At 54.2% G+C, this 57671-nt stretch carries 46 protein-coding genes (1 of these 46 cut by a window edge); 18 read left to right on the forward strand and 28 right to left on the reverse strand.

Going from position 1 to position 57671, the window contains the following annotated elements; translation table 11 throughout:
• A partial coding sequence (gene ompA, locus BEI65_RS00940) for a porin OmpA (protein WP_099061818.1) occupies positions 1-1076 on the forward strand: 1076 nt, incomplete at its 5' end.
• 113 nt (positions 1077-1189) lie between these two features.
• On the opposite strand, the gene matP is transcribed toward ompA, so the two are convergent.
• On the reverse strand, positions 1190-1648 hold the full coding sequence (matP, locus tag BEI65_RS00945; RefSeq protein WP_099061708.1) for a macrodomain Ter protein MatP: 459 nt from the start codon (positions 1646-1648) through the stop codon (positions 1190-1192).
• A 209-nt stretch (positions 1649-1857) separates the two neighbouring features.
• Here matP and BEI65_RS00950 point away from each other — a divergent pair, with 209 nt between their 5' ends.
• The 4 genes from BEI65_RS00950 (at position 1858) to fabF (ending at position 6123) form a co-directional block, all read left to right on the forward strand.
• Complete coding sequence (locus BEI65_RS00950) at positions 1858-3594, forward strand: Lon protease family protein (RefSeq protein ID WP_198404382.1); 1737 nt, start codon at positions 1858-1860, stop codon at positions 3592-3594.
• 83 nt (positions 3595-3677) lie between these two features.
• Complete coding sequence (fabA, locus tag BEI65_RS00955; RefSeq protein ID WP_012006178.1) at positions 3678-4196, forward strand: bifunctional 3-hydroxydecanoyl-ACP dehydratase/trans-2-decenoyl-ACP isomerase; 519 nt, start codon at positions 3678-3680, stop codon at positions 4194-4196.
• A 128-nt stretch (positions 4197-4324) separates the two neighbouring features.
• On the forward strand, positions 4325-4852 hold the full coding sequence (locus BEI65_RS00960; protein ID WP_099061710.1) for a helix-turn-helix domain-containing protein: 528 nt from the start codon (positions 4325-4327) through the stop codon (positions 4850-4852).
• Positions 4849-6123 carry a beta-ketoacyl-ACP synthase II gene (gene fabF, locus BEI65_RS00965; protein ID WP_099061711.1) on the forward strand — a complete coding sequence of 425 codons (1275 nt, stop codon included), beginning with the start codon at positions 4849-4851 and terminating at the stop codon, positions 6121-6123. The genes BEI65_RS00960 and fabF overlap by 4 nt, the downstream gene beginning before the upstream one ends.
• Before the next feature lie 67 nt (positions 6124-6190).
• Here fabF and rmf read toward each other — a convergent pair whose 3' ends face one another.
• The 6 genes from rmf to rlmKL form a co-directional block, all read right to left on the reverse strand.
• Positions 6191-6361 (reverse strand): ribosome modulation factor, encoded by a 171-nt coding sequence (rmf, locus tag BEI65_RS00970; RefSeq protein WP_085116107.1) that lies wholly within the window; start codon positions 6359-6361, stop codon positions 6191-6193.
• Between the two features lie 271 nt (positions 6362-6632).
• Positions 6633-7190 (reverse strand): membrane integrity-associated transporter subunit PqiC, encoded by a 558-nt coding sequence (gene pqiC / locus BEI65_RS00980; protein WP_099061712.1) that lies wholly within the window; start codon positions 7188-7190, stop codon positions 6633-6635.
• Positions 7187-8833, reverse strand: a complete 1647-nt coding sequence (gene pqiB / locus BEI65_RS00985; protein WP_099061713.1) for an intermembrane transport protein PqiB — start codon at positions 8831-8833, stop codon at positions 7187-7189. The genes pqiC and pqiB overlap by 4 nt, the downstream gene beginning before the upstream one ends.
• The gene (pqiA, locus tag BEI65_RS00990) at positions 8820-10136 is read right to left on the reverse strand and encodes a membrane integrity-associated transporter subunit PqiA (RefSeq protein ID WP_099061714.1); all 1317 of its coding nucleotides are present in this window, start codon (positions 10134-10136) and stop codon (positions 8820-8822) included. The genes pqiB and pqiA overlap by 14 nt, the downstream gene beginning before the upstream one ends.
• Positions 10137-10210: 74 nt before the next feature.
• Entirely contained in the window at positions 10211-12115 is a 1905-nt protein-coding gene (locus tag BEI65_RS00995) for an ABC transporter ATP-binding protein (protein WP_099061715.1), read from the reverse strand.
• 5 nt (positions 12116-12120) lie between these two features.
• Positions 12121-14241, reverse strand: coding sequence for a bifunctional 23S rRNA (guanine(2069)-N(7))-methyltransferase RlmK/23S rRNA (guanine(2445)-N(2))-methyltransferase RlmL (gene rlmKL, locus BEI65_RS01000; protein ID WP_099061819.1), 2121 nt, complete (start codon positions 14239-14241; stop codon positions 12121-12123).
• A gap of 103 nt (positions 14242-14344) precedes the next feature.
• Here rlmKL and BEI65_RS01005 point away from each other — a divergent pair, with 103 nt between their 5' ends.
• A complete protein-coding gene (locus tag BEI65_RS01005) occupies positions 14345-15448 on the forward strand; it encodes a YcbX family protein (RefSeq protein ID WP_099061716.1) in 1104 nt (367 codons plus the stop codon).
• A gap of 6 nt (positions 15449-15454) precedes the next feature.
• Here the strand turns inward: BEI65_RS01005 and BEI65_RS01010 are convergent, their stop codons facing one another.
• Complete coding sequence (locus tag BEI65_RS01010; protein ID WP_012006168.1) at positions 15455-16003, reverse strand: cell division protein ZapC; 549 nt, start codon at positions 16001-16003, stop codon at positions 15455-15457.
• 175 nt (positions 16004-16178) lie between these two features.
• Positions 16179-17189, reverse strand: a complete 1011-nt coding sequence (gene pyrD / locus BEI65_RS01015) for a quinone-dependent dihydroorotate dehydrogenase (protein ID WP_099061717.1) — start codon at positions 17187-17189, stop codon at positions 16179-16181.
• A 259-nt stretch (positions 17190-17448) separates the two neighbouring features.
• Here pyrD and ssuE point away from each other — a divergent pair, with 259 nt between their 5' ends.
• From ssuE to ssuB, 5 genes are read left to right on the forward strand one after another with little or no spacing between them, the layout of a single operon-like run.
• Entirely contained in the window at positions 17449-18027 is a 579-nt protein-coding gene (gene ssuE, locus BEI65_RS01020) for an NADPH-dependent FMN reductase (RefSeq protein WP_099061718.1), read from the forward strand.
• A gap of 25 nt (positions 18028-18052) precedes the next feature.
• Entirely contained in the window at positions 18053-19018 is a 966-nt protein-coding gene (locus tag BEI65_RS01025) for a sulfonate ABC transporter substrate-binding protein (protein WP_099061719.1), read from the forward strand.
• A gap of 16 nt (positions 19019-19034) precedes the next feature.
• Positions 19035-20183, forward strand: coding sequence for an FMNH2-dependent alkanesulfonate monooxygenase (gene ssuD / locus BEI65_RS01030; protein ID WP_099061720.1), 1149 nt, complete (start codon positions 19035-19037; stop codon positions 20181-20183).
• Positions 20184-20194: 11 nt separating this feature from the next.
• Positions 20195-20989 carry an aliphatic sulfonate ABC transporter permease SsuC gene (gene ssuC / locus BEI65_RS01035; RefSeq protein WP_099061721.1) on the forward strand — a complete coding sequence of 265 codons (795 nt, stop codon included), beginning with the start codon at positions 20195-20197 and terminating at the stop codon, positions 20987-20989.
• Positions 20986-21762 (forward strand): aliphatic sulfonates ABC transporter ATP-binding protein, encoded by a 777-nt coding sequence (ssuB, locus tag BEI65_RS01040; RefSeq protein WP_099061722.1) that lies wholly within the window; start codon positions 20986-20988, stop codon positions 21760-21762. Before ssuC ends, ssuB begins: the two co-directional genes overlap by 4 nt.
• Positions 21763-21793: 31 nt before the next feature.
• Here ssuB and pepN read toward each other — a convergent pair whose 3' ends face one another.
• Positions 21794-24409 carry an aminopeptidase N gene (gene pepN, locus BEI65_RS01045; protein WP_099061723.1) on the reverse strand — a complete coding sequence of 872 codons (2616 nt, stop codon included), beginning with the start codon at positions 24407-24409 and terminating at the stop codon, positions 21794-21796.
• A gap of 487 nt (positions 24410-24896) precedes the next feature.
• Here pepN and BEI65_RS01055 point away from each other — a divergent pair, with 487 nt between their 5' ends.
• The 5 genes from BEI65_RS01055 (at position 24897) to BEI65_RS01075 (ending at position 32504) form a co-directional block, all read left to right on the forward strand.
• Positions 24897-26555, forward strand: a complete 1659-nt coding sequence (locus BEI65_RS01055) for a GGDEF domain-containing protein (RefSeq protein WP_099061725.1) — start codon at positions 24897-24899, stop codon at positions 26553-26555.
• 254 nt (positions 26556-26809) lie between these two features.
• Complete coding sequence (gene pncB, locus BEI65_RS01060) at positions 26810-28015, forward strand: nicotinate phosphoribosyltransferase (protein ID WP_099061726.1); 1206 nt, start codon at positions 26810-26812, stop codon at positions 28013-28015.
• A 226-nt stretch (positions 28016-28241) separates the two neighbouring features.
• Positions 28242-29642: an asparagine--tRNA ligase gene (asnS, locus tag BEI65_RS01065; protein WP_099061727.1), complete on the forward strand. Its 1401-nt coding sequence runs from the start codon at positions 28242-28244 to the stop codon at positions 29640-29642.
• A 302-nt stretch (positions 29643-29944) separates the two neighbouring features.
• Complete coding sequence (ompC, locus tag BEI65_RS01070) at positions 29945-31069, forward strand: porin OmpC (protein WP_099061728.1); 1125 nt, start codon at positions 29945-29947, stop codon at positions 31067-31069.
• Positions 31070-31313: 244 nt separating this feature from the next.
• Positions 31314-32504, forward strand: a complete 1191-nt coding sequence (locus BEI65_RS01075; RefSeq protein WP_099061729.1) for an amino acid aminotransferase — start codon at positions 31314-31316, stop codon at positions 32502-32504.
• A 69-nt stretch (positions 32505-32573) separates the two neighbouring features.
• Here the strand turns inward: BEI65_RS01075 and BEI65_RS01080 are convergent, their stop codons facing one another.
• The 7 genes from BEI65_RS01080 to cmoM form a co-directional block, all read right to left on the reverse strand.
• The gene (locus BEI65_RS01080; protein WP_099061730.1) at positions 32574-33221 is read right to left on the reverse strand and encodes an MBL fold metallo-hydrolase; all 648 of its coding nucleotides are present in this window, start codon (positions 33219-33221) and stop codon (positions 32574-32576) included.
• Between the two features lie 66 nt (positions 33222-33287).
• Complete coding sequence (locus tag BEI65_RS01085) at positions 33288-33836, reverse strand: YcbK family protein (protein WP_099061731.1); 549 nt, start codon at positions 33834-33836, stop codon at positions 33288-33290.
• Between the two features lie 181 nt (positions 33837-34017).
• Positions 34018-35859: a L,D-transpeptidase gene (ldtD, locus tag BEI65_RS01090; protein ID WP_099061732.1), complete on the reverse strand. Its 1842-nt coding sequence runs from the start codon at positions 35857-35859 to the stop codon at positions 34018-34020.
• Between the two features lie 223 nt (positions 35860-36082).
• Positions 36083-40531: a chromosome partition protein MukB gene (gene mukB / locus BEI65_RS01095; protein WP_099061733.1), complete on the reverse strand. Its 4449-nt coding sequence runs from the start codon at positions 40529-40531 to the stop codon at positions 36083-36085.
• A complete protein-coding gene (gene mukE / locus BEI65_RS01100) occupies positions 40528-41256 on the reverse strand; it encodes a chromosome partition protein MukE (protein ID WP_099061734.1) in 729 nt (242 codons plus the stop codon). The genes mukB and mukE overlap by 4 nt, the downstream gene beginning before the upstream one ends.
• On the reverse strand, positions 41237-42559 hold the full coding sequence (gene mukF / locus BEI65_RS01105; protein WP_099061735.1) for a chromosome partition protein MukF: 1323 nt from the start codon (positions 42557-42559) through the stop codon (positions 41237-41239). The genes mukE and mukF overlap by 20 nt, the downstream gene beginning before the upstream one ends.
• A complete protein-coding gene (gene cmoM, locus BEI65_RS01110) occupies positions 42556-43341 on the reverse strand; it encodes a tRNA uridine 5-oxyacetic acid(34) methyltransferase CmoM (protein WP_012006149.1) in 786 nt (261 codons plus the stop codon). Before cmoM ends, mukF begins: the two co-directional genes overlap by 4 nt.
• A gap of 150 nt (positions 43342-43491) precedes the next feature.
• Here cmoM and elyC point away from each other — a divergent pair, with 150 nt between their 5' ends.
• Positions 43492-44265: an envelope biogenesis factor ElyC gene (gene elyC, locus BEI65_RS01115; RefSeq protein WP_085116080.1), complete on the forward strand. Its 774-nt coding sequence runs from the start codon at positions 43492-43494 to the stop codon at positions 44263-44265.
• Positions 44266-44271: 6 nt separating this feature from the next.
• Here the strand turns inward: elyC and BEI65_RS01120 are convergent, their stop codons facing one another.
• From BEI65_RS01120 to BEI65_RS01145, 6 genes are all read right to left on the reverse strand, one after another.
• On the reverse strand, positions 44272-45168 hold the full coding sequence (locus tag BEI65_RS01120; RefSeq protein ID WP_099061736.1) for a YcbJ family phosphotransferase: 897 nt from the start codon (positions 45166-45168) through the stop codon (positions 44272-44274).
• A gap of 147 nt (positions 45169-45315) precedes the next feature.
• On the reverse strand, positions 45316-46065 hold the full coding sequence (gene kdsB, locus BEI65_RS01125; RefSeq protein WP_085116078.1) for a 3-deoxy-manno-octulosonate cytidylyltransferase: 750 nt from the start codon (positions 46063-46065) through the stop codon (positions 45316-45318).
• Positions 46062-46244 carry a Trm112 family protein gene (locus tag BEI65_RS01130; protein ID WP_006320791.1) on the reverse strand — a complete coding sequence of 61 codons (183 nt, stop codon included), beginning with the start codon at positions 46242-46244 and terminating at the stop codon, positions 46062-46064. Before BEI65_RS01130 ends, kdsB begins: the two co-directional genes overlap by 4 nt.
• 292 nt (positions 46245-46536) lie before the next feature.
• Complete coding sequence (locus BEI65_RS01135) at positions 46537-47763, reverse strand: winged helix-turn-helix domain-containing protein (RefSeq protein WP_099061737.1); 1227 nt, start codon at positions 47761-47763, stop codon at positions 46537-46539.
• Between the two features lie 109 nt (positions 47764-47872).
• A complete protein-coding gene (locus BEI65_RS01140; protein WP_006320799.1) occupies positions 47873-48094 on the reverse strand; it encodes a cold-shock protein in 222 nt (73 codons plus the stop codon).
• 221 nt (positions 48095-48315) lie between these two features.
• A complete protein-coding gene (locus tag BEI65_RS01145) occupies positions 48316-48525 on the reverse strand; it encodes a cold-shock protein (RefSeq protein WP_085116076.1) in 210 nt (69 codons plus the stop codon).
• A gap of 527 nt (positions 48526-49052) precedes the next feature.
• Here BEI65_RS01145 and BEI65_RS01150 point away from each other — a divergent pair.
• Positions 49053-50459 carry a VOC family protein gene (locus BEI65_RS01150; protein ID WP_099061738.1) on the forward strand — a complete coding sequence of 469 codons (1407 nt, stop codon included), beginning with the start codon at positions 49053-49055 and terminating at the stop codon, positions 50457-50459.
• A gap of 1 nt (position 50460) precedes the next feature.
• On the opposite strand, the gene lpxK is transcribed toward BEI65_RS01150, so the two are convergent.
• The 5 genes from lpxK to rpsA all read right to left on the reverse strand — a co-directional run.
• Positions 50461-51441, reverse strand: a complete 981-nt coding sequence (gene lpxK, locus BEI65_RS01155) for a tetraacyldisaccharide 4'-kinase (protein ID WP_099061739.1) — start codon at positions 51439-51441, stop codon at positions 50461-50463.
• Complete coding sequence (gene msbA / locus BEI65_RS01160) at positions 51441-53189, reverse strand: lipid A ABC transporter ATP-binding protein/permease MsbA (protein WP_099061740.1); 1749 nt, start codon at positions 53187-53189, stop codon at positions 51441-51443. The genes lpxK and msbA overlap by 1 nt, the downstream gene beginning before the upstream one ends.
• Before the next feature lie 35 nt (positions 53190-53224).
• A complete protein-coding gene (locus BEI65_RS01165) occupies positions 53225-55489 on the reverse strand; it encodes a ComEC family protein (protein ID WP_198404383.1) in 2265 nt (754 codons plus the stop codon).
• Between the two features lie 282 nt (positions 55490-55771).
• Entirely contained in the window at positions 55772-56056 is a 285-nt protein-coding gene (gene ihfB / locus BEI65_RS01170) for an integration host factor subunit beta (protein WP_004942652.1), read from the reverse strand.
• Positions 56057-56118: 62 nt separating this feature from the next.
• A protein-coding gene (gene rpsA, locus BEI65_RS01175; protein ID WP_099061742.1) for a 30S ribosomal protein S1 crosses the window boundary here: on the reverse strand, positions 56119-57671 show its 3' portion. It continues 127 nt past the right edge of the window; only the last 1553 of its 1680 coding nucleotides appear in the window; the start codon falls outside the window, past its right edge; the stop codon is at positions 56119-56121.

The following is a 57671-nucleotide window of genomic DNA, read 5'->3' on the forward strand; positions in this document are numbered from 1 at the left end:
TGAAAAAGACAGCTATCGCATTAGCAGTGGCACTGGCAGGTTTCGCAACAGTAGCGCAAGCCGCCCCAAAAGATAATACCTGGTACACTGGTGCTAAACTGGGCTGGTCCCAGTACCATGACACTGGTTTCTACGGCAACGGTTACCAGAATGGTATCGGCAATGGTCCGACCCATAAAGATCAACTGGGTGCTGGCGCGTTCCTGGGTTACCAGGCGAACCAATACCTGGGCTTCGAGCTGGGCTATGACTGGCTTGGCCGTATGCCTTACAAAGGCAGCGTGAACAACGGTGCTTTCAAAGCGCAGGGCGTTCAACTGGCCGCTAAACTGAGCTACCCAATCATGGACGATCTGGACATCTACACTCGTCTGGGCGGCATGGTATGGCGTGCTGATTCCAAAGCTAACTACGGTAATGGCACTCGTCTGAGCGACCACGACACCGGCGTTTCTCCTTTGGCAGCAGTTGGTGTTGAATACGCACTGACCAAAAACTGGGCTACTCGCCTGGACTACCAATTCGTTAGCAACATCGGTGATGCAGGTACTGTCGGCGCACGTCCAGACAACACCATGCTGAGCCTGGGTGTTTCTTACCGTTTCGGTCAGGATGATGTTGTTGCTCCAGCACCAGTTCCAGCTCCGGCTCCAGTTGTTGAAACCAAGCGTTTCACTCTGAAGTCTGACGTGCTGTTCAACTTCAACAAATCTACTCTGAAAACAGAAGGCCAACAGGCTCTGGACCAGCTGTACACTCAGCTGAGCTCCATGGATCCTAAAGATGGTTCTGTTGTAGTTCTGGGTTACACCGACGCCGTTGGTTCTGACCAGTACAACCAGAAACTGTCTGAAAAACGCGCTCAAAGCGTTGTTGATTACCTGGTATCTAAAGGTATTCCTTCAGACAAAATCTCTGCACGTGGTATGGGCGAAGCTGATTCAGTCACTGGTAACACCTGTGGCTACAAAGCTGGCCGTGCTACCAAAGCACAGATCGATTGCCTGGCACCAGATCGTCGCGTAGAGATCGAAGTTAAAGGTATCAAAGACGTTGTAACTCAGCCACAAGGCTAAGCTACCACTCTTAGTAAAAAACCCCGCAATGCGGGGTTTTTTTTCGGCCAAATTAAATGACGTTGGCATTAGCAACAAAGAGCCCCTTACAAAGTCGAGGCTGGCTGGTAGGTTTACTCTTTGTCTTTACCGAGAATGGCTTTTAAATCCTGCTTGAGTGACGACATCTGGCTGTCGTACTTCTCTTTACGTTCTGCGTCTTCGATCAACTGCACCACGGTTTCTGACAGCGTCACCCCACGACGACGGGCAAGCGCAGCCAACCGCTGCCAAACCAGAAACTCCAGATCGATAGATTTTTTACGCGTATGTTGGTGTTCTGCGTTAAAATGACGTTTACGCCGTGCGCGGATAGTTTGCTTCATCCGGTTATCCAGTTCCGGATTCATATGATGGCTTATCCACGTCAGCACTTTTACCGGCTCATTTTCCAGCTTCAGCAGCTCGTCAATGGCTTCCTGAGCGACGCTGTTTTCAATGTGGCGGGTAATAGCTTCCCCTTCCCGGTGCTTTTTCACCAGGTACTTCCATTTCCAACCGCTCTCCAGATTTTCCAGTTGCTGATATTTCATCGTGAGCTCTTCAGTGACCGCGTAACTTTATTAAGCATAACAGCTTTACGCCGAATTTCCCCGCCAATTACACCCCGTTTTAGACTGTTTTTTGCACAGTCATCGCGCGATGTCAAACTCCCTGACATCAACTGTTACTCTGCATCTATCAAGCTGCCGTTATTCTTGTATAATCGCCCTTTCCCTTTTTGACGATTGCATCTAACACTTTGACCAATAACCGACTTGAATGGCAATCACTGTTGCCGGACGTTACGCCTTATCAAGCGATATTTGATACCGCCGCGCAGTTGGCACCCGTGTCCTTTGCCTCTATTCAGCCTCGGCTGGAAAACGCACTGACGCTGTTTTGCCATCCACAGTCACCACCGCGTTTCATGTTATTGAAAGCGCAGGAAACGCGTGAGTATCTGGCGCTGATCGCCCATGCAGTTGAACAACTGCAGCCGCAGAATACCGCGTTCAAGGGCAGTCATTATGTGATCCAGGGCAGCAAGGTCAGCGTAGAACCCGCCAGCCAGGGTGATGAACCCTTTGCCGCCGGTGGTGCCTGTGTGTTTCAAGAGTGGGTTGAACCAGAACAGCTGTTTGGCTGCGTCCGGATCCACAATGATGAGATCAACCTGCAGCCCGGTCTGGTACATCAGGCCAACGGGGGCGTACTGATCCTGTCTGCACGTTCTCTTCTGGCTCAGCCGCTGCTGTGGCTGCGCCTGAAGCAGATGATCACCCAACGTCAGTTCCACTGGGTTTCCCCGGATGAAACATGTCCTCTGCCGATCACTATTCCAACCATGCCGCTGGAGTTGCGACTGATCGTGGTGGGCGATCGTCACGGTCTTGCCGATTTCCATGATATTGAGCCGGAACTGTGTGAACAGGCGGTCTACGGCGAATACGAAGAGGATCTGCAACTCACCGAAATCGATGACATGGTGCAATGGTGTGGCTACGTCAATACTCTTATTGATGAGAAGCAACTGCCGCCACTGGCAGCCGATGCCTGGTACCCGTTAATGATCCAGGCGGTCCGTCACAGTGGTGATCAGGGCAACCTGCCGTTGTCCCCACTCTGGCTCGGCCAGCAACTTTCTGAAGCCGCGCTGTATGTCGAAGAAGAAAGCATCACCGCCAAAGCGTTTGAAGCGGCACTGAATGCTCGCGAATGGCGTGAAAGCTACCTTGCCGAACGGATGCAGAATGAGATTGAACTGGGCCAAATCCTGATTGAAACCGAAGGCGAAGTCGTCGGTCAGATCAACGGCCTGTCTGTGTTGGAATACCCAGGTCACCCGCGCAGCTTCGGCGAACCCTCCCGTATCAGCTGTGTCGTGCATCTTGGCGATGGTGAATTCACCGACGTTGAACGCAAGGCCGAGCTTGGCGGTAATCTGCATGCCAAAGGCATGATGATTATGCAGGCGTTCCTGATTTCCGAACTGGAACTGGACCAACCGCTGCCCTTCTCCGCTTCCATCGTGTTTGAGCAATCTTATGGCGAAGTGGACGGTGACAGCGCCTCATTGGCTGAGCTCTGTGCACTCATCAGCGCACTGTCGCTGCAGCCGATCACCCAGCAGATTGCGGTAACCGGCTCCGTTGACCAATTCGGTAATGTACAGCCGATTGGTGGCGTCAACGAGAAGATCGAAGGCTTTTTTGAAGTTTGCCAACGTCGCGGTTTGACGGGTAAACAGGGCATCATTCTGCCCGCCACCAACGTGCGCCACCTGTGTCTGCGCCAGGATGTGGTCGATGCGGTGCGCGAGGGGCAATTCCATCTGTGGGCCGTCAACAGCGCCGCAGAGGCCTTGCCATTACTCACCGGTTATCCCTACTCTGATGAACAGCAGCCGAACTTGTTAGCTGCCATTCAGGAACGGATTGCACTGGTGAATCCGCAGGAACGCCGGCGCTGGCCGTGGCCACTTCGTTGGCTCAACTGATTCAGCCACGGCTGATCGGACTTGTTCAGCGTACACGTGTAAGCTAAGATGCGCCCTTCAATAAAATAAGGTTTACTGAGAACATGGTAGAAAAACGCGACTCCTATACGAAAGAAGACCTCGAAGCATCCGGCCGTGGCGAACTGTTTGGCGCCGGTGGCCCGCCGTTGCCGGCAGGTAACATGTTGATGATGGACCGCGTGGTCAAAATGACCGAAGACGGTGGTACCCACAACAAGGGTTATGTGGAAGCGGAACTGGATATCAATCCGGACCTATGGTTCTTTGGTTGCCACTTTATCGGCGATCCAGTGATGCCGGGCTGCCTGGGCCTGGATGCGATGTGGCAGTTGGTAGGTTTCTACCTCGGCTGGCTGGGTGGCGAAGGTAAAGGTCGTGCGCTGGGCGTGGGTGAAGTCAAGTTCACCGGCCAGGTACTGCCAACCGCGAAGAAAGTCACCTACCGCATTAACTTCAAGCGTGTGATCATCCGTAAACTGATTATGGGTGTGGCTGACGGTGAAGTCCTGGTCGATGGTCAGGTCATTTACACCGCCAGCGATCTGAAAGTGGGCCTGTTCAAGGACACTGCTGCGTTCTAACTGCAGCCACGGCGACCTTTCCGGTCGCCGTTTATTTTTCCCCGCCGTTATTCTGTCGTGCCTGTAATACTCAGGTTCATAGCGGCTAAAAAGTGACTACAATTATTGTAGTCACCAAGAGGTGTGTCATGCAAAAAACCCGTTTTGATACCATGCCATGCCCGGTAGCTCGCTCACTGGACCGCGTCGGAGAATGGTGGAGCATCCTGATACTTCGCGATGCGTTTCATGGCTTGTCCAGGTTTGATCAGTTCCAGCAAAGCCTGGGGCTTTCGCCCACCATATTGACCCGTCGCCTGAAGTATCTGGTAGAAAGCGGCATTTTGCATAAACAGCGCTATCAAACACGGCCGGCACGCTACGAGTATTTGCTCACTGAGCGTGGCAAAGATTTTTTCCCGGTACTTGCGGCCCTGTTTCACTGGGGTAATACCCACCTGGCCGATGACGGCATTAGCGCCGAATTGGTCGATCGTCGTACCGGGCAAGTTATACGCCCGCAACTGATCGACAGCATTACTCAGCAACCCATCGCGTTGCATAATATTACGTTAGCACCAGGGCCGGCAGCGACCGACGGTATGCGCCAGCGTGCAGCCCTGATGCAGCAGAACCTTTCTGCATTTCCCCCTGAATCATCCAAGGAGTCACTATGAACACTCGTCGTATAGTCATTACCGGCATGGGCGCCGTTTCGCCACTGGGATGCGGCGTAGAGGCTATCTGGCAGCGTCTGCTGAACGGCCAGTCCGGCATTCGTCCATTGCCAGAAGAGATCGTTGCCGACCTGCAGGTGAAAATCGGTGGTCAGGTACCTACATTGGAACAGGATGCCGAAGCGGGTTTCGATCCCGATCTTTCGGTTGCCCCCAAAGACCAGAAGAAAATGGACCGCTTTATCCTGCTCGCCATGGCTGCAGCCGATGAGGCCATCCGCCAGGCCGGCTGGGTCGCAGATACGGAAGATAAACAGGAACGCACCGCAACCGTGGTCGCTTCCGGTATTGGCGGTTTCCCGGCTATCGCTCATGCGGTACGCACCACCGACAGCCGCGGTGCCAAACGCCTGTCACCTTTCACCATCCCCTCTTTCCTGGTTAATCTGGCCGCCGGTCATGTATCGATTAAACACCAGTTCAAGGGCCCGATTGGCGCCCCCGTGACGGCCTGTGCCGCAGGCGTACAAGCCATCGGCGATGCCGTGCGCATGATTCGTAACGATGAGGCAGATATCGCACTGTGTGGCGGTACAGAAGCGGCTATCGACACTGTTAGTCTGGGTGGCTTTGCGGCAGCACGCGCCATGTCCACGACGCCGGCAGAGGCCGCGGCAACAGCCTCACGGCCTTTTGACAGCGCACGTAACGGGTTCGTTATGGGTGAAGGTGCCGGTATGCTGGTGATTGAGACACTGGAGCATGCTCTGGCCCGTGGGGCAACGCCACTGGCGGAAATTGTGGGTTATGGCACCAGCGCAGACGCTTACCACATGACCTCGGGTGCCGAGGATGGCGACGGTGCCTATCGTGCCATGAAGATTGCCCTTAAACAGGCTGGCGTAACCCCAGAGCAGGTACAACACCTGAACGCCCATGCGACATCGACACCCGTAGGTGACCTGGGGGAAATTAATGCCATCAAGCATCTTTTTGGTACCAACGGGGGCGTAGCGGTGACGTCGACCAAATCAGCGACCGGCCATTTACTGGGTGCCGCCGGCGGGCTGGAAACCATCTTTACCGCACTGGCGCTGCGCGATCAGATTGCACCGGCCACGCTGAATTTGGAGAGTCCGGATCCGGCGGCCGAAGGGCTGCACCTGGTAGCGAACAAAGCTGAGCCTATGACCATAAACTATGCACTGTCGAACGGTTTTGGTTTTGGCGGTGTCAATGCGAGTATTTTGCTGAAACGCTGGCAGGGGTAGTCGTACAGCCTTAAACAAAAACCTCCGCGCTGGGCGGAGGTTATTCCTTTTTTTGACAGGGAGCCGCTTAAGCGGTCACAGCCCTGTCCTCCATGGCTTCTCGCCAACCTCCCAGCCACTGAGACCGGGCGTCCACTGATGATTGGTAGGGACAATATTCCCTGGAACGCCCTATAATACCTGCCTGATAACCTCTTGAATGCGCCCTTTCCAGACGATCGCGTTTCTGTCTCTTCATGCCTCGTTTCCCTCATTTTTTGGTCTGGTGGAAAGAAAACAATGGCTGCTTTTTGTGCAGCCACATTTAAGCAATAGCGCTAAATGGCGGGAAGATCAATGCGCAAAATTCACGCCAATGTCATATTTGTGAGCTACGCCCGAAGAATTTGCTAAGTGGCTGATAGGCAGGAGATAAGTTAACTTATTGAAATTAAATAAAAACCCCTTTCGACGAGAAATTTTACTGTTTCTCACCGGAAGGGGTTAGATCGTTTTAGTACAAATTATTTCTAAAAACGCCCCGCCTGTGCGGCAATGTCCTGGGCTTCTTGCTGCCACCCTTGTGCCAATGTCCGCACCAAAGCATCGTAGCCGTCTTCACCCTGCTTAAGTTCCAGGCTGAACGGCCGTTTGGTCAGATTGCCCTGATGATTCAGCACCCACTCGCCGCGAATGATCGCCTTGCCGTCAAAGCGGCCATGGAAGCCGCTGATGGTGACGTTCAGTACATCCTGCTCGCTGCTCATCGGCTGCGAGGACACCACCCAACCCGGCAGCGCACTGCTCAGGTTGGTGACCAGCGTCTGCTGCAACTGTTGATCAAGCGGGCTGGCCCACAGGTTGTTCTGGGCAATAACGTACTGCACGTCATTGGTCTGATAAACCACACCGCTTTGCGCCAGGTAGTCCGCCACGCTAACGTGCTCCAGCCAAAGCTGGCGCGACGTAGTGCTGCCGCTGACCTGCGCCGGCGTGCCCAACGCCGGCAGTTGATAGTAGGTCTTCTGTGGGGTGCTGCTACAGGCGCTGAGTAACAGCGCCAGGGCTACCGGAATCCATTTCATCATTTATTGGCCTTCTTCGGCTGAGGATCGTTACTGCCCGCGGCTTCAAATACCAGCGCGTTGCTCTTTTCGTTCAGGGTACGCAGCACCGGCTGCAGTTCACGCAGTACCTGATCGAGACGTTGCATATCGCCAACCATCTTGTTGTAGGCCGGAGAACCAGGCTGGAACCCTTTCATGCTGCGGTTCAGTTCCTGCAAGGTTTTCTGCATATCCTGCGGCAGCGCCTTCATCTCTCTGCTGGCAATGATGTCATTCAGCGACTGCATGGTTTTCTGCGTCGTCTGCATGGTCTTCTGACTTTCTGCCAGCGTTTTGGTCGCTTCATTGATCATCGGATTCAGCGGCATCGAGTTGATTTTATCCAGCGTCTGCATCAGTTTCTGCTGGATCTGCGCCAAACCGCCACTGGTGGTTGGCATCAGACGATAACCAAACAACTCACGTGGCCCTTTGTAAGGTTTCTCTTGCGGATAGAAATCCAGATCGATATACAGCGAACCCGTAAGCAGATTGGCGGATTTCAAAGCGGCACGCATGCCACGCGACTCGGCGTCTTTCAAATGACTCTCAAAGTCGAAGCTGCCACCCAACTGCTTCTGGAAGCGATCGGGTTCGATGCGGATCAGCACCGGAATACGGTAGTCATTGTCCAGACGCTGTATCATGCCTTTTTTATAGAACGGCACCTGCGATACCGTACCCAGACGGATACCACGGAACTCCACCGGCGCGCCAGGCTGCAGGCCGCGAATCGAATCGGAGAAGAACATCAGGTAATCCTGGTGAACGGTATACAGCGAATCCTGGATACTGCGCTGGTTGTCGAACAGGTGATATTCCGCTTTCGGTTTCGCCAGTTCGCCGCGCTCCCAGCCTTCCGGTACGTCAAAGCTGACGCCGCCGCTGAACAAGGTCGCCAACGAGCCCATTTCCACCCGCATTCCTTGCGCCGACATGTCGAATGCCACACCGCTGTCTTTCCAGAATCGAATGTTGTTGGTCACTAGTTGATCGTAAGGCGCGGAGATAAACAACTGATAACGCATCGCGCGCATCTTCGGATCAAAATAGCTGGTTTCTACCGAACCGACGCGGTAACCGCGGAACAGCACCGGATCGCCGGCATTCAACTGGCCGGACTTTTCGCTGTCCAGCACAATGCGTAGCCCTTTGGCGTCCGGAGAGGCCAGTGGCGGTGCATCCAGCAGTTGGTAGTCGCCCTTGCCTGTTTTGCCTTTGTTGCCCGGCTGCAGTTCGATATAGGCACCGGAAAGCAGCGTACCCAGTCCGGAAACGCCCCCACGGCCAATCTGCGGCTTCACGACCCAGAAGGCAGAGTCCTGACGTAACAGCTTCTCCATGCCGGTGTTAAGGCGCGCCTCTACCACCACCTTGCTCAAGTCTTCGCTCAGAGTCACCGTTTCCACGACCCCGACGTCAACACTGCGGCTTTTGATTTTGGTTTTACCCGCTTCCAGCCCTTCTGCGGTGGTGGTCACCAGGGTGACTACCGGCCCCTGGTGGCTGAAATGGTAAAACAGGATCCAGGCGCCGATCAGTGCGGTGACAATCGGGATGATCCACACTGGCGACCAGCGTTTGATCTTCTCAACGTCCGCGACGCTATGATTATTTTCCGTCACCTTGCGGCTCCTTTTTTATTGTTTCGTTTACGCGATCCCAGGTTAGCCGGGGATCAAACGTCATGGCTGCAAACATAGTGAGGATCACTACCATGGCGAACAACAGCGCGCCAATGTCAGGATAAATGCTCATCAATTGTCCCATCCGTACCAATGCCGAAAGCACGGCAATAACAAACACATCAATCATTGACCAGCGGCCAACAAATTCAACCACTTCATAAATCAGGTGCATACGTTCGCTGTCAGCCCGGGCTTTACCGGTGCCGTTAGCATCCCAACACAGCCAGCCAATCGCCATCATTTTCAGCGAAGGCACCATAATACTGGCGATGAAGATCACCATCGCCACCGGGTAAGATCCTTCCCCCCACAGCAGGATCACCCCGGCCATGATGGTGGAAGTCAATTTATTGCCCAGTGCCTCGGTGACCATGATAGGCATCAGGTTAGCCGGAATATACAGCAGAATAGAGGTGAGCAGCAGCGCCAGCGTCCATTGCAGGCTGTGACGGCGGCGCACATAACCACGGGAATGACAGCGCGGACACCGGGTCAGTTCCGCCGGCAAAATCGCCGTACAGCATTGGCAGGAGCGCAGCCCCTGACGCAACCCGGTACGCCCTACTTGCATGGGACGATCGAGGCGCGGGGCCGGTTCAATGTCATTCCACAGCCAGCGGCGATCGACACACTGGAAGGCGCGCACCTGCAGCAGGCAAAACAGGCAGTACGGCACAAAGCTGCTGCCGACACCAATATCGCCATAAGCCATCAGCTTAACGAAGCTGACCAGTACGCCGGCCAGGAAAATCTCCACCATGCACCAGGTTTTAAACTGGAACAGCATTTTGGCCATCCACTCTTTCAGCCCCTTGGGGATGGGCACTTTAGCGCACAGCAGAATAATGGCCAGCATGCAGAATGCCGGGATCAGTTGAACAAACACCATAAACAGCGTGGCCATGCTGGCGTAGTCTTCCGCCACCATCACCTGCGGGATTTGGATCAGTTTGATTTCGTTACCGAGTCCGGCAACGCGCATATTGATAAACGGGAAAATATTCGCCAGCAGCAGCATAAACAGGGCGCTGAGAGCGTAACCGATCGGCCGCTTACGCGGTTCTTCCCAGCGGGAGCTGAGGGTCGTTTTACAACGCGGGCATACCGCTTTTGAACCATATGCCAGCGGCGGCAATGCCACCAGCATGTCGCACTGCGGACACAACATCAGATTGTCCTGTTGCTGTGTTGCGTGCGTTGCATGACTGTGCTGCTCGTGATTCTCGTGGGAACACACCATATTCCTCCTTAACAACGTTGCTCACCGGTACGGCAATACCGCCCGCAGCAGCGCGCGGGCGGTATTCTCAACGGTTAGCCGTTTTTCATCGCTTCCAACTCTTCCCAACGGGCAAAGGCTTCTTCCAATGCCCCTTCGGCTGTGGCCAGCGCAGTCAGCACCTGTTGCGTTTCACTGTGAGGACGCGTGAAGAACTCAGCATCACTCATTTGCGCCTGCAGCGCCGTAATTTCCGCTTCCAACTGCTCAAGACGTTGCGGCAACTGCTCCAGCTCACGTAACAGGTTATAGCTCAGTTTAGCCGCTGTTTTCTTTGGCTGTTCAGCCTTTTTTTCTACTGCAGGCTTGTTCTGATCGGCCGCTGCCTGACGGATCGGTTTTGCCGTCGCGCGCTGATGATGCGCATCGTAGTAACCGCCGACGAAGGTGCTGATCGCACCGTTGCCTTCAAAGATCCAGCACTCGGTCACCGAGTTATCGACGAACTGACGATCGTGGCTCACCAACAGCACGGTACCCTGATAGCCGTCGATCAGCTCTTCCAGCAATTCCAGCGTTTCGACGTCAAGATCGTTGGTCGGTTCATCGAGGATCAATAAGTTACTCGGTTTCAGGAACAGCTTAGCCAGCAACAGGCGATTACGCTCACCGCCTGACAAGGCTTTCACCGGCGTCATCGCCCGTTTAGGGTGGAACAGGAAGTCCTGCAGATAACCCAGCACGTGACGGGAACGGCCGTTGACCAACACTTCCTGCTTACCTTCCGCCAGGTTGTCCATCACGGTACGTTCCGGATCCAGATCGGCGCGGTGCTGGTCGAAATAGGCCACTTCCAGCTTGGTACCACAATGCACGCGGCCGCTGTCGGCTTTCAACTGGCTGAGCATCAATTTCAGCAGCGTCGTTTTACCGCAGCCGTTCGGGCCGACCAAGGCAATTTTGTCGCCACGCTGCACCTGGGCGGAAAAATCGCGCACCAGCACTTTGCCGCCAACCTGATAGTTAACGTCTTCCATCTCAAACACGATCTTGCCGGAGCGTACGGCTTCTTCCACCTGCATCTTGGCGGTGCCCATCACTTCACGGCGTTCCGAACGTTCGTTACGCAATGCCTTCAGGGCACGCACACGGCCTTCGTTACGGGTACGGCGCGCCTTGATGCCCTGGCGGATCCACACTTCTTCCTGCGCCAGCTTGCGGTCGAATTCGGCGTTTTGCAGCTCTTCCACCCGCAGCGCTTCTTCCTTGCTCAGCAGGTACAGGTCGTAGTTACCCGGCCAGGACACCAGCTTGCCGCGGTCGAGATCGACAATGCGCGTCGCCATGTTGCGGATAAAGGAACGGTCGTGGGAAATGAACACGATGCTGCCCTGGAACTCTTTCAGGAAGCCTTCCAGCCAGTCGATGGTTGAAATATCCAGGTGGTTGGTCGGTTCGTCGAGCAGCAATACGCGCGGAGAACTGACCAGCGCGCGGCCCAGTGCCGCTTTACGCAACCAGCCGCCGGAGAGCGAGGAAAGCTCTGCATCTCCGTTCAGGCCCAACTGCAACAACACTTCGCTGATGCGGCTATCGAGCTGCCACAGACCCTGGTGATCGAGGATCTCCATAATCTGCGCCATGCGCGTCAGGTTTCTTTCGCTTGGGTCGGTTTCCACCAGATGCGAAATCGCGTGATACGCTTTCAGGTGTTCTGCCTGTTCGGCTACCCCTTCGGCCACAAAATCAAACACCGTACCGCCGATATTGCGCGGGGGATCCTGTTGCAGACGCGCCACAATCAGATCTTGCTCGTAAGTCACCCGGCCATCATCCAACGGAATTTCTTTACCGAGGATCTTCAGCAGCGTGGATTTACCGGCGCCATTGCGCCCAACCAGACAAACGCGTTCGTTGTCTTCGATATGAATTTCGGTGTTGTCTAAAAGTGGTGCATCGCTGAAGGACAGCCAGGCACCGGACATGCTAATTAACGACATAGTAATTATTTTCCTTCGCCGGCGTGGGTGACCAGCCAGCAGTTATGAATTTGACGGTTACGGGCAAAGTCCTGTGACTGCGTCTGGGCGGTGATTTCTTTCGCATCCAGACCCAATGCGCTCAGGCCGGCCATATCCATCTGGAAACCGCGCTTGTTGTTCGAGAACATGATGGTCCCGTTACGACGCAGCAACCGTTTCAAATCTTGCATCAGCGCCAGGTGATCGCGCTGAACGTCAAAAGTGTTCTCCATACGCTTGGAGTTGGAGAAGGTCGGCGGATCGATAAAGATCACGTCGAATTGTTCGTCGGCATTTTGCATCCATGACAGACAGTCCGCATGGATCAATCTGTGCTGTTTGCCCGTCAAACCGTTAACTCGCAAGTTTTTCTCCGCCCATTCCAGATAGGTACGCGACATATCCACGGTAGTGGTACTACGCGCGCCCCCCAGCCCGGCATGCACACTGGCGGTACCGGTATAGGCGAACAGGTTGAGGAAGTCTTTGCCTTTGCTCATTTCACCCAGCATGCGACGGGCAATGCGGTGATCAAGGAACAGACCGGTATCGAGATAATCGGTCAGGTTAACCCACAGCTTGGCGTTAAATTCTTCCACCAGCAGGAACTCGCCCTTCTGCGCCAGTTTTTCGTACTGGTTTTTGCCTTTCTGGCGCTCACGGGTTTTCAGGATCAGCTGGTTGGACGGCAACTCCAGCACCGCCAGCGTGGCGTTGATCACGTCGAAAAGACGTTGACGAGCCTTCTGTGCATCAATGGTTTTCGGCGGCGCATATTCCTGTACCACCACCTTGCTGCCGTAGCGATCCACCGCCACGTTATAGTCCGGCAGGTCGGCATCGTACAAACGGTAGCACTCAATGCCCTGCTGCTTGGCCCACTTATCGAGTTTCTTCAGGTTTTTGCGCAGGCGGTTGGCAAAATCTTCCGCCACCTGTACACCACCGGCACCCAGCGGGTTTTCCGCCAATTGGTAGTTTTTCTGCACGCAGTCCAACGGACCGTTTTTGGCTTTGAACTGGCGATCGGCACGCAACTGCAGGCAGCTAAGCAACTCCGGTGAGGCGCTGAACAACGACAACTGCCAGCCACCAAAAGCGCTCTTCATGATACGGCCCAGCATATTATGCAAGGCAATCAGCGCCGGTTCACTTTCCAGACGCTCACCGTACGGCGGGTTACAAACTACGGTACCCGTCGGGCCTTCCGGCAGTGGGTTGGTCAGTTTGGCAACGTCGTTGACGTTAAAGGTAATCAGTTCGGCGACGCCGGCACGGCGGGCGTTACCGCGTGCCATTTCAATCACCCGACGATCAATATCAGAACCGAAGAAACGCGAGGTGGTTTCCTGCAGGCCGCTGCGGGCACGTTCCTGTGCTTCGGTGATCACTTCACGCCACAGATCGACGTTGTGACCATTCCAGGCGGTAAAGCCCCAGTGTTGACGGTGCAAGCCCGGTGCGCGGTCAGAAGCAATCATCGCCGCTTCGATCAACAGGGTGCCAGAACCACACATTGGATCCAGCATTGGCGTGCCCGGCTGCCAGCCAGAACGCTGCACAATCGCCGCTGCCAGGCTTTCTTTCAACGGTGCCTGACCGGTCAGGTCACGGTAACCGCGCTGGTGCAGGCCTTCACCGCTGAGATCAAGCGCTACGCTGGCCATATCGCGCTGCAGGAACACATTGACGCGAATGTCCGGCTGCTGCTTCGCCACCGTCGGGCGCTGTTCGATCTTGCGGGTAAAGCTGTCGACAATGGCGTCCTTGACCTTCAGCGCGCCATACTGGCTGTTGCGGATCTCTTCGTTAACGCCACTGAAGTGAACGGCGAAGGTTTTATCCACACCAAAGATACTGGTCCAGTCGATCGCCTGTACACCCAGGTACAGATCCAGATCGCTGTGTACGCGGAATTCGTTCAGCGGCAGCAAGATACGTGAGGCCAAACGGCTCCACAGCAAGCTTTGGTACAGAAGACGATCGTCACCCTGAAAATGTACCCCACCCTGTACGACTTTACAGGCGTGAGCGCCCAGCGCTTCGAGTTCGCTTTTTAACAGTTCTTCCAGTCCACGCGCCGTGCTGGCAAACAGAGAGTTCATATCGTACTTATCACCAAAAAGAAAATTGTTGCGCATTATAGCTAATCCAGACCGCTTGTCATAAAGTTGCTCCCTTCTATTTAATATTCGCGCGGAGATCAGGGTGATTACGCTTTCCAAACTTTACGTTCATCCGGTTAAATCGCTTCGAGGTTTGCAGCTTTCTCACGCTCAGGTTTCCAGTAGTGGCCTGGCTTTCGATCGTACCTTTATGATCACCGAACCGGATGGCACCTTTATTACTGCGCGCCAATATCCACAAATGGTGCTGTTCACCCCGGCACTGTTGGCAGACGGTTTGTTTCTGACCGCGCCGGACGGAGAAAGCGCCGCCATCCGCTTCAGCGATTTCGCCGCCGAGGCGCAACCAACCGAAGTTTGGGGCAATCATTTTACCGCCCTGATTGCACCGCAGGCGATTAATAGCTGGCTGAGCGGCTATTTCCAGCGTGAAGTACAATTGCGTTGGCTCGGCCCGGAACTGACCCGTCGCGTTAAAAAGCACCCGGAAATCCCCCTGTCTTTCGCCGACGGCTACCCTTATCTGCTGATTAACGAAGCCTCATTCAATGATTTGCAGCAACGTTGCCCTGGCAGTATCAAACTGGAACAATTCCGGCCTAATCTGGTGGTAACCGGTGCCAGCGCCTGGGCCGAAGATGGCTGGCAGGTGATCCGTGTCGGTGACGTGATGTTTGACCTGGTGAAGCCCTGCAGCCGCTGTGTGCTGACCACCGTCAGCACCGAACGTGGACGCAAGCACCCGAGTGGCGAACCGCTGAGCACCCTGCAGAAATTCCGCACCGCCGATAACGGTGATGTCGATTTTGGCCAGAATATGGTGGCACGTAACAGCGGGATTATCCGCGTTGGCGATGCAGTGGAAGTGTTATCCACCAAGCCGCCACGCCCTTATAGCGCAGGCAAAGTGGTTGAGAGCGTGCAGGCGCCGCAGGACAGTACGCAAAGCGTGACCATCGACTACGCGGGAACGGTGTTTACCGGCAATAATCAGCAGATTTTGTTGGAGCAGTTGGAACAGCAAGGGCTCCGTGTGCCTTATTCGTGCCGTGCGGGGATTTGCGGCAGCTGTCGTATAACCTTGGTCAGTGGCGAAGTGGCGCCGCTGAAGAAAAGTGCAGTGGCCAACAATGGCACCATCCTCTCCTGCAGCTGTATTCCAAAAAGCGATTTGACGCTGGCGTAACGAGCCTTACATCGCCCTGTCGTAAGCCGGGGCAGAGGCTTCATCTTGCGCACAGGGTTTAAGGCGATCGTGCATCACTTTGATCGCATCACCCAGCACCATGGTGCGGCCAGCCAGTGAAAGCTGATTTTGCGCCAGCAGGCAAAGGCTGGCGTTATCGCCGGCTTCCACCACCAGCAAACGGGCTTCAATCCCGCTTTCCATCACCTTTACCGCCGCCAGTTCGCCGTTCTTCGGCTGCAACGGATAATGTTGCTGCGAGAAATGCCAGCTTTTCGGCATCAGCGGTTTCAGGAAGCGATAGGCCACCAGGGCATTTAATACCAGTTCAGCGCGTTGCTCATGGCTAAGTTTTATCTGCTTGCACTGCTCTTCATAATTAAAATAAAGCGCCGCGTCATCCACACAGAAAGAGCATTCATCAAAAGCATCCGGGGTTAACATTTTGGCTGGGAAACGCGAGCGAAAGATCATCCCATTGGCTAAATCCAGCATTAGCCGATCGTGTTCAGCGTCAAAATACCAACGCCAATTATCGTCAGGTTTTATCTTCATCTCTTATCCTTCTCGCTGCCCATGCCACGCAATATTTACCCTAAAAGGTGATTTTATCACCACTAAAGTCGCTTAAACATCGGATAATTCCGCGAACGATATTTATGCTAGTGGACAAAATATAGACGAGCCGGGGGAAGAAATAAACCCCCGGCGGAAAATGAAAGGAAAAATATTAGATGTAGTTAACGATATCTTTAATCAGGCGCGGACCTTTGAAGATAAATCCGGAATAAATTTGCACCAATGAAGCCCCGGCCGCCATTTTTTCCCGCGCCGCCATCAGGGAATCAATTCCGCCGACGCCGATAATCGGCAAGCGCCCTTGCAACTCCAGCGACAGACGGCGGATCACTTCGGTGCTGCTTGCCTGCAACGGACGACCACTCAGGCCCCCCATTTGCTCACAATAATTCAGCCCCTGGATCAATTTACGATCCAGCGTGGTATTGGTCGCGATCACGCCATCTATATTATGACGCACCAGGCTGTCGGCTATTTGGATCAATTCTTCTTCTGAAAGATCCGGCGCGATCTTTACTGCTACCGGCACATATTTGTGATGACGCTCATGTAATTCCTGCTGCTTATTTTTAATCGCAGCCAGAAGATCGTCCAACGCCTCACCATACTGTAAGGATCGTAATCCCGGAGTATTAGGTGACGAAATGTTAATCGCGATATAACCGGCATACGGATAAACTTTATCCATGCAGATCAGATAATCGTCTTTTCCTTGCTCAACCGGGGTATCTTTATTCTTGCCGATATTAATCCCCAGAATACCGCCGAAATGGGATTTCTTAACGTTTTCAACCAGATTATCCACGCCCAGGTTGTTAAAGCCCATGCGGTTGATCAGACCTTCTGCTTCCACAATACGGAACAGACGCGGTTTGTCATTGCCCGACTGCGGGCGCGGCGTCACGGTGCCCACTTCGACAGAGCCAAAACCCATGGCGCCAAACGCATCGATGCACTCGCCGTCTTTATCCAGACCGGCGGCCAAACCCAATGGGTTTTTAAAAGAGAGCCCCATACAGCTTACCGGCTTGGTCGGCACAGACTGACGAATGAGAAATTCTAACGGGGTGCCGCTGACACGGCGGAGCTGCTGAAAAGTCAATTCATGCGCACGCTCGGGATCGAGCTGGAACAACGCTTTTCTGATGAGGGGGTAGTACATGTACTCTCCTGATTTCCCGGTTGCAAACCGGGGGCGTATTATCCGGTATCCCCTGACCAATTGGAATTGATTAAAAGCAAAAAAAGCGTTTTTTACGCAATCGTTTCCCCCGGTCTGGACTCAAACCGCCGCCAATCCGCATTTGCGCATATCAAAATCGAAAAATGAGATTTAAGTAACCCGCCTCTTTGCTGATAGGTTTAAAACACTTCTCGACCATTTTCTGATTAAACCTAACTTTTAGTTATAAGGAGTGGTAATGCGCGTTATATCACTGGCCGGCAGCCCTCGTATCCCATCGCGCTCAGCGGCGCTGCTTTCCCTGAGTAAAAACTGGTTGCAGCAGCAAGGCGTGGAAGTGATTTCCTATACCTTGCATGACTTTGATGCCGAAGATTTGCTGTACGCCAATTTTAACAGCCCGGCGATCAAGGCCTTTACCGAACAACTGGCCCAGGCCGATGGCCTGCTGGTCTCTACGCCGGTGTATAAAGCCTCGTTTTCCGGCGCGCTGAAGACCCTGCTGGATCTACTGCCCGAACGAGCGCTGGATCATAAGGTGGTGTTACCGCTGGCCACCGGCGGCTCCATTGGTCATATGCTGGCGGTGGACTACGCCCTCAAGCCAGTCCTGGCAGCATTGAAAGCGCAGGAAGTCCTGCACGGGGTGTTTGCCGATGACAGCCAGGTGGTGCTGGACGGGGAAGCCATCACGCTGTCCGACAACCTGGCCGGCCGGCTGGAAGAGGCTTTAGAAAGCTTTTATCTGGCGCTAGGCCGCCGTAAACCGCCGAGAGTCACCACCAACCCGTCTCTGTTTGCCCGCCAAACCGCCTGACGGCACAGCCTATAAGGAGATAAGCATGAAACGACCTTCTTTACTAAGACGTTGGCTGGGTGCCGGCGCATTGGCGGGCATCATCTCGCTGGTGTGGATCAATACCGCCAGCGCACAGGATCCTGCGCAGTTTCGCATTGGCTACCAAAAAGGATCGATCAGTCTGGTCCTGGCAAAAACCCACCGGCTGCTAGAACAGCGTTTTCCCAATACCAAAATCAGCTGGATAGAATTCCCAGCAGGCCCACAAATGCTTGAAGCGCTGAACGTCGGCAGTATCGATCTGGGCAGCACCGGTGATATTCCGCCGATCTTCGCTCAGGCTGCCGGGGCGGATCTGTTGTATGTCGGTGTAGAACCCCCCAAACCCAAGGCGGAAGTGATCCTGGTGCCGGAAAACAGCCCGATAAAAACCGTCGCAGAGCTAAAAGGCCGCAAGGTTGCCTTCCAGAAAGGATCCAGCTCGCACAACCTGCTGCTGCGCTCGCTGCAAAAAGCGGGGCTGAAATTCACCGATATTCAACCGATCTATCTGACCCCGGCCGATGCCCGCGCCGCCTTCCAGCAGGGGAATGTCGATGCCTGGACTATTTGGGATCCCTACTATTCCGCGGCATTGTTGCAGGGCGGCGTGCGGGTGCTGGGTGACGGCACCGATCTGAACCAAACCGGCTCCTTCTATCTGGCGGTACGCCCCTATGCCGAGGCCAATGGGCCATTTATTCAACAGGTGCTCGATACCCTGACACAGGCCGATGCGTTAACCCTGAGCGACCGCGCGCAAAGCGTCACACTGCTGGCGAATGCCATGGGCTTGCCGGAGAAAGTGATCTCGACCTATCTGGATCATCGCCCGCCGACGGCCATTAAACCTTTAGACGCACACACCATTGCCGCTCAACAGGAAACTGCCGATCTGTTTTATGCCAATCGTCTGGTGCCGGTGAAGGTCGATATCTCACAACGCATCTGGCACCCGAGCGCCCCCTAATTTTGGAGAACTGACAATGAGCCTGAACGTATTCTGGTTTTTACCCACCCACGGAGACGGCCACTATCTTGGCAGTACCGAAGGGGCCCGCAGCGTTGATTACGGCTATTTACAGCAAATCGCCCAGGCCGCCGATCGGTTGGGTTTTGGTGGCGTGTTGATCCCCACCGGCCGTTCATGTGAAGACTCCTGGCTGGTGGCCGCCTCGCTGATCCCGGTTACCCAACGGTTGAAATTCCTGGTAGCCCTGCGCCCCGGAATTATCTCACCCACGCTGGCGGCTCGCCAGGCGGCAACGCTGGATCGCCTTTCCAACGGCCGGGCGTTATTTAATCTGGTCACCGGTGGCGATCCTGAAGAGTTGGCAGCGGAAGGGCTGCATTTGAACCACGAAGAACGTTACGAGGCCTCGGCGGAGTTCACCCACGTCTGGCGCAAGGTGCTGGAAGGAGAAACCGTCGACTTTAACGGCAAGCATATCCAGGTGAAGGGAGCAAAGCTGCTGTACCCGCCGGTGCAACAACCCCGTCCGCCGCTGTATTTTGGCGGATCCTCCGCCGCCGCACAGGATCTGGCTGCCGAACAGGTTGAAATGTATCTCACCTGGGGCGAGCCACCGGCACAGGTAAAAGAAAAAATTGCCGAGGTGCGCGCTAAGGCGGCAGCCAAAGGTCGCCAGGTTCGCTTCGGCATTCGCCTGCACGTGATTGTGCGTGAAACCACAGAGGAAGCCTGGCGAGCTGCCGACCGGCTAATCGCCAATCTGGATGAAAAAACCATCGCCGATGCACAGAAGGCCTTTGCCCGCTTTGATTCCGTGGGGCAACGGCGGATGGCGGCGCTGCACGGCGGTAAGAAAGATAACCTGGAGATCAGCCCCAACCTGTGGGCCGGGGTGGGCCTGGTCCGTGGCGGTGCCGGTACCGCCCTGGTTGGCGATGGCCCGACAGTGGCAGCCCGCATGCAGGAATATGCCGACCTGGGCATCGATACCTTTATTTTGTCCGGCTACCCGCACCTTGAAGAAGCTTATCGCGTTGGCGAGCTGTTGTTCCCCCATCTTGACCTGGTGGAAAACGAAGCGCCGGTTCAGCGGCGACCGGTCAAAGCACAGGGCGAAGTGGTGGCCAATATTTATATTCCGCAACAAGCGTCGCAAAGCTGAGGAGTCGCACTATGGCAAAGGGGACACAACGGATCCTGCACCGGTTAGCCCCCTGGGCATTGCCGGTAGCGCTGGTGATTATCTGGCAGATCTCTGTGGAGGCCGGCTGGCTGTCGAACCGTATTCTGCCGGCCCCGAGCGCGGTGGTGACCGCCTTCTGGACACTGACCAAAAGCGGCGAGCTGTGGCAACACCTGACGATCAGCAGTTGGCGCGCGCTGATCGGTTTTAGCATCGGCGGCAGCATTGGGCTGGCGTTGGGCTTTATCACCGGCCTGTCACGCTGGGGTGAGCGTCTGCTGGACAGTTCCATGCAGATGATCCGCAACGTACCGCATTTGGCGTTGATCCCACTGGTGATCCTGTGGTTTGGCATCGACGAATCCGCCAAGATTTTTCTGGTGGCGTTGGGCACCCTGTTCCCTATCTATCTGAATACCTATCACGGCATCAAGAATATCGATCCCGACCTGCTTGAAATGGCGCGCAGCTACGGACTCAGTGGTTTCCAGTTATTTGCCCAGGTGGTGTTGCCGGGCGCCCTCCCCTCGATCATGGTCGGCGTACGCTTTGCGTTGGGCTTTATGTGGCTAACGCTGATCGTGGCCGAAACCATTTCTGCCAATTCGGGGATCGGTTATCTGGCGATGAATGCCCGTGAATTCTTGCAGACCGACGTGGTGGTGGTGGCGATTGTGCTGTACGCGCTGCTCGGCAAGCTGGCGGACGTCAGCGCCCGGTTGCTGGAGCGAGTCTGGCTGCGCTGGCATCCGGCCTATCAACTGAAACAAGGAGAAGCGCTATGACGGCTCCCGCACGCATTCCCCAGGGTACCCCGGTCACGCTGGAGTCGATTGCCAAGCGATACGGTAACCGCACGGTACTCGACAATATCCAGTTACGTATCAGCGCCGGGCAGTTTGTCGCCGTGGTCGGTCGCAGTGGCTGCGGCAAAAGCACCTTGCTGCGTCTGATGGCCGGGCTGGAACATGCCAGCAGCGGCGCGTTATTAACCGGAAATGCCCCTCTCGCCAGTGCCAGAGACGATACTCGCCTGATGTTTCAGGATGCACGCCTGCTGCCGTGGAAGAAGGTGATCGACAATGTCGGCCTCGGTCTGCGCGGTCATTGGCGTGCCGATGCCTTGCAAGCGCTGGAAGCTGTCGGGCTGGCCGATCGCGCCAATGAGTGGCCTGCGGCGTTGTCCGGCGGGCAAAAACAGCGGGTGGCGCTGGCACGCGCGCTGATCCATCGGCCACGCTTACTGCTGCTGGATGAACCCCTGGGGGCGCTTGATGCATTAACGCGGATTGAAATGCAGGGGCTTATCGAAGGGCTGTGGCAACAGCATGGTTTTACCGTACTGCTGGTGACCCACGATGTCAGTGAGGCTATTGCGCTGGCGGATCGGGTGATCCTGATTGAGGAAGGCCGTATCGGATTGGACCTGACCATTGACTTGCCACGCCCACGCCGGAAGGGATCAACCAAACTGGCGGAACTGGAAGCCGAGGTGCTGGACAGGGTACTGTCTCCGCCCCCGCCACAGGCTGAAGCCTCACGCCGGGTAGCGAATTAAACAAGGGACGGCATGCCGTCCCTTTTTAGGCTTACGCGTCGAGCGCTTTGGTGATCTTCTCGAACAGGTCACCGGACAGATTTTCCAGCCCTTTCAACTGTTCCAACGCTTTACGCATCAACGCCTGACGCGAAGCATCATAACGTTTCAGGCGGATCAGCGGCTCGATCAGACGAGCAGCAATTTGTGGGTTGCGCTGGTTCAGATCGCTGAGGATCTCCGCCAGGAACTGATAACCACTGCCGTCTGCTGCGTGGAACGCTGCGGGGTTAGCGGAAGCGAAACCACCGATCAACGAACGTGTGCGGTTGGGATTACTCAGGCTGAATGAGCGATGTTTCAGCAAGCTACGCACCTTGGTCAACACGTCTGCCGCCGGGCTGGTCGCCTGCAGCACGAACCATTTGTCCATCACCAGGCCATCCTGGTGCCAACGCTCATCGAAGGCCGTCAGCAGCGCGTCGCGACAAGGCAACTGTGCCGCTACCGCTGCCGCCAGCGCCGCCAGAGAATCGGTCATATTGTCTGCCTGACGGAACTGCTCGGTCACCAGGCGATCGGCCAGCGCTTCGTCGCCGAAGGCCAGATAGCCCAGGCACACATTGCGCAGCGAACGTTTGGCGATATCCGCGTGTTCCACCCGGTAACCGTCGGTTTTGTTGGCGTTATAAACCGCCAGCCACTCGTCGGCCATTTCCTTCGCCAGGCAGCGGACGATAGCTTCGTGCACCGCGGCGATGGCTTCGGGATCGATGGTGGCGAACAACTCGGCAATTTCGCCTTCTGAAGGCAACGTCAGGATCTGTGCGGCCAATGCCGGATCCAGCGTCTCGTCCAACAGCACCGCGCGGAACGCATCGGCAACGTGCAGCGGCAGCGACAACGGCTGTTTCTGCTGATGTTTGGCCACGTTCAGTTTGATATAGGTGGCCAGCAAACTCTGGGCCGCATCCCAACGGGCAAATTCATTGCGCGCATGCTGCATCAGGAAAGTCAGTTGCTGATCGCTGTACGGATAGTCCAGCTTCACTGGCGCAGAGAATTCACGCAACAGGGACGGTACCGGCTTGTGCGCTACGCCGTCGAACACGAAAGTCTGCTCCGCTTCGGTGACGTTCAGCACGTTATTGACCGCTGAACCGTTCTTCTGCAGCGCAATCACATTACCTTGTGCGTCGTACAGTTCGATATCCAGCGGAATATGCAGTGGCAGCTTCTCGGGTTGATCGGCGGTCGGCTCGGTTTTCTGGCTGACGTGCAGGCGATACTGCTGGTGCTCGGCGTCGTATTCGTCGCGAACGGTGAGTAACGGCGTACCGGACTGGCTGTACCAGCGGCGGAACAATGACAAATCGACGTTGGAAGCATCCTCCATCGCCTGAACGAAATCGTCGCAGGTAGCCGCGCTACCGTCATGACGTTCGAAATACAGCTGAATACCTTTCTGGAACAGTTCTTCACCCAGCAGCGTGTGCATCATGCGGATCACTTCAGACCCTTTCTCATACACCGTCAGGGTGTAGAAGTTGTTCATTTCGATCACTTTGTCCGGGCGAATGGCGTGCGCCATCGGGCTGGCGTCTTCGGCGAACTGCGCGCCGCGCATAACGCGCACGTTATCGATGCGGTTAACCGGGCGTGAACCCAAATCTGAACTGAACTCCTGATCGCGGAATACCGTCAGCCCTTCTTTCAGGCTGAGCTGGAACCAGTCGCGGCAGGTCACGCGGTTACCGGTCCAGTTGTGGAAATATTCGTGGCCAATCACCGCTTCGATGTTCAGGTAATCCTTGTCGGTGGCGGTTTCGGCTTTTGCCAGCACGTATTTGGAGTTAAAAATATTTAACCCTTTATTCTCCATCGCCCCCATGTTGAAGAAGTCGACCGCCACGATCATATAAATATCGAGATCGTATTCCAGCCCAAAACGGGTTTCGTCCCATTTCATCGAATTCTTCAGCGAGGTCATCGCCCAATCGGCGCGATCCAGGTTACCGCGGTCAACGAACAGCTCCAGCGCTACGTCACGGCCGGAACGGGTGGTGAAACTGTCGCGCAACACATCGAAGTCACCGGCCACCAGCGCAAACAGGTAGCAAGGTTTTGGGAACGGATCTTGCCACTGTACCCAATGACGCCCGTCTTCCAGCTCGCCCTGGCCTACACGGTTACCGTTCGACAACAGGAACGGGTAACGCGCCTTGTCAGCCACGATGCGAGTGGTAAAGCGGGCCAGCACGTCCGGGCGATCCAGATAATAGGTAATGTGGCGGAAGCCTTCGGCCTCACACTGGGTGCACAGCGCTTCGCCAGACAGGTACAGCCCTTCCAGCGCGGTATTTTTCGCCGGGTGGATATCGTTAACCAGGGTCATGGTAAATTGTGCCGGCAGTTTCTCGATAACCAGTTTGTTATCCTGCAACTGATAGGCCGTCCACGGCTGACCGTCGATCTCAATACTTACCAGCGTCAGATCTTCACCGTTCAGCACCAGTGCCGCATCGGCAGCGCCCTGGCGTTTGATCTTGCTAACGGCGGTGACGCGAGTTGTCTCTGCGTCCAGCTCAAAATCCAGGTCAATGTCAGTGATGGTGTAATCTGGCGCGCGATAATCGTGGCGATACTTCGCCTGTGGCTGTTGTGTCATAAAAACCCTTTGACGTCTCAGTGAGTTACAGGTGCCAGGCTTTCATCATGGGCTTATTTCGCCGTGGGGAAAGAGCAGAAATTTCGATGAGCCTGATTGTAAATAAACTGTATCACAGCTACAAAAAAAACCCAGAGATGCCGGGCCTCCAGAGCGGAGAAATCGGAGGTGGATCCTAATATTGTCGACGAATTGCCCACCCAGTCAGGCTCCTTCACCTGATGCAGCGTAGAAATCAGCATTTAATGCTAAAAAATACCTTTCGTAGGACTCCTGTTCCCAGGCTTCATACCTGGATAAAAAGTGCGATCTTCTCAGAGCCTGCGGGCTGTTAGCTGCTGCTCAGCAACGTTTTTGGGCCGCCAGGCCTCACCGGGTATTGTTAAGACAGCCTGGGAGGCGCAATGATATAATTAACCATTCTGGTTCAAGGACTCGCGGCGCATATGAAAGTAAATATCTGATCTATTTTTTTACCTTTGCCCTGATGTCCTCGTTCGCCCTGTTCATTTCCGATGAGTTGCTTGAGGCCAATACTGACTATCGAGACAACCAGCTTAACCTGTACAAAATTACCCGCGCCAAAGAGATTTCCGAAGCTTTTCAGGCCACCTTATTGGCCCACCGCTTAAAGCGCCTGAGCCAGATAGACTCGAAAATTACCCCACAGCAGTGGCAGGACGCCGATCGACTGGCCCGGGAGAAAATTGCCCGCTTTCGGCCGCATATAGAAAGTGAAATATCGCAACAACTGGGCATTCGACAAAAAATCGCGGCGCTTTCCATGCTCAGTCTGATGGAGCAATTACTCAATAACGACAACCTGCAGCTTTCGCATGTTACCGACGCCAATGCCAATCTGTTTAATATCAATAGCGCCTACTATATTTCTCAGGCCAGCAAAAGTTATTATCGCTATAGCTACGATAACCGTATGGTCGATGCTGATTCGTTTTTGTTTCTGGAAGCCGTGCGGTTAAATAACCGACTGAATATGTCCGTTACTGAACTGATCGATCAGGTTATCGACGTCAATACCAACCCGCTGGAGCGTAAAGCTGCCTATCTGAAAGCCGTTCAGCTCACCGGAGTATTGAGCGCGCTGAGCACCCGGCTGATATTTATAAAGCTGACCTACAATGATGTGCAAACCACCTTCCTGGTGAATGAGATCCTTGAGCAATTGTCGACCAGGCAGATCAGCCTTATTACTAGCGGGCTGTATACCGCCGTGGATACCCATACCGCCTACCCGACCGATTCAATTTATCAATATGGTAGAAACCTCAGCGAGCTGTCACAACGGCTTTTTCAGCGCAGTTTTGAGATGGAGGTCGCCGCCTCTCAACATAAAATCTATAACAGCCAGACGGCCATTTACGGCATGATTTCCCTGGGTGGTCTGATCGCGCTGTTTATTTTTCTGCCAACGCTGGTTTATTGTTCAAATATCAGCCGCTGGCTGACGAAAACCCATAATAATATTTTGCGACTGTCGCGCGGGAATATGAACATCGATCGCAATGAGGTGTTCTACAGCCAGGAGTTAATGGCCATCAGCGATGCGATTAAGCAGCTCAAACAGTATCAGATGGAAAAGGTGACGCTGGAAAATGAAAAACATCTGCTGATCAAAGAGCTGGAAGCCTCCTCATTTCTTGACCCTTTAACCAACATCTATAACCGCCGCAAATTTTTCCGCGAGTGCGAATCGCTGGCCGCCAGTCACTATCCGCTGGCCTTCTGCCTGATTGATATCGATAATTTTAAGAACCTCAATGACACCTACGGCCACCACATCGGTGACCTTGTATTGGTAGCATTCGGTAAACTGCTGCAGAGTGCCTTCCGTTCCAGTGATATTTTCTGTCGTTATGGTGGTGAAGAATTCGCCGTGATCCTCGGCAACTGCACGCTGGAAAATGCACGCGAAGTGATGTCCAAGCTACGCGAACGAACTCACCAATTAACCCTGCCCCTAGCCGATGGGCAAAACGTGCGTTTCACCACCAGTTGCGGCATTGCCCAGGTGAGTGACATCCGGCTGTTGCCAACGGCAATCAAACAGGCGGATGAAGCGCTCTATTTCTGCAAGAATAACGGCAAGGACCGGATCGGCATTCACACGCCGCTCGGTTTTATCTGAATTGCTGTTTAAAATAATTAACATTATAATTTTTATGACTAATTAACCTAAGTCATTCACCTTACAGGCTTATCTGGCTTTTCTGCCGCTCCCCTGATGCCAAGCCGAGATAAAGGCACGTTTAATCCTCGACCCGCTCCGATGAATTGTGGTGTGATGCAGCTTCAATAACAGGATAATCCGGGTATACTCCCCCCACTTTTTTTGATTATCCGGATTTGGACACGCGCCTGACGAGGATGCAGTAACGCGCTATGACTCAATACGCCTCCCCGATTTTGACATCACTGCTTGATACTGATGCCTACAAGCTTCATATGCAGCAAGCAGTGTTTCATCGCTATCCCGCTATCAGCGTGGCGGCGGAATTCCGCTGCCGTGGTGATGAGCTGCTTGGTGAATATGCCGACGAGATTGGTGCGCAAATCGCACTGATGAGCCAGTTGGCGCTGACAGACGCTGAGTTCCAATATCTCTCAGGACTGCCCTTCTTCCGTGAAGATTATCTGAACTGGCTGCGCGGTTTCCGCTACGACCCGAAACAGGTTCAAATCGAAAACCGCGCGGGTAAACTGCATATCCGTATCGCCGGCCCATGGCGCGAAGTGATCATGTGGGAAGTCCCTCTGCTGGCGGTAATTAGCGAAGTGGTACACCGTCACCGCTCGCCGGATGTCACACCAGACATGGCGGTAGCCCACCTGCGCAACAAGCTCGCACAGTTTAAAGCCATGAGTGCCGACGTGGATATTTCGCGCTTTAAGCTGATGGACTTCGGCACCCGTCGTCGTTTTTCGCAGGATGTGCAGCAAACGATCGTTAGCACACTGAAAAACGAATTCCCGTATCTGGTGGGCACCAGCAATTACGATCTGGCGCATCAGCTTGGTCTTGCGCCGGTCGGCACCCAGGCCCATGAATGGTTCCAGGCACATCAGCAGATCAGCCCAGTGCTGGCCAATAGCCAGCGGGCGGCGTTACAGGCCTGGTTGGATGAATATCCGGATCAGCTCGGCATCGCCCTGACCGACTGCATCACCATGGATGCCTTCCTGCGTGATTTTGGTCCGCAGTTTGCCCAGCGCTATCAGGGTCTGCGCCACGATTCGGGCGATCCGTTCGAATGGGGCGAGAAAGCCATCGCACATTACCGGAAGCTGGGTATCGATCCGATGAGCAAAACGCTGGTGTTCTCCGATAATCTGGATCTGGACAAAGCGCTGGCGCTTTACCGTCACTTCTACCAACGCGTTAACCTGGTGTTCGGCATAGGTACGCGTCTGACCTGTGATATTCCCGGTGTCAAACCGCTGAACATCGTTATCAAGCTGGTCGAATGCAAAGGCAAACCGGTGGCTAAACTCTCCGACAGCCCAGGCAAAACCATCTGCCAGGATCAGGCCTTTGTCAAAGCGTTGCGCAAAGCCTTCGATCTGCCGTTGGTGAAAAAAGCGAGCTAAGCCCCCCGCCCTGCGAACGCCAAAAAGCCGGCTGAAATCTTCACGCCGGCTTTTTTCTTCTTTATAAGACACTTCCCGCAGCCCCCTTTTCACTCTGCCCCAAGAAATGTTGCACCAATCCGGCGATTTCTGCTTGTGCTCTGCACCGCGGCAAGTAACATAGCAACATCCCCATATTCTTGGGTTGTAAGCTATTTCTAAACCAAATTATTAAAGAGAGAAATCTATGAGCGTTGTGCCTGTAGTCGACGTACTGCAAGGCCGTGCTGCGGTTGACAGTGAAGTCACCGTACGCGGTTGGGTGCGTACCCGGAGAGATTCTAAAGCTGGTATCTCCTTCCTGGCCGTCTATGACGGTTCCTGCTTTGATCCGTTACAGGCCGTCGTTAATAATTCTCTGCCGAATTATCAGGATGAAGTGCTGCATCTGACCACGGGCTGTTCAATTGAAGTCACCGGCAAAGTGGTGGCCTCTCCGGGCGATGGCCAGAGTTTCGAGCTGCAGGCAACTGCGATTAAAGTGGTGGGTTGGGTTGACGATCCAGATACCTACCCAATGGCGGCCAAACGCCACAGCATCGAATACCTGCGCGAGGTCGCTCACCTGCGCCCACGTACCAACCTGATTGGTGCCGTTGCCCGCGTGCGTCATACACTGGCGCAGGCCATTCACCGCTTCTATCACGAGAACGGCTTCTTCTGGGTTTCCACCCCACTGATCACCGCCTCCGATACCGAAGGCGCCGGCGAGATGTTCCGCGTTTCGACGCTGGATCTGGAAAACCTGCCGCGTACCGATAAAGGCACTGTCGATTTCAGCGAAGACTTTTTCGGTAAAGAAGCCTTCCTGACCGTTTCCGGTCAGTTGAACGGCGAGACCTATGCCTGTGCGCTGTCGAAAATTTACACTTTCGGCCCAACGTTCCGTGCCGAGAACTCCAACACCAGCCGCCACCTGGCGGAGTTTTGGATGATCGAACCGGAAGTGGCGTTTGCCGATCTCGAAGATATCGCCGAGTTGGCGGAAAAAATGCTGAAGTATGTGTTCCAGGCCGTGTTGAACGAGCGTATGGATGACATGCAGTTCTTCGCCGAGCGCGTAGACAAGGATGCGATTGATCGCCTGCAGCGTTTTGTTTCTTCCGATTTTGCTCAGGTTGATTACACCGAAGCGGTGGAAATCCTGATCGCCTCCGGCCAGACGTTCGAAAACCCGGTTTCCTGGGGTATCGACCTGTCTTCCGAGCACGAGCGTTATCTGGCCGAAAAACACTTCAAAGCGCCGGTGGTGGTGAAAAACTACCCGAAAGACATCAAAGCCTTCTATATGCGTATGAACGAAGACGGCAAGACCGTTGCGGCGATGGACGTGCTGGCCCCGGGCATCGGCGAGATCATCGGTGGCGCTCAGCGTGAAGAACGCCTGGACGTGTTGGATCAGCGTCTGGAAGCGATGGGTCTGAATAAAGAAGATTACTGGTGGTACCGTGACCTGCGTCGTTACGGCACCGTGCCACATGCCGGCTTCGGTTTGGGCTTTGAGCGTTTAATCGCCTATGTGACCGGTGTGCAAAACGTGCGTGATGTTATTCCATTCCCACGCACGCCACGTAATGCAAGCTTTTAATTAATCAGATAATCCATTTTCCAATTAATTTAGTTACAAAACCAAGGCCAGCTTTGCTGGCCTTTCGCATTTTTTAATATTGACGCACGTCACAAAGTCCCCCGAATATTACATATTGTTACAAATACTTTCTTTTTGAAACCTAATTAGGACATTGGTAGCATTTTCGTTCTAGATTAACCCGGCGACGAATGGAACACTGCGTGCAGACACAGGACGACACCAATCTATCAACAATAGTTCAAAAGAATTATTGGCGGCAGTGGCAAAGGTGTCCGAATAACACCAATGAGGGTAATATAATGATGAAGCGCAACATTCTTGCAGTGGTAATCCCAGCTCTGTTAGCAGCTGGTGCAGCAAACGCTGCTGAAATCTACAACAAAGACGGCAACAAACTGGATCTGTACGGTAAAGTTGACGGTCTGCACTACTTCTCAGACGACAAAGGCAATGATGGCGATCAGACCTATGTTCGTTTCGGCTTCAAAGGTGAAACCCAGATTACTGACCAACTGACCGGTTACGGCCAGTGGGAATACAACGTTCAGGCTAACCACGCTGAATCTCAAGGCACCGAAGGCACCAAGACTCGTCTGGGCTTCGCAGGTCTGAAATTCGCTGACTACGGTTCATTCGACTACGGCCGTAACTACGGCGTGCTGTACGACGTGGAAGGCTGGACAGATATGCTGCCAGAGTTCGGTGGCGATACTTACACTGTTACTGACAACTTCATGACTGGCCGTACCAACGGCGTTGCTACTTACCGTAACAACAACTTCTTCGGTCTGGTTGACGGTCTGAACTTCGCCGTTCAGTACCAGGGCAAAAACCAGAACGACGGCCGTGACGTTAAGAAACAAAACGGCGACGGTTGGGGCCTGTCTTCAACTTATGACATCGGCGAAGGTATCAGCGTAGGTGCTGCATATGCTTCTTCCAACCGTACCGACGATCAGAAACTGCGTTCTAACGAACGTGGTGACAAGGCTGATGCATGGACTGTAGGTGCTAAATACGACGCGAACAACGTTTACCTGGCTACCATGTACTCAGAAACCCGCAACATGACCCCATACGGCGGCGGCAACTTCAGCTCAACCTGTAATGCGTCTACCGATTGCGGCGGTTTCGCCAGCAAAACTCAGAACTTCGAAGTGACTGCACAGTACCAGTTCGACTTCGGCCTGCGTCCAGAAGTATCTTACCTGCAGTCTAAAGGCAAGAACCTGAACGTCCCGGGCGCCGGTTCTGACCAGGATCTGGTTAAATATGTTTCTGTTGGTACCACTTACTACTTCAACAAAAACATGTCTACCTATGTTGATTACAAAATCAACCTGCTGGACGACAACGAATTCACCAAAGCCACTGGCACTGCTACCGACGACATCGTTGGTGTTGGCCTGGTTTACCAGTTCTAAGTTGTCACACTTAACGACGGTTCACCGTCGGACAAGTTAAAAAACAGGGCTTCGGCCCTGTTTTTGTTTTTGCATTCTCCTGAATTTTTATCCTGCCAATCCCCCCTTCTCCCTCATTTTTTATGCTGAATATGCGTCCTTCACAAGATCGAGGTGTTTTTCTCGCAAACGGTTGGCAAAGGGCATAACTGGCGCTACCCTGATGCTTCTGTCTGCTTAACTCCGAGCCATGGAAGCACCTGACATGTTTGAAAAAATCACTGCTGCACCTGCCGATCCGATCCTGGGTCTGACCGACATTTTCCGCGCTGACGCCCGCCCTAACAAAATCAACCTGGGGATTGGGGTTTATAAAGATGAAACCGGTAAGACTCCGGTGCTGACCAGCGTTAAAAAAGCTGAGCAGTATCTGCTGGAAAATGAAACCACCAAAAACTATCTCGGCATTGAAGGCATCCCGGCGTTCGCCAACTGCACGCAAGAGTTGCTGTTCGGCAAACAAAGCCCAATCATCGCCGACAAGCGTGCGCGCACCGCACAAACTCCTGGTGGCACCGGCGCTCTGCGTGTAGCAGCTGACTTCATCGCCAACCAGACCAGCGCAAAACGCATCTGGATCAGCAACCCAAGCTGGCCGAACCACAACAACGTGTTCGGGGCTGTCGGTCTGGAAGTGCTGGAATATGACTACTACGACGCGGCCAATCATGCGCTGGACTTCGATGGCCTGCTGAACAGCCTGAAACAGGCTCAGGCAGGCGATGTGGTACTGTTCCACGGCTGCTGCCATAACCCAACCGGTATTGACCCAACGGCGGAGCAATGGGCCCAGTTGGCCGAGCTGTCTGTGGCTAACGGCTGGTTGCCGCTGTTTGACTTTGCTTACCAGGGTTTCGCGAAAGGACTGGAAGAAGATGCTCAGGGCCTGCGTATTTTTGCCGCCAAACACCAGGAACTGATCGTTGCCAGCTCTTACTCGAAGAACTTCGGTCTATACAACGAACGTGTAGGTGCCTGTACTGTGGTTGCCGCAGATGCAGAGACTGCCGATCGTGCCTTCAGCCAGGTGAAAGCCGCCATTCGCGCCAACTACTCCAACCCACCGTCACACGGCGCTGCCATTGTAGCGACCATCCTGGGTGACGAAGCGTTACGTGCGCTGTGGGAGCAGGAACTGACCGACATGCGTCAACGCATTCACCGCATGCGTCAGCTGTTCGTGAATACCCTGCAGGAGAAAGGTGCTGAGCAGGACTTCAGCTTTATCATCAATCAGAATGGCATGTTCTCGTTCAGTGGGCTGACCAAAGAGCAGGTGCTGCGCCTGCGTGATGAGTTTGGCGTCTACGCCGTTAACTCCGGTCGCGTTAACGTTGCCGGCATGACACCGGACAATATGGCGCCGCTGTGCGAAGCCATCGTCGCCGTGCTGTAAATCCGGCACGCGACACCTAGCAAAAGGGGCGCTCAATGCGCCCCTTAGTTATTTCTGCCGGAAATAACCTTACCAGATGGCCGGCTCTTCACGCAGGAACGGGTTGGTTTCACGTTCCTGACCGAAGGTAGACATCGGCCCATGGCCTGGAATGAACGCCATGTCATCACCCTGCGGTAATAACTTGGTACGGATCGAGTTGATTAACGCCTGGTGATCGCCTTGTGGGAAATCACTGCGTCCAACACCGCCGTTAAACAGCACGTCACCCACCAGCGCCAATCTCGCCTGTTCGTTAATAAAGACGATATGGCCAGGAGTATGGCCCGGGCAATGCAGCACCTTGAGCGTCATCTCGCCCACCTGCACGCTATCCCCTTCTTCCAGCCACTGGGTTGGCGTCAGCGGTGCGCACTCTTCCAGCCCAAACATGCGGCTCTGCGCAGGCAAGCCGTCCAGCCAGAAAGCATCTCTCTTATCCGGGCCGTAGATCGGCACCTGATAATGCTCTGCCAGCTCAGCCGCTGCGCCAACATGATCGAGATGACCATGGGTCAGCAGGATCTGCGTAACCGTCACGCCCTGTCTGGCTATTTCGGCCTTCAGTTTTTCAGGCTCACCGCCGGGATCGACCAACGCCGCCTGCTGGGTGCTTTCACACCAGATCAGGCTGCAGTTCTGACTGAAAGCGGTAACGGGAATAATATGGTATTTCATAAGGCTCCAACGACAACAGCGCCATACCCTGACGGGCTGGCGCTACTCACTTATGGTGCACAGCGATTACCAGGTCCGCACCGGGCCGGTATCGATGTGTACAAAGTTGCTACGTGGGTAATATCCTACACCACCGGCGCTCATTTTTAACGCCGCTTTGCGGATATTACTCAACTGGATACCTTCAATATGGAAGTCCATCGCCTGGCCCTTGGTGTGGTAGCTGTGCTTGGCCACACCGCGGCTGCGTCCACGCAGCTCATTGTTGGTATCCAGCGAGCGGTAGCCTGAAACCAACTGTACCGGCTTGTTGGTACCCAACAGGCCTTGCAAGCGATAGAGATGATCAAACAGACGAGGGTCAATCGACTTAATCTTATTGGCGCGATAATCACGGAAGAGATGATTAAGACGGACTAACTCGTCTTTATTATATCCCTTACCGTCGAAGAATTCGGCTTTCAACGATTCGCCCGTATGCATGTTATTTACAACCAGAATACGAGGGCGTGAAGTAGAAAGACTGGCAAAGGCTTGCCCAGGGAGCAGCGCTATGCCCACAGCGGCGCTACCTAACGCCAGCCATTTACGGCGATGATGATCAATTTTGTCCATGTTTCTGTTAAACCCGGCAAGAATATCAAAATATATGCACAAAACAGCGCACTGCCCGAACCATAACCGCCCACACTGGCTGAGTCAACCCGTGATGTCCCGCGGTTTGCAGGCACTCACGTAATGAGTGCCTGCATCATGGCCCGATATTCAGACCGTTATTTATTTATAATTACTGCATTTATTGCATTAATTTTTCGGCCTGAGCCAAAATTTGTGCACCCGATCTCACCGTATCATCATAATTGTAAATATCTGTACGGAATTGTGGCTTTCCATCATCAGAGACCCAGGCGGTTAAATAATACAATTTAACCGGAATATGCTGGCGGATATTGACGAAGGTGGTATTCCCTTGTTTAAGGGTGGACGAAACGCGGGTGTTATTCCAACCGGCATCCTGCAATAGCATATTCGCCAAATCCGATGCCTTGTTGACTCGCACGCAGCCAGAGCTTAATGCACGGATGTCCTTCTGGAACAGATTATGGTTAGGCGTATCGTGCAGATAGATAGCGTCCGAACTCGGCATGTTGAACTTAAAACGCCCCAGCGAGTTGGTAGCGCCCGGTGCCTGGCGGATCCGGTACGGGAAATTACGGGCAGAGACCATGTTCCAGTCGATCATCGCCGGATTGATCACTTCGGCATCGTTGCTCCAGCCGGAAAGTACGGTATAGCCATGCTTCTGGAAGTAGCTGCCGTCACGCATCGCCTTCGGCACGATATCTTCGCGCACCAGCGTGGTCGGCACGTTCCACGGAGGATTCACCACCACATTGTTCAGAGCACTACTCATCAACGGCGTCTTGCGACTAGGTCGACCGACAATCACCCGCGAGGAAAGCACCTCATTACCGTTCTGATAGTAGGTCAATGAGTAGTTGGGAATGTTAACCATAATGCCGGTATCGACATGGCCGGGCAGAATACGTAAACGCTGAATATTCAGCGCCAACAGCGAGGCACGCATTTGCGGCGTCACGTTGAGCCATTCGCGAGTGCGCACGCCGATCACCCCGTCTGCGCTCAGCCCCTGCCATTGCTGGAAGCGCTTAACCCCCTCCACCAGATCGGGGGTATAACGATTATCGATGACGGTAACCGGGTTTTCCGGCTGCTGCGAAAATGGCGATTGCGGTGAAGGAGCCAGATCTTTCACCGGCGCGGCGGCCGGACTGACTACGACACTCTGGCTCTCACGACTTTTTTCTTCATCGACCGACAGGCCGCCATCGTCGGGCTCATTGCGCGAGCCGGTCAATACCGCAGGGGGATCCTGTGCTTCCACCGGTGCCGTCGCAGTGGACAGCATGCCGTTACGCGCCAGGATCTCGCGTAAGGCCGGAATGTCATCACTCAGTTGATCTGGACGCAGGCTAGGGCCATTGGCCATCTGCGGCCACGGATGGCCGTCGGCCAGCATGTCCCGCAGGGCCTGATGCATCTTGGCGTACTGCGGGTGCTGCGGTGCCAACGTGTTGACATAAGCCAGAGTTTTGCCCTGACGCACCGCCAACTGCCACTGGTTAATTACCGTATTCGGCGGCAAGCCGAGCTTGTAAGGAATATTGCTGTACAACCAATTATTACCGTTGGCTCCGATGGACGAAACGAACTGTAAATATCCCAGCATCGCATCAGACAGCACCACATCACGCGCCACGTCGGTAATCGCCGGATTGGTCAGCAGTTTCACCCATTGGGTGAACTGTGGCTGTACGCCGGACATCGCCAATTCGGCCAGTTGCTGCTGGAATTGCTGAACCGCGTCGCGATCTTGCCACATCAATTGCATACGGTTCGCCGCGTACAAAGGAGCCAGCGTCGAAAGGTAATTCGGTGTGATACCCTTCGGCAAGGCCGCCAGTATTTCCGAACGGCTTTGCGCCACTGACATGCCGGATGACGCTACCGGAAACGCAGGAACGGTTGCCCATACGGGTAACGACGACGCAAGACCACATGCGATTGCGCAACTTAACGCCAGCCGCCGTACAGTGTTTCCATTTCTAAGCAACATCCATTGCCCCCTGTATGCTCACAAAAAATATAACCAAGACAGCTTATTAGTTTCAGTATACGAACAGAAAAGCCATTTTGCCTTTTGGCACTTATGAATAACTGTATTTCATCAGGCTACTCGGTTTCCCGCGCAGAAAAAAGCACGACTATCATCCACTCGCACAAAAAAATAGCCACCCCAGGGCGGCTATTTTCAGATTATTAGCGGGCTTTTTTCACCTTTAAGGTGTTTCTGCCGCCGTAATCCCCAGTACCGGGGGTTCGTTAGCGAAACCACGCAGGCCCACGACGTGTACGTGTTCATGGTTCTGGAACACCTTACGTACCAGCTTATAAGTCGTGCCTTTTTCCGGACTGATATTTTCCGGTGCCGCGATGATCAGCTGCATTTCCAGACGATCACACAGTTCGAACAGCGTGGCGATGGATTTGGCATCCAGTCGCGCCGCTTCATCAAGGAACAACAGACGGCATGGGGAGATATCTTTGCCGCGCAGACGGCGCGACTCTTCTTCCCAGCTCTGCACCACCATCACCAGAATCGACATCCCGGTACCGATCGCTTCCCCGGTAGACAGCGCGCCACTCTCGGCACGCAACCAACCGTCAGAGCCGCGGAAGACTTCCACTTCCAGCTCCAGGTAGTTACGGTAATCCAGCAACTCTTCGCCGATGGTCTGTGGCGTGCGTTGCCCCATATCAATCTGCGGGTTCAGGCGCTGATACAGCTTGGCCAGAGCCTCTGAGAAGGTCAGTCGGTTGCTGTTGAACAGATCCTGATGTTGTTCCTGCTGCTCGGAGAGCACGTCCAACAGAGTCGCATGCGCTTCGCGCACGTTGACGTTCAATCGCACGCTCTTCACCTGACCGAAGGAAACCGCCTGCAGGCCCTGGTTGAGCATGCGGATACGGTTCTGTTCGCGCTGGATGGTTTTGCGAATGATGTTCGCCACGCTCTTGGAACTGATCGCCAGCTTCTGCTCACGCGCAGTCAGCTCTTCGGTCAGACGGCCCAGTTCGATCTCCATCTGTTCGATGGCCTCAACCGGGTCATCGGTGCGAATGATATCCTGACGAATACGCTCACGCAGATGCTGATAGACCGCAATATAGAACTGGATCTTGCGTTCCGGACGCTTCGGATCTTCCGACAGGCGCAGTACGTCGCGCAGGTGTTCGTTATCCGATACCGCCAGACGCAATGCACCGAGCGCCTTATCCGACATTGAGCGCAGTTCATCACCGTCCATATAGGCCAGCTCACGGCGATGCAGACGACGCTCAACCCCGTTGTCTTTCACCAGGCGCATCACTGCGCACCAGCCCGCTTTGGCGGTAACCACCTGCTCACGCAGCTGATAATAATCACGTTCCAGCTTGCGCAGTTTCTTCTGCAGGCCGTCCATTTCCGCTTCGCAGAAGGTCAGCTGTTTTTCCAACTGGTTACGGCGTGCGCGATTGGTGCTCAGACCCGCATGCAATTCATCACGACGAGTACGCGCGCGGGCTTCGGCATTGGCATCCGCCTGTACGCCGATGTCTACCAGTTCCTGGCTCAGTTCTTTCAGCATGTCGCGCTTGGCGTCATACGAACTTTTCAGCGATGCCAACACCTGACTGTACTGGGTAAACTGGGTTTGATACTGGCGCAGTTGCTCGCGGGCACGGGTACGTTCCGCTTCCGCATGCTCCAGACGCTGGCGCAGCTTGTCGTTCAGATCGTTATTGGCATTTTGCATGCCGGCGGAATCGGTATAGCTGAAGTGAGCACGACGTTGCACCACTTCAATCAGGGCAAACGCCTGCTGTTTAGCCTGACGCTGCACGCTCTGCGCCTGAGAGTAATCCTGTTGCAGCTGCTCATGTTGCTGCGGATCGCTCTGCAGCACCGACAACAGCGGCTCAAGTTTGGTCAGGGAAACGCCGTGCTGCTGAATATGACGCGCGGCATCCTGCGCCTCCTCCAGCTCCTCACGGATTTCTTCCACGCGATCCTGCAGGGTTTCATCGTTTAACAATGAAACCAGCGGCATCAGGCGGTTCAGCGCAGAGATGCCCTCTTTCGCCTGATCGTACTGCTGACGCTGCTGCTGGTTCTGCGCTTCATGATTATTCAGAGCACGTTCGATTTCACCGCGGCGGGTATTGAGGCCACGGATTTCGGCTTCTGGATCGGCGTCAAACGCTACTGCCAGATGGTTGCCGATAAAGCGGCTGAAGGCCTGATGCGAACGCTGGGTTTTCTGCACGTCGAACGACAGCGTGGCATAACGTTCTGCCAGCTTTTCCCGCTCGGCATGCAGTATTTCCAGGCGGTTCTCACGCGCGGCACGACCAAACAAAGGCACTGCCGGATAACGGGAGTAACGCCACTGGCGCTCAGCGGTTTTGACCAACACCGCCCGGTCTTGTTCTTCGACGGCGAATACGCTGTCATCGAACGACTGCGGATCCCCCTCAATCAGATAGAGATCTTCCGGGCAGTCTTCCAGACCTTCCAGCATCTCGCGCACCAACGACAGGTCCGGCACCACAATCGCGTGGCGGGACGGGCCGTACAGGGCGGAGAAGTACGGTGCATCGTCGATGGTAACGTCATCGTAGATTTCGGACAGCAGCACGCCACCAAAACGTTCGGCCAGCGTGACCAGGCGCTGATCTTCGGCACCCCCAGGCTGGCTGAGACGTTCGATTTGCGCTTCCACGGCACGTTTACCGGCAGCCACTTCGTCACGCTCAACGGTAGTTTCACGTTCGCGCTCCAGCAGTTGCTGCATGTACTCAGTCACCTGCTGGCTGCTTTCAAGCGCTTCACCGCTTTGCTCACCAAGCTGGCTCAGCGAATCCTGCGCTGCCAACCAGACAGGTGCACGGGTGGTCAGTTCGCGGATGCGTTGCTGAATTTGCTCCAGTTCCTGGCGCATTTCCATCCGACGCTCGCCGGCATCGCTAACGCTTTGTGACAGCGATTCCAGACGCTCTTCCAGCTCTTGTTGCAGGGCATCGAGTTCATCCGGCTGATACTGCTGGCCGTGGCGTTTGCAGAACTCCTGCAGCAGACGCTCGGCGTCCTGCTGGGAGCGCAGACGCTGTTCCAGCTCGCTCAGGCGCATACGCAAAGGCTGCACGCGCTCGGCAAGGTGTTGCTGTGATGGCCAGTCACGCAGCAATTCGCGCGCACACTGCCAGGCTTCACTGCGGCTGACCTGACCGGCGATTTTACCCACCAGCTGATAAGCCTGTTCAAACTGACCGTGCGCGGCATCGGCCACGCTCAGTTTTTGTTCCAGCATCAGCAAGGCTTCGGTCGCTTCCTGCTCACGCGCCTGGAATGTATCCAGCCAATGCTCGGCATTTTCGGCAGTCAGTTCCGGCAATTGGCACAGCGCGCGCGCGCGTTCCAATGCTTGCAACGCCTGCTGATATTGAATGGCACGGGTTTGCTGCACGTCGAGCGCTTGCTGGTAGTCGGCAAGCTGGCTTTTCAGCTCATCCACTTCCAGTTCGGCCGCTTCGGCGCGTGCTTCGTTTTCGGCCTGCTGTTCACTGGCCTCCGCAACCACTTCATTCTGTTCTTCCAGTCGGTAGGTCAGCTCTTCCAGATCGCCTTCATAGCGCTCGATCTTTTCCTGCTGACGCATTGCCGTCTGAACCAGATTCAGGTGATCGCTGGCAGCCTGATAATCGGTTTCCAGATCGGATTCTGCACCGCTCTGTTCTGCCAGTTCACGCGCCATTTCAACATGGCGATATTGCTCGGCAGCCAACTGTTTGCGGCTACCCAGCAGATCGTTGCGCAGTGCCAGTGCCCCGTCCAAATGAATGCGTCGCTCATTGGCATGGCGCATGTAGTCCGCCGCCACGTAAGAGGTGGCCTCGGAAATCAGGTGTTTGAACAGGTCACGGTCGGATTGGGTAACGCGGATCGCTTCCAGCGTCATGCGGTTTTCACGCAGCGCCGCTTCCATATCCTGGAATGCCTTGCGCACGCCGCTGTTTTCAGGCAACAGGTAGTCACGCAAGGAACGGGTGATGGCGCTGGAGATACCGCCGTACAGTGAGGCTTCGATCAGGCGGTAGAACTTGCTGCGATCGGACGATGAACGCAGGCGTTTTGGGATCACGCCCAGATCGAACATTAATGAGTGGTAATCGGTAATGGAGTTAAACTGCTTGAACTGCACCCCTTCCATCTCTTCAACGCGATCTTTCAGTTCTTGCAGCGACAATACACGTGCCTGGCGCTCACCCACCGTTTGGGTCAAAAGCTCGGTCGGCTGTACTGCGGTCGGCAGGCCCTGAATAACGAACGGCTTGATGTCCACCTTGCGGTCACGGCCGGCCACCTGCTGCAAACGAACACCCACTACAACGCGTTGATGGCGCGAGTTGAGCACGTCGAGAGTCGAATAACACACCCCGGCGCGCAACTTACCGTGCAGGCCCTTGTCGCGCGAGCCACTGGTGGCACCGGCTTCAGTAGTGTTACGAAAGTGCAGCAGCGTCAAGTCGGGGATCAACGCAGTGACGAAGGCCGCCATGGTGGTGGATTTCCCTGCCCCGTTACCGCCGGACAGCGTGGTCACCAGCTCATCCAGATCAAAGGTGCGGGCAAAGAAGCCGTTCCAGTTAACCAGTGTCAGCGAGCGAAATTTACCGCGTTCAATCATTCCTGTTCATCCTCTGCACTGTCTGGTGTGGTATCAAGCGGCGAATCTTCTGCATCGCTCTCATCATTCAGCAACAGGCTGTTTTCAACCGGCATTGCTTCGCCGTCGCGGATCATACGCAACTGCGCTTCACGCGGGTCGTCACCGCTGCGCACGTCGGCGCCAAAGCGGAACACCGCCTCGGTGATACGGAACTTGCTGCTGTCGTTGCCCATGAAATAGACCATGCCCAAACGACGCAGACGGTTCAGTGAAGTACGCACTTTTTCGTGCAGCTTCTGACGATCGAGATCCGAGCCGGTAGAACGCTGATTAACGAACTTCAGCAATTTGCTCTCGTCCGCCAGGCTCAGCAGCTCGTCATACAGCTCCTGTTGGCTGAAGATCCCTTCGTGGGCCAGACGCTCTGGACTGAGGTACAGATAGCACAGGATTTTCCCCACCATCATGTCCAGTTCAGACAGCACCGAACGCGGGATCAGCGTGGTAGAGCGCGGGCGCAGGTAGAAAAAACCTTCCGGCGCGCGGATTAGCTCTACGCTGTAGCGGGTGTAAAATTCTTCCAGTTCATCCTGGAAGTCCATTAAGAAAGCGTGGTTGTCCAGCTCATCGATACCGATGTGGCGACCCGCACGCAGTTGGCTGTCCAGCGCCGGGAACAGCGCGTTAGACAATGCCTTGGCCAGCTTGACTGGCATTACTTGTTCAATATTTGTCGATGACATGGGCCTGGACCTTGGCTCCGTAATCATTGATTGCCTGCCATTGTGCCGGCAACCCTGAAAAATCTGCTTCAGCCACACCAAGGCGCACTGCCTGGTCGACCACTAAACGTGCCACGTCAAAATGACGAGCACGCGGATATTGCGCCAGATAATCGCGCATTACCGCCCCTAAGTTGAGCGGCATCTGTTGTTCCTGATAAATCTTCAGTGCCTGTTCGATCATCAATGCCAGCTGTTCACGGATTTCACTGAACTCTTCGAACTCCAGATCCGGCGGCAGTTCCCCGGTCACTTCCTCACTGCGCAGCGCCAGTTCTTCGTCTCGCATATCCAGCAGACGGTCGGCGTTGGCATGGGTCAGTGTCCATGGATTGTCGAAATAGTTTTGCACCGACTGACGCAAACGCTGGGCAAACACCCGGTTTTTGTCCATGTCGATCGCGGTACGGATAAATTTATGCACGTGACGGTCGTAGCCAATCCACAGGTCAATCGCCTGCTGGCCCCAACTGATAATGCGGTCGAGCTTGCTTTGCAGATCAAACACCAGCTTGTCGACGAAGCCCAGTTCTGCCCCACCCAGCGTGGCATCCTGAATACGCAGCAGGTTGGCCTGCAGTTTATCGCCCGCCGCCTCCAGCGTATCCTGCAACTCACGCAGGGTGCCCGAAGTTTCGGACAGCAGCATCTCACAGCTGGAGATCGCCGCACGCCAGTCTTTGTTCAGCAATGCGGCGATGTCGTCCTTCACGCCTTGCTGTTGTTCATCCATAATCCGCTGGGTCAAATCGATACTGTCGAAGATTTCCGCCACCGAATATTTCAGCGGTGCAAACACGTTACGGTGCCAGTGGAAATCATCACCGCCTTCATCGGCAGCGTCGGCAGCACGCTTGAGCTCCTGCGCCACGATCGACAACTGCATCGACAGACGCAGCGTGGAGAATTCGCGCTGACGGATATAGTAATCGGTGATACCGATACCCAGCGGCGTCAGACGGTAAATCGCGTTACCGTCCGCCAGTTCGCTGATAAAACGGTTTAACAGGCGCTGGCGCACCATGTCATTAATCGCATTGTTGGCGCGGACGGCCACCGTTTCATGCGTCTGTTCGAAACCCTTGCTGACATGGCGAAATGCATCAACCAGCTCACCTTCGCTCATCTCGCCGTCCAGCCGCTCGCCGTTTAACGTGGCGATAGCGAGCAAAAACGCGAGACGCTCCGTAGGGAGCGAAATAGAGAAATCATTTTTCCGTGCCCAGGCGACCAGTTCGGGTACTGTCTGGGAAAATTCACTCATAGTTCGTCCTTCAGGTTTGGTTTATGCGCCATGACGTGAATATAGCGCCCCAAACTCACGTACGGCTCCTGCCGGCAATAGTGCTGTTCAAGCGCCAGTAACTCTTCAAATTTTTGTGTCTGTAGCTGCCTGCTCTGCAGATAATCGTGGAACACCCGCACGCCGGTTTTTCCGCTGATGCGCATGCCCAGTTGCTCCAACCAGCCATACACCTGCGGCGGGCTATGTGGATACTGCGGCGACAACGAACGCTTTCTGCGCCTTCTGACCTCTGGGTTCACCAGTTGGAAATTACCCAACACCACGTTACGCATCAAGAGGCCATTGGCGTTAAAGAACATCAATGACAGTGCGCCACCCGGCAGCAAACAGTTAAATAACGCCTGCAGCGCGGCCTCAGGTTCGGCGATCCATTCAAGCACTGCATGGAACAATATCAGATCAACCGGCTGTTCCAAGTGTTGACCAATGTCCTGTGCTGAACTTTGTATGAATTGCATGTTCTGGCTCACACCTTTCTGCTCTGCCAGCAACGCGGCGCGTTGGATCATCTCACCAGAAAGATCGCACAACAACACCTGATGTCCTAATTCTGCCAATTGGCAGGCCATATGGCCTTCGCCGCCGCCGGCATCCAGAATGCGCAGCGGCCGCTGCGGCAACTGGGCCAACAGCGTGGTCAGATCCTGCCAAACCACAGCCTGGCGGATTTTCCCTTTGGTGGTGCCGTAAATATTACGCGCAAACTTTTCAGCAATATCGTCAAAATTGCGATCCTGCATGGACAACGGCTCCGCTGATCTTATCCGGCTGGGGCAAAGTGCCAGCCCATTCAAACCTGCTATTTTGGCACAGACTGGCTTAGAATGAATCTTCTTGCGGCCTGATTGTGCCCGGATGTCGTTTTTTCGCCCAAAAGGACCTGATTTTTGATGCTGTTTAACCTGAAAAAGTTCATTGGCGCTATTTTAATGCCGTTACCTGCGATGTTGCTACTGATGGGACTGGCGCTGTTACTGCTGTGGTTCACCCGTTGGCAAAAAAGCGGCAAGGTCATTTTCACGCTGAGCTGGCTGTTTTTACTGCTTTTCAGCCTGCAACCAGTGGCCGACAGGTTGCTGCGTCCCATCGAATCTGAGTATGTCACCTATCGTGGCAATGACCCGGTGAATTATATCGTGGTGCTGGGTGGCGGCTACACCTTTAATCCGGATTGGGCGCCAAGTTCCAACTTGATCGGCAATAGTCTGCCACGAGTCACGGAAGGCGTGCGCTTATATCTCGCTCACCCTGGGGCGAAAATGGTGTTCACCGGTGCCGGAGGCCCGAAAACGCTAAGTAACGCGGCAACGGCGGCGCGGGTGGCGGAAAGTCTGGGAGTACCAGGTAGTGACATTGTCCTGTTGGATCGCCCGATGGATACCGAGCAGGAGGCATTGCAGGTGTCGAAGTTGGTCGGCCAGCAGCCGTTTATTCTGGTAACTTCAGCCAACCATTTGCCGCGGGCCATGCGCTTCTTTGAAGCCAAGGGGCTGCACCCGATCCCGGCACCGGCCAATCAGTTGGCCATCAGTTCGCGGTTGAATATTTGGGATCGCGTGGTGCCGTCTGCGATGTTCCTTGGCCACAGCGAACGCGCCTGGTATGAAACGCTGGGCAGCCTGTGGCAATGGTTGAAAGGGGCCGATGAGGTTTCTGTCGACTAGTCGGCGTTAAACGGCAAGCCAGGGCAGCAGTTGTTTGGACGCATAGTCAAACGGCTGCCGCTCCAGTTTGCCGGTATGAATCAACCGCCCTACTGCTTCCCACACCACATACAACCAACGCCGCATCAGGAAAGATTCCGCTACCGGTGCCCGTTGCAAATAATAGAACAGCAACTGGCTCGGCATTCCCGCCTCACACAGCCTGAAAAGCTCATATTCACGCGGTGCCCACAGCATCATTCCCGGGTTGAGCATCGCCAGCAGTTGATCGCTTTTCGGATCTTTCAGCATGCTGCGCAATGACAAGTTGCCGTGAACCAGCACGCAGGGATCGTCGAAACCGACAAAAAAATGGGTCAGGGCTTCACGCGTGCGGTACAACAAACGGCGATCCGCCATCGTCAGCTGCGGCGAGTTGAGATTACTCAGCGTTGACCACAGCACTTCGACCCGCTGTTGATACCAACAGAACCAGTCGTTCTCCTGAGTACTGTCTACCGTGCCAACACAACCGTGGCTGTCAATGCGGTGCCAGGCCAATACGCCATCGACAATCTGCTCCATCAGGGTATTCCAGCGGTTCGGCGTACGCGTCGGCGCTTCCACCGACACACCCCGTAAACGTTCGATCAACAAGATCTCTTTATAGGGAGCCTGGTGGGTATAGACCACGCCATATACCGTCGGCAGGCGAATATCCCCTTCACGCGACAGCATCGACAGTTTGTAAGCCTCCTGCTGGGCAATGCCCTGACAGACAAAACTTTTTGCCATCAGGGGAATAGCATGGCCCTGTTGGTCATACAGTGAATACATGTGCGCATAAGGTTGTTCGCTGACGCGTTCCAGCCGGCTGATGGACTCACCCAGCACAATACTCAGTTCGGCGCGTAACTGCTCCATAAGAAAATGGCCTCAAGAGGAAAGGAAGAGACGCTGACATCATCGAACGGGGAGCAGAAAAATTCTTCAACGCAGATCAACAAAACGGGGATATAAGAAGGGAAATCATATCGCCGGCGCGTTGCGTAACACGCCGGCGTTCAATGCTCAGCCTTGGATACTGTCGCGCACGCGCTGCAAGTCTTCCGGCGTGTCAACACCCACCGTCGGCATCGCCTTGGCCACTGCCACGTGGATTTTTTCGCCGTACCACAGCACCCGCAACTGTTCCAGCAGCTCAATTTGCTCCAGTTGGCTTGGTGCCCAGGTGACGTAACGACGCACAAAACCGGCGCGATAGGCGTAAATGCCGATGTGACGCAACAGGCTGTCGCCGATGTTTTCTTTGGATTGGGCAAAACGTTCACGATCCCATGGGATTGTGGCGCGCGAGAAATAGAGCGCATAACCCTGCGCATCCATCACCACTTTGACCGCATTGGGGTTAAAGGCTTCTTCAGCGCTTTCGATCGGCACCGCCAGGGTGGCCATACCGGCTTGACTTCCCGCCAGATTTTCAGCCACCTGGCGCACAATTACCGGTGGGATCAATGGCTCGTCACCCTGAACATTCACGATGATTTCGTCATCAGCGAAACCATAGTGCTCGATCACCTCGGCCAAACGCTCGGTGCCGGAATTGTGATCGGCCCGGGTCATGCAGACTTCACCGCCTGCCGCTTTAACCGCTTCGGCCACCGCCGGATGATCGGTCGCGACGATAACGCGGCTGGCCCCCGACTCGCGCGCACGCTCCATTACGTGCACCACCATGGGCTTACCGTGGATATCGGCCAGGGGTTTACCCGGTAAACGGGTTGATGCATAACGGGCTGGAATAATAGCGATAAAACTCATGCGTGTTTCTCATCCAATGACAGCGCTCGCGCTTCATTTTCCAACAGGACGGGAATGCCGTCACGCAGCGGATAGGCCAGACCATCCACTTTGCAGACCAATTCCTGGTTTTCTTTATTGAAATAAAGCTTACCGTTGCAGACCGGGCAGGCAACGATTTCGAGTAAACGGTGATCCATGCTTCCTCCAGGGTGGAGATTTAACGTAAGGAAAGTGCGTGAGGATAGCATAACGCTATGCGCCAGGTTAATCACCGGCTGTTTTGTCGCTGCATTTTAATCTTTCGAGGGGGATTGAATTACCCCCGGCTCAGGCGTAGAATTTTGTGATGCAAGTCACAAAAAGACAGTTAACATGATCAAACGTCTTCACAAAATCATCGCCCTGTTTGCCAACTTCAGCAACTAAGGCATCCCCATTGTAACGAGCGGCGCTGAACATTCGTTTTACCCAAGCCGACAACGCCGTTCGTTATTCCACTTCCCAGCCAGCGCCCCACTCTATAGCCAGAGCCGCCGGAATATCACCCAAAGTAACCTGTTTGGCACCATGCCATTTTGCACTGCGGGTTATTGCTTGCCGAATATCCTGCATCCGTTGTTTACCGAAGCGTACCTTCGCCTGTGGGTGAAAGCTGATAATTTCGAAAATGCCCTGTCGGCGATGCATTTTTGCATCAATACGGCCAATCAGTTCGCCGCGCTGCAACACCGGCAATGTAAAGTAGCCATACTGCCGTTTCTCTTTCGGCGTGTAACATTCCAACCGGTAATCAAAATTGAACAGCTCCAGCGCACGACGGCGATCCCAAACCACTGGATCGAACGGAGAAAGCAACGTGGTCACGGTGGATTTTAACGCCCCTTGCTCTGCCAGCTTTAGCTCTGCCGACAACGAATGGTGCACATAAAACTCCCCGTCCAAACCCTCGATCAGCACGGATAGCACTTCGCCCTGCTGTTGTAACGACGTCAGTAGCGCTTTCGGCGCCACCCGCTTCAGACGGTAGTAATCCGCCAACCATTCGGCTCTGAAGATCCCAAGATAACGGCAGCTGCGGCTAAGCATTTCCTGTCGTGCATCTTCGACAGGTAACGCATGCCGGCTATCATCCCAGTGAGGTAACAATCTTCCTGTCAGGTCGTAAACGCGATGGAAATTGCGCCGTTCGGCTACCATCAGTTTGCCGGCGGTGAACAGGATTTCGAGATGGCGCTTTTCCGGTTTCCAATCCCACCAGCCGCTGTTGCCCTTCTTCTCGGCGCTGAAATCCGCCGAGCGTACCGGCCCACCGGTTTCAATGTGTTGCAGCAGGGCGTCTATTGCCACCTGATGTTCCTGCATCCACGCTTCGGAATACTTCCAGCCCATACCTTGCGGCTGCAGCATTCGGTGACGCAGCAGGCCAAAATCTTCGATGGGTAAAAAGCAGGCCTCGTGCGCCCAGTACTCGAACAACCGGCGGCTCGCCAGTGCCTGCTCCAGCCATTCAGGCTGGTAGTCACCCAGGCGGCTGAACAGCACCAGATAGGGGCTGCGTGCGACCACACTGATAGTATCAATTTGCAGTAAACCCATACGCCCAATAGCGGCAACCACGTCATCGGGTTTGGCTTTGCGTTTCATCGGGGATAGCAGCCCCTGTGCGGCGAGGTGAAGCGCACGGGCGGCAGTAAGAGAAATAACTGGGGTGTTCATCCTGACATCCGAAGTGATTGAGCAATCGCTTGATAGTAGTGGATATCGGGAGATTTATCTTCGCCAGTGCTTGGGGTGGCGGCACCGGCACTGGCGAGGAAGGGGTGGGTCAGAACGCGATAACGTCTGCCGCTGACAGCCCGTGGGAGCTGCGATAGATCGAGAACTCAACGTTCTGACCTTCGTTTAACGATTTATTTTTAGTATTGGCGATAGAACGACGGCTTACATAGATTTCGTCGCTACCATCTACCGGTGAAATAAAACCATAGCCTGCAGCCTGATCAAACCATTTCACACGGCCCATTTGTAACACAGTATTTTTAAACATAACTTATATCCTTTTACTTGAGCATCCTTAACAACGTCATTTTTATTATTGTTGGACGCTACCAGCCCATCCTAAAGTTTTTCGTAAGAAACCTCTCGTGAGCAAAAAATAAAAAACCCGCACTCTGGCGGGCTTGTTGAAATTAATATCTTCCGCAATGAATCAGCGTAAATGCGTCATCATGGTTGTATTAATATCTCTTTACGTTATTCCCTGTTTATTTACAGAGCAACAACGTTAGCTGCAGCCGGCCCGCGCTGACTGTCTTCTACGGTGTACTCAACACGCTGGCCTTCAGCCAAAGTTTTGAAACCGTCGGTCGCGATTGCGGAGAAGTGTACGAATACATCTTTACCACCGTCGTTCTGTTCAATAAAACCAAAACCTTTACTTTCATTGAACCACTTCACTTGACCCGTCTTCTTAGACATTACTCATTTACCTTTTAAATATATATACAAAACCTGCCATAAGGCAATTTTGGCCGTTCTTAGAAACATTACTTATGGGAGATACTTAGAAGGTTCGTCTTTGAAGCGGAATCAGATGATAACGTTTTTGGAGGAACTGCTTAACTCTAAACTCGAACATAAATAGGTCTGTATCACAGGCCGACTTGCATTTACTCATAAATCTATCTTTTGCACAAGAGGTTTATTGCCTTATTTTTATCACAAGGCCACATTTGTTTTTATATCTATGATTGCTAATGGATTTATTTATCTTTTTTTACGAGAATCGCTTGGCGTCATTGCCTTCCGGACGGCCGTACTTTCCGTTATTTCCTGTTCAAATGAGAGCTAACGCATAAAAATCTAATATGCTTGCCCTAGCTATAACAAAACCTAATCGACATAGCTAAACTTGAGGTGAAAACAAGGCTAATGGCCTTTCAGCCAGCACTTTTGCCGCCAAGAATGATATTTTTCAGATTATACTGAATAAAGGAGCTATGCGCATGACCGCCCAGCAGTTCGTCTCACCGAATGAAATCCGCGCCAGATTCTCCCACGCCATGTCAGAAATGTACCAAAACGAGGTACCTCTGTATGGCGATTTGCTGGAATTGGTGGCGGAAACCAACCGACAGGTCCTGCGCGAAGATGCCGCACTGGCTCATCAATTACAAATTACCGGCGAAATCGAACGTCTGGCCATGGAACGCCATGGGGCAATTCGGGTGGGTACCTCAGAAGAATTGGCCACCCTGCGGCGGCTGTTTAATGTGATGGGCATGTCTCCGGTCGGCTACTACGACCTGGCCGTCGCAGGTGTCCCGGTACACTCCACCGCGTTTCGGGCAGTACACGAAGATGCGCTGCAAATCAGTCCATTTCGGGTGTTCACCTCATTATTACGGCTTGAGCTGATTGAAAACCCAGAGTTACGCGAACTGGCACAACGCCTGTTGGCCCGTCGCCGTATCTTTACCGAACGGGCACTGGAGCTGATCGTATTGCAGGAAGCTCAGGGCGGGCTGGATGACAGCCAGGCAAATGAATTTGTCGAACAGGCGCTGGAAACCTTTCGTTGGCACCGCCGGGCGACGGTCAGCGCAGCCGAATATCAACAGTTGCATGACCAGCACCGTTTGATCGCCGATGTCGTGGCCTTTAAAGGCCCGCACATTAACCATTTAACACCACGCACTCTCGATATCGATTTGGTCCAGCAAGCCATGCCCGGCCGGGGTATCACCCCCAAAGCGGTGATTGAAGGCCCGCCGCCACGTCGCCGCCCTATCCTGCTGCGCCAAACCAGTTTTAAAGCGCTGGAAGAGAACGTTGATTTTGTTGAACATGATGGTAGCGCCGTAGCCGGGCATCACACGGCACGCTTCGGCGAAATTGAACAGCGCGGAGTGGCACTGACAACCAAAGGCCGTACACTGTACGATCGCTTGCTACAGGCGACCAATGATGCTTTGCAGGCCCCGCCGAGCGAAAAAAATGCTGAGCGCTACAACCAGTTACTGGCGGAAAATTTCCAGGCGTTTCCAGATGACTATGCCACCCTGCGTGAGCAGCAGTTGGCCTGGTTCCGCTACTTCCCGACCGAATGTGGGCTGGCAGCTAAAGAAACTCTGGATCACCACAGCACGTTGGAACAGCTGATCGCTCAGGAATATATCCGTTTCCAGCCGCTGGTCTATGAAGATTTTCTGCCGGTCAGTGCCGCAGGCATTTTCCAATCGAATTTGGGCGACAGTGGCCACACGCAGTACAACGCAACCTCAAGCAGGGCAGCATTTGAACTGGCGTTGGGTGCAGAAGTGGTTGATGAATTGGCGTTATATCAGCAAACGCAACAGCGTTCGATAGACGCCTGCGCGCAAGCACTGGGGCTTCACGCGCTGGCAATCTGAATTATTTTTTTAGCAGAGTTTCAATGCTGTGCAGCAGTTGCTCAGCCTGTTCGGGGGGAAGTACCGCGTCAACCGGTAAATACCACCAGTTGGGCTGGGCAAAAGCACGACATTTGACCGCATCTTTCTCAGTCATCAACAGCGTTTGCCCTGAAGATACCAGCGCCGCCAAGGGGTCATGCTGATATTCCTGATGATCGGCAAATGCCACTTCCTTTTCAACCTCCACACCCAGCTTTTCCAAGGTGGCGAAGAAGCGTGGGGGATGACCGATACCGGCCATTGCCACTACATGCGGCAGTTCGACTGCCGGGCGGCGCTCACCGCTGGCAACATTAACCGCGTCACGTGCCTGCAACCGCATGGCGATCTCACCCTGCTGGGCCACACCACCGTTGGCAATCAGGGCATCAACGCTGTTTAGCCGCGAAGCACGTTCGCGCATCGGGCCTGCCGGTAACCACCATCCATTGCCAAAGCGGCGTACTCCGTCGATCACCACCAGTTCAAAATCACGCTGCAAAGCGTAATGCTGCAGACCGTCATCGGTAATCACCACATCAAGTGGCTGCTGCTTAAGCAACGCCTGAACCGCTTCACAACGCTTGGGTGAGATTGCCACTGGTGCAGCGGTACGCTGAAAAATCAGCACCGGCTCATCGCCCGCCTGCTGGGTGGTCGTGCTCGCGTTAAGTAACAGCGGATAAGCCTCTGCTTTACCACCATAACCGCGAGAAACCACACCCACCCGGTATCCGCGCTGCTGCAACTGTTCTACCAGCCAGATCACCATCGGAGTTTTGCCGTTGCCACCGGCAGTGAGGTTCCCCACCACCACCACCGGCACCGGTGCACGCCAGCTTTTACGCAGGCCGCAACGGTAGCTGAGTCGAATCAGACCACTGACCAGGCCATACAGCCAGGACAGCGGTAACAGCAGCAAATAAACCAGCGAACTGCCTGACCAGATGCGCTCAATCATTATTGACCAAACTGCATACGGTGAAGCTGGGCATAAGCCCCCCGCTTTTCGAGCAAGACCGCATGCTCGCCACGCTCAACGATACGGCCATCCTCAACCACCAGGATTTCATCAGCCTTCTCAATGGTCGACAGACGGTGCGCAATCACCAGTGAAGTACGGTTCTTCTGTAATTCATCCAGCGCGGCCTGAATAGCACGTTCCGATTCTGTGTCCAGTGCCGAAGTAGCTTCATCGAGGATCAGGATCGGGCAGTCACGCAGCAAGGCTCGGGCGATAGCGATACGTTGGCGTTGACCGCCGGACAGCATTACGCCGTTCTCACCGATCACCGTGTCCAGACCGTTCTCCATTTTTTCAATGAAGTCCATGGCATAAGCCATGCGCGCAGCCTTTTCTATCTCTTCGCGGCTATAACGTTCTTCACGCGCGTAAGCGATGTTGTTGGCAATAGTGTCATTGAACAAATGCACGTTTTGCGAAACCAGCGCTACCTGATCACGCAGCGATGCCAGTGTGTACTCGCGCAAATCATGACCATCCATCAGGATCTCGCCTTCCTGGACGTCATAAAAACGGGTCAGCAGATTGGCGATCGTCGATTTTCCCGAACCGGAACGCCCTACCAACGCCACAGTTTTACCTTCTGAAATGCTCAGATTGATATCGCGCAACGCAGGAGTTTCTTTGCCTGGATAGTAGAAAGTGACATTACGGAATTCGATATCGCCCTTCGCACGTGCAACTTCACGGGTGCCGGTATCTTTTTCCTGTTCCATATCCAAAATCGAGAATAAGGTCTGGCACGCCGCCATCCCACGCTGGAACTGAGCGTTGACGTTGGTCAGTGACTTCAGCGGGCGCATCAGGGCGATCATCGAAGAGAACACCACGGTGATAGTACCGGCAGTCAGGGTAGCCATTACGCTAGGGAAGCTGGCGGCATACAGCACGAAGGCCAGCGCCAGTGACGCGATAAGCTGAATAATGGGGTCAGAGATAGAGGAAGCGGAAACCAGTTTCATACCCTGTTGGCGCATGCGGTTGCTGACCGAATTGAAGCGATCGGTTTCAACCTGCTGACCGCCAAAAATCAGGACTTCCTTATGGCCTTTAAGCATCTGCTCTGCGCTGGTCGTCACCTGTCCCATCGTGTTCTGCATGTTTTTGCTGATATTACGGAAGCGTTTGGAAACGATGCGGATAGCAATAGAGACAATAGGAGCCAGTACGATCAGGATCACCGACAGCTGCCAGCTGTAGTAGAACATCATGGTGAACAGCGCGATTATCGACGCCCCTTCACGCACCACGGTCACCAGCGCACTGGAAGACGATGAAGCGACCTGTTCGGAATCATAGGTGATCCGCGATAGCAAGGTCCCGGTAGACTGCTGATCGAAGAACGATACCGGCATTCTCATCATATGGCCAAACAGCCGGCGGCGCATATGCATCACCACCATACCGGATACCCAGGAGATACAGTAACTGGAAACGAAGCCAGTCGCCCCGCGCACCACCATCAGGCCAATTACCGCCAATGGCATCCACAGCAGAATGCTGCTTTCCGTTTTCCCAAAACCGTCATCCAATAAAGGTTTAAGCAAAGACAACATAAAGGCGTCGCTGGCCGCGTTAAGTACCAACGCAATGGCGGCCACGATCAGTCCGGTCTTAAAAGGTGTGATCATCGGCCAGAGGCGACGGAAAGTCTGCCAGGTGGAGAGATCTTTATCATTCATCATGCAAATACCAGCATCGGAAGAAATAGCGGCCCATTTTACTCATTATCACCCTCTACGCCAAACCGCTGATGGTACCAACGGGGCATTAATTGTTCACGAAAGCCTTTAATTTGCCAATCGTTGTCGAAAAAAAGTACGGATAACTGACCGGAGCGCGAAGTATCGCGCCATATGATGTCATTTGCCAGATATCTGGTGACAACTTTAACCGCAGGTAAACGCCATTTATTGTAACGCGATGCCGAAGCTATTGCTGCCTTCGGCGCTACCGCACGCAAAAATGGCGGCGTGGACGAGGTTTTACTGCCATGATGCGGTACCTGTAACACTGTAGCGCTCAATAAAGGACGTTGATGCCGTACCAACTGTGCCTCCGTCCTTTTTTCTGCATCCCCGGTTAGCAACAGACTATATTTGCCATCATCAATACGAATGACGCATGAATCATCATTTCCCGCCATTTTTACCCTCTTTGGTGGCCACAACACTTGAAACTGTAACGATTGCCATTGCCAGCGCTCCCCGGCCACGCAGGGTAAATGGCCTGCATCAAGACGTGGACTTCTTACGGCCGCTTGCGGAAATGCCCGCTGCATCTCTTCAAGACCACCGATATGATCCAGATGATCGTGACTGATAATGATTTGCTCCACAGGTAATCCTCGCCAGTGAAGAAACGGCAAAATATTCCGACCAGCGGCACTCCCCGTCCCCCAACGGGGGCCAGTATCATACAATATTGCCCGACCGTTCTTTTCAACCACCATCGCCAAACCATGCCCAACGTCTAGCATATCTACACGCCAAGAGTATGTGGGCTCTCTCTCGCGCCACAGTAAGCCACACACCGCCAAAGTTGCCAGCACCGATGCATAACGCCACCACCAGTGAAAACGCCAGAAAATCACCAGCAGCCAACCGGTAAGACTGACAACCAGAGAAGCTGCGCCGAGATCGACCCAACCGTTTTGCAGGTAGTGTAATGGGGTAAACACCCCTGCCAGGGTAAGATCGGCTACTCCCCAGAGTCCCGCACTCAACATCGGGAAAATACCCACCACCACTGCCAGCAGGATCAAGGGTACCGTGACCAGCGAGACCAGGGGGACAGCCCAGAGATTGGCCGGTATAGAGGTAAGCGTCAGGCCAAGAAACAAGCCGGCCTGCATGGGGACCAATAGCAATGTGATACCAAACTGAATATGCAGCCAACGTAGCGGTGCCCAGTACCATCCCGAGCGAAAGCGGGGATGTAGCGGCACCCATTCAAACCAAAAAATCAGGCAAAGCACTGCCGTGGCCGATAGCCAAAAGCTGTCGGATAACACTGCCAGCGGATCACAAACCAGGATTAGCCCGATACACCACAGCCAAATTTGCCAGGAAGAGCAATGGATGCCGCGTATACGCAACAACATCCACAGTGTCAGCGCCAGGCCGGTTCTTACCGCGGGTGGATGCGCGCCAGCCAACCAGACATAGCCCAATGCGCCGAGCCAACTGATGATCAGTGGAAAACGGTAACCAATCAGGTTTGCCGGCAGAAAAAATTGCAGAGCCCGTAACAAGGACCAAATCAAAATAGCCACCATCGCCACGTGCAGTCCCGAAATGGCCATCAGGTGAGCAATGCCGGTTTTCAACATCAAGGTCCGCAGTGCCGGTTCCAGCGCCGCCCGCTCTCCAAATGCCAACGCGAGCAACACGGCTTTATAGCGAAGGAGCCCCATATTGCTCTCGGCATGCCCGATAATACGCTGCCGCCAACCGCAACTTTGGTCCAGGATTACCGCGCTCTTAACCTGCGCCGTCAGCGGTTGGCGCCGTGACATCGCCCAACGCTGACTGTCAAAGCCCCCTTCATTTAAGCTGCCATGCACCGGTCGCAAGCGCAGGTGCAATCGCCAGCGTTGCCCGGCACACAGAGGCCGATCTTTTGGTTGCCAGCGGGTAGAAAAAGCGATCGAGGGTACCAGCCAGTGGCCATTGATCTGTTCGATACGCATAACCGTCTGCTTTCGTGGTGCGGAAGCCAACGCAATACTGCTCACCTGAACCACCGCGTTCACCACTGGGCCCTGACTTAAGCGATTGATTTGATTAACCAGGGTTCCGGCAGTGAATACTGCCCAAAGAAAACCCAATGCCCCCCACGCCATAAATCGGCCTACGTTGCCCCTACGCCACAGGCAGAGACAAACAGGTAAGGTGACCCACAGAGTGAGGCGCGCATCGGGTAAGGACGGCATGAAAAGCAGCGGTAAAATACCGCAGATAATTGCACTTACAGCCAAATCCAGCGAAGTTTTGATAAGTGATCTCCCGGTATCGGGCAGCTATTCAGGCTGCCAACATCACGGGATTGTTTACGCATAGGCCAATACTCACCATCAACAATCTGACGGCACGCGATCGTCACCGCACAATAACAACGGCCGTTACCACGGCTAACCACATACTGCGGCTTGGCTCGCAAGAAGCGCCAAGACCGCCAATGGAAGATAACAGGCAAAAAAAAACGGCGCCCCAAGGGCACCGTTTTGTATTTCTTTACAAGCAACAACTCTATGGTCAGTCAGTGACTAGCCATAGATATTGGCGCGGTCACGCAGCTCTTTGCCTGGCTTGAAGTGAGGAACGTACTTGCCGTCCAACTCAACTTTATCGCCAGTTTTCGGGTTGCGACCCACACGCGGAGCACGGTAGTGAAGAGAAAAACTGCCGAATCCGCGGATCTCGATGCGTTCCCCATCGGCTAGCGTTGCAGCCATATGTTCTAGCATCTCTTTCACTGCATCCTCAACGGCTTTCGCCGGTACATGAGATTGCTGGCCAGCAAGTCTTTCAATAAGTTCAGACTTGGTCATAGTTCCTCCAAGCTTTGCAGCTAAACTACCGTATCGGGGCGGTCAAAAACCGCCCCCCGTCATTACTCGCCTTTAGCCGCTTTGAAAGCTTCAGCCATTGCGTTAGAGAAATTGCTTTCTTCCTGCTTGCTGCCGCTATTAACAGTAGCAATTGCATCTTTCTCGTCAGCTTCGTCCTTAGCACGTACGGACAGGCTTACTACGCGGTTCTTACGGTCAACGCCGGTGAATTTAGCTTCAACGTCGTCACCCACATTCAGAACCAGAGTTGCATCTTCAATGCGGTCGCGAGAGGCTTCAGAAGCACGCAGGTAACCTTCTACGCCGCCTGCTAATTCAACTGTAGCACCTTTGGCGTCAACTGCAGTGACTTTACCAGTAACAATAGTACCTTTCTTGTTCATAGACAGGTAGTTATTGAACGGGTCTTCAGCCAGCTGCTTCACGCCCAGGGAGATACGCTCGCGCTCTGCGTCAACTTGCAGAACAACCGCTGCGATTTCGTCGCCTTTCTTGTATTCACGAACTGCTTCTTCGCCTGCAACGTTCCAGGAGATGTCAGACAGGTGAACCAGGCCGTCGATGCCGCCGTCCAGGCCGATGAAGATACCGAAGTCAGTGATAGACTTGATTTTACCTTCAACGCGGTCGCCCTTGTTGTGGGTTTCTGCAAACTGCTGCCATGGGTTGTTTTTGCACTGCTTCAGACCCAGGGAGATACGACGACGTTCTTCATCGATGTCCAGAACCATAACTTCCACTACATCGCCCACGTTAACAACTTTGGACGGATGGATGTTTTTGTTGGTCCAATCCATTTCAGAAACGTGTACCAGACCTTCAACGCCTTCTTCGATTTCTACGAAGCAGCCGTAATCAGTCAGGTTGGTTACACGACCAGTCAGCTTGGTGCCTTCTGGGTAACGTTTCGCGATAGCAACCCATGGATCTTCGCCCAGTTGCTTCAGGCCCAGGGAAACACGAGTACGCTCGCGGTCGAACTTCAGCACTTTAACAGTGATTTCGTCGCCAACGTTGACGATTTCGCTCGGATGCTTAACGCGTTTCCAAGCCATATCAGTGATGTGCAGCAGGCCGTCTACGCCGCCCAGATCAACGAATGCACCGTAGTCAGTGAGGTTCTTAACGATACCTTTAACTTCCATGCCTTCCTGCAGGTTTTCCAGCAGTTGATCACGTTCTGCGCTGTTCTCTGATTCGATAACCGCACGGCGAGAAACTACAACGTTGTTGCGTTTCTGGTCCAGCTTGATGACTTTAAACTCAAGCTCTTTGCCTTCCAGGTGCAGAGTGTCACGTACTGGACGCACGTCAACCAGGGAACCTGGCAGGAACGCACGAATACCATTCAGCTCTACAGTGAAGCCACCCTTAACTTTGCCGTTGATAACACCGACGACAGTTTCAGCTTCTTCGTAAGCTTTTTCCAGCGTGATCCAAGCTTCGTGACGCTTAGCTTTCTCACGGGACAGCAGAGTTTCACCGAAGCCATCTTCAACAGCGTCCAGCGCAACATCAACTTCGTCGCCTACCTGGATTTCCAGCTCGCCCTGTGCGTTTTTGAATTGCTCAGCCGGGATGGCAGACTCAGATT

Origin of the sequence: Serratia sp. BW106, from assembly GCF_002607755.1 — a bacterium.
Lineage (GTDB): Bacteria > Pseudomonadota > Gammaproteobacteria > Enterobacterales > Enterobacteriaceae > Serratia > Serratia proteamaculans.

What these genes read in the sequence shown, in the direction of transcription:
- matP (WP_099061708.1), bottom strand. Translation starts at nt 1,648, where the DNA reads ATGAAATATCAGCAACTGGAAAATCTGGAGAGCGGTTGGAAATGGAAG.
- fabA (WP_012006178.1), top strand. Translation starts at nt 3,678, where the DNA reads ATGGTAGAAAAACGCGACTCCTATACGAAAGAAGACCTCGAAGCATCC.
- BEI65_RS00960 (WP_099061710.1), top strand. Translation starts at nt 4,325, where the DNA reads ATGCAAAAAACCCGTTTTGATACCATGCCATGCCCGGTAGCTCGCTCA.
- fabF (WP_099061711.1), top strand. Translation starts at nt 4,849, where the DNA reads ATGAACACTCGTCGTATAGTCATTACCGGCATGGGCGCCGTTTCGCCA.
- rmf (WP_085116107.1), bottom strand. Translation starts at nt 6,361, where the DNA reads ATGAAGAGACAGAAACGCGATCGTCTGGAAAGGGCGCATTCAAGAGGT.
- pqiC (WP_099061712.1), bottom strand. Translation starts at nt 7,190, where the DNA reads ATGATGAAATGGATTCCGGTAGCCCTGGCGCTGTTACTCAGCGCCTGT.
- pqiA (WP_099061714.1), bottom strand. Translation starts at nt 10,136, where the DNA reads ATGGTGTGTTCCCACGAGAATCACGAGCAGCACAGTCATGCAACGCAC.
- BEI65_RS00995 (WP_099061715.1), bottom strand. Translation starts at nt 12,115, where the DNA reads ATGTCGTTAATTAGCATGTCCGGTGCCTGGCTGTCCTTCAGCGATGCA.
- rlmKL (WP_099061819.1), bottom strand. Translation starts at nt 14,241, where the DNA reads ATGAACTCTCTGTTTGCCAGCACGGCGCGTGGACTGGAAGAACTGTTA.
- BEI65_RS01010 (WP_012006168.1), bottom strand. Translation starts at nt 16,003, where the DNA reads ATGAAGATAAAACCTGACGATAATTGGCGTTGGTATTTTGACGCTGAA.
- pyrD (WP_099061717.1), bottom strand. Translation starts at nt 17,189, where the DNA reads ATGTACTACCCCCTCATCAGAAAAGCGTTGTTCCAGCTCGATCCCGAG.
- ssuE (WP_099061718.1), top strand. Translation starts at nt 17,449, where the DNA reads ATGCGCGTTATATCACTGGCCGGCAGCCCTCGTATCCCATCGCGCTCA.
- BEI65_RS01025 (WP_099061719.1), top strand. Translation starts at nt 18,053, where the DNA reads ATGAAACGACCTTCTTTACTAAGACGTTGGCTGGGTGCCGGCGCATTG.
- ssuD (WP_099061720.1), top strand. Translation starts at nt 19,035, where the DNA reads ATGAGCCTGAACGTATTCTGGTTTTTACCCACCCACGGAGACGGCCAC.
- ssuC (WP_099061721.1), top strand. Translation starts at nt 20,195, where the DNA reads ATGGCAAAGGGGACACAACGGATCCTGCACCGGTTAGCCCCCTGGGCA.
- ssuB (WP_099061722.1), top strand. Translation starts at nt 20,986, where the DNA reads ATGACGGCTCCCGCACGCATTCCCCAGGGTACCCCGGTCACGCTGGAG.
- pepN (WP_099061723.1), bottom strand. Translation starts at nt 24,409, where the DNA reads ATGACACAACAGCCACAGGCGAAGTATCGCCACGATTATCGCGCGCCA.
- BEI65_RS01055 (WP_099061725.1), top strand. Translation starts at nt 24,897, where the DNA reads ATGTCCTCGTTCGCCCTGTTCATTTCCGATGAGTTGCTTGAGGCCAAT.
- pncB (WP_099061726.1), top strand. Translation starts at nt 26,810, where the DNA reads ATGACTCAATACGCCTCCCCGATTTTGACATCACTGCTTGATACTGAT.
- asnS (WP_099061727.1), top strand. Translation starts at nt 28,242, where the DNA reads ATGAGCGTTGTGCCTGTAGTCGACGTACTGCAAGGCCGTGCTGCGGTT.
- ompC (WP_099061728.1), top strand. Translation starts at nt 29,945, where the DNA reads ATGATGAAGCGCAACATTCTTGCAGTGGTAATCCCAGCTCTGTTAGCA.
- BEI65_RS01075 (WP_099061729.1), top strand. Translation starts at nt 31,314, where the DNA reads ATGTTTGAAAAAATCACTGCTGCACCTGCCGATCCGATCCTGGGTCTG.
- BEI65_RS01080 (WP_099061730.1), bottom strand. Translation starts at nt 33,221, where the DNA reads ATGAAATACCATATTATTCCCGTTACCGCTTTCAGTCAGAACTGCAGC.
- BEI65_RS01085 (WP_099061731.1), bottom strand. Translation starts at nt 33,836, where the DNA reads ATGGACAAAATTGATCATCATCGCCGTAAATGGCTGGCGTTAGGTAGC.
- ldtD (WP_099061732.1), bottom strand. Translation starts at nt 35,859, where the DNA reads ATGTTGCTTAGAAATGGAAACACTGTACGGCGGCTGGCGTTAAGTTGC.
- mukB (WP_099061733.1), bottom strand. Translation starts at nt 40,531, where the DNA reads ATGATTGAACGCGGTAAATTTCGCTCGCTGACACTGGTTAACTGGAAC.
- mukE (WP_099061734.1), bottom strand. Translation starts at nt 41,256, where the DNA reads ATGTCATCGACAAATATTGAACAAGTAATGCCAGTCAAGCTGGCCAAG.
- mukF (WP_099061735.1), bottom strand. Translation starts at nt 42,559, where the DNA reads ATGAGTGAATTTTCCCAGACAGTACCCGAACTGGTCGCCTGGGCACGG.
- cmoM (WP_012006149.1), bottom strand. Translation starts at nt 43,341, where the DNA reads ATGCAGGATCGCAATTTTGACGATATTGCTGAAAAGTTTGCGCGTAAT.
- elyC (WP_085116080.1), top strand. Translation starts at nt 43,492, where the DNA reads ATGCTGTTTAACCTGAAAAAGTTCATTGGCGCTATTTTAATGCCGTTA.
- BEI65_RS01120 (WP_099061736.1), bottom strand. Translation starts at nt 45,168, where the DNA reads ATGGAGCAGTTACGCGCCGAACTGAGTATTGTGCTGGGTGAGTCCATC.
- kdsB (WP_085116078.1), bottom strand. Translation starts at nt 46,065, where the DNA reads ATGAGTTTTATCGCTATTATTCCAGCCCGTTATGCATCAACCCGTTTA.
- BEI65_RS01130 (WP_006320791.1), bottom strand. Translation starts at nt 46,244, where the DNA reads ATGGATCACCGTTTACTCGAAATCGTTGCCTGCCCGGTCTGCAACGGT.
- BEI65_RS01135 (WP_099061737.1), bottom strand. Translation starts at nt 47,763, where the DNA reads ATGAACACCCCAGTTATTTCTCTTACTGCCGCCCGTGCGCTTCACCTC.
- BEI65_RS01140 (WP_006320799.1), bottom strand. Translation starts at nt 48,094, where the DNA reads ATGTTTAAAAATACTGTGTTACAAATGGGCCGTGTGAAATGGTTTGAT.
- BEI65_RS01145 (WP_085116076.1), bottom strand. Translation starts at nt 48,525, where the DNA reads ATGTCTAAGAAGACGGGTCAAGTGAAGTGGTTCAATGAAAGTAAAGGT.
- BEI65_RS01150 (WP_099061738.1), top strand. Translation starts at nt 49,053, where the DNA reads ATGACCGCCCAGCAGTTCGTCTCACCGAATGAAATCCGCGCCAGATTC.
- lpxK (WP_099061739.1), bottom strand. Translation starts at nt 51,441, where the DNA reads ATGATTGAGCGCATCTGGTCAGGCAGTTCGCTGGTTTATTTGCTGCTG.
- msbA (WP_099061740.1), bottom strand. Translation starts at nt 53,189, where the DNA reads ATGATGAATGATAAAGATCTCTCCACCTGGCAGACTTTCCGTCGCCTC.
- ihfB (WP_004942652.1), bottom strand. Translation starts at nt 56,056, where the DNA reads ATGACCAAGTCTGAACTTATTGAAAGACTTGCTGGCCAGCAATCTCAT.